Annotated in this window: 52 protein-coding genes and 1 pseudogene; 11 read left to right on the top strand and 42 right to left on the bottom strand. The window is 50.5% G+C overall.

The window, feature by feature from the left end; genetic code table 11:
- Positions 1–23: 23 nt before the first annotated feature.
- A complete protein-coding gene (locus BCT27_RS16275) occupies positions 24–770 on the bottom strand; it encodes a DUF481 domain-containing protein (protein ID WP_102396265.1) in 747 nt (248 codons plus the stop codon).
- Between the two features lie 208 nt (positions 771–978).
- Between BCT27_RS16275 and BCT27_RS16270 the strand changes: the two genes are divergently transcribed.
- From BCT27_RS16270 to BCT27_RS16260, 3 genes are read left to right on the top strand one after another with little or no spacing between them, the layout of a single operon-like run.
- A complete protein-coding gene (locus tag BCT27_RS16270; RefSeq protein ID WP_026024765.1) occupies positions 979–2,388 on the top strand; it encodes a replicative DNA helicase in 1,410 nt (469 codons plus the stop codon).
- A 12-nt stretch (positions 2,389–2,400) separates the two neighbouring features.
- The gene (alr, locus tag BCT27_RS16265; protein ID WP_102396264.1) at positions 2,401–3,477 is read left to right on the top strand and encodes an alanine racemase; all 1,077 of its coding nucleotides are present in this window, start codon (positions 2,401–2,403) and stop codon (positions 3,475–3,477) included.
- 18 nt (positions 3,478–3,495) lie between these two features.
- Positions 3,496–4,779: a BamA/TamA family outer membrane protein gene (locus BCT27_RS16260; protein WP_102396263.1), complete on the top strand. Its 1,284-nt coding sequence runs from the start codon at positions 3,496–3,498 to the stop codon at positions 4,777–4,779.
- Between the two features lie 53 nt (positions 4,780–4,832).
- On the opposite strand, the gene BCT27_RS16255 is transcribed toward BCT27_RS16260, so the two are convergent.
- Both BCT27_RS16255 and BCT27_RS16250 read right to left on the bottom strand, forming a co-directional pair.
- Positions 4,833–6,563 carry a YncE family protein gene (locus BCT27_RS16255; RefSeq protein ID WP_102396275.1) on the bottom strand — a complete coding sequence of 577 codons (1,731 nt, stop codon included), beginning with the start codon at positions 6,561–6,563 and terminating at the stop codon, positions 4,833–4,835.
- Between the two features lie 473 nt (positions 6,564–7,036).
- Positions 7,037–7,456, bottom strand: coding sequence for a secondary thiamine-phosphate synthase enzyme YjbQ (locus BCT27_RS16250; protein WP_102316339.1), 420 nt, complete (start codon positions 7,454–7,456; stop codon positions 7,037–7,039).
- Between the two features lie 308 nt (positions 7,457–7,764).
- Between BCT27_RS16250 and pgi the strand changes: the two genes are divergently transcribed.
- Positions 7,765–9,417 (top strand): glucose-6-phosphate isomerase, encoded by a 1,653-nt coding sequence (gene pgi, locus BCT27_RS16245; protein WP_102316338.1) that lies wholly within the window; start codon positions 7,765–7,767, stop codon positions 9,415–9,417.
- A gap of 67 nt (positions 9,418–9,484) precedes the next feature.
- Here the strand turns inward: pgi and BCT27_RS16240 are convergent, their stop codons facing one another.
- The 3 genes from BCT27_RS16240 to BCT27_RS16230 all read right to left on the bottom strand — a co-directional run bounded on the left by BCT27_RS16240 (position 9,485) and on the right by BCT27_RS16230 (position 10,856).
- Positions 9,485–9,949, bottom strand: coding sequence for a chemotaxis protein CheX (locus BCT27_RS16240; RefSeq protein WP_017011250.1), 465 nt, complete (start codon positions 9,947–9,949; stop codon positions 9,485–9,487).
- A 26-nt stretch (positions 9,950–9,975) separates the two neighbouring features.
- A complete protein-coding gene (gene zur / locus BCT27_RS16235; RefSeq protein WP_102316337.1) occupies positions 9,976–10,425 on the bottom strand; it encodes a zinc uptake transcriptional repressor Zur in 450 nt (149 codons plus the stop codon).
- A 218-nt stretch (positions 10,426–10,643) separates the two neighbouring features.
- Positions 10,644–10,856, bottom strand: coding sequence for a hypothetical protein (locus BCT27_RS16230; RefSeq protein ID WP_241908588.1), 213 nt, complete (start codon positions 10,854–10,856; stop codon positions 10,644–10,646).
- Positions 10,857–10,904: 48 nt separating this feature from the next.
- Here BCT27_RS16230 and BCT27_RS25995 point away from each other — a divergent pair.
- Positions 10,905–11,303, top strand: a pseudogene (locus BCT27_RS25995) (DUF2024 family protein); the annotation flags it as partial.
- A gap of 378 nt (positions 11,304–11,681) precedes the next feature.
- Here BCT27_RS25995 and BCT27_RS25415 read toward each other — a convergent pair.
- The 24 genes from BCT27_RS25415 to BCT27_RS16100 form a co-directional block, all read right to left on the bottom strand.
- Positions 11,682–11,948 carry a hypothetical protein gene (locus BCT27_RS25415; protein ID WP_133153380.1) on the bottom strand — a complete coding sequence of 89 codons (267 nt, stop codon included), beginning with the start codon at positions 11,946–11,948 and terminating at the stop codon, positions 11,682–11,684.
- A 563-nt stretch (positions 11,949–12,511) separates the two neighbouring features.
- Entirely contained in the window at positions 12,512–12,709 is a 198-nt protein-coding gene (locus BCT27_RS16205; protein ID WP_102396261.1) for a hypothetical protein, read from the bottom strand.
- Complete coding sequence (locus BCT27_RS16200; protein WP_102396260.1) at positions 12,709–13,404, bottom strand: hypothetical protein; 696 nt, start codon at positions 13,402–13,404, stop codon at positions 12,709–12,711. Before BCT27_RS16200 ends, BCT27_RS16205 begins: the two co-directional genes overlap by 1 nt.
- Entirely contained in the window at positions 13,395–14,072 is a 678-nt protein-coding gene (locus tag BCT27_RS16195) for a hypothetical protein (RefSeq protein WP_102396259.1), read from the bottom strand. Before BCT27_RS16195 ends, BCT27_RS16200 begins: the two co-directional genes overlap by 10 nt.
- Complete coding sequence (locus tag BCT27_RS16190; protein WP_102396258.1) at positions 14,069–14,608, bottom strand: baseplate complex protein; 540 nt, start codon at positions 14,606–14,608, stop codon at positions 14,069–14,071. Before BCT27_RS16190 ends, BCT27_RS16195 begins: the two co-directional genes overlap by 4 nt.
- A gap of 1 nt (position 14,609) precedes the next feature.
- Positions 14,610–17,759 (bottom strand): SGNH/GDSL hydrolase family protein, encoded by a 3,150-nt coding sequence (locus BCT27_RS16185; RefSeq protein WP_102396257.1) that lies wholly within the window; start codon positions 17,757–17,759, stop codon positions 14,610–14,612.
- An 11-nt stretch (positions 17,760–17,770) separates the two neighbouring features.
- Entirely contained in the window at positions 17,771–18,373 is a 603-nt protein-coding gene (locus BCT27_RS16180) for a hemolysin (RefSeq protein ID WP_102396256.1), read from the bottom strand.
- 3 nt (positions 18,374–18,376) lie between these two features.
- The gene (locus tag BCT27_RS16175) at positions 18,377–19,561 is read right to left on the bottom strand and encodes a baseplate J/gp47 family protein (protein ID WP_102396255.1); all 1,185 of its coding nucleotides are present in this window, start codon (positions 19,559–19,561) and stop codon (positions 18,377–18,379) included.
- Positions 19,561–19,887, bottom strand: a complete 327-nt coding sequence (locus BCT27_RS16170; RefSeq protein WP_102396254.1) for a DUF2590 family protein — start codon at positions 19,885–19,887, stop codon at positions 19,561–19,563. Before BCT27_RS16170 ends, BCT27_RS16175 begins: the two co-directional genes overlap by 1 nt.
- Entirely contained in the window at positions 19,884–21,773 is a 1,890-nt protein-coding gene (locus BCT27_RS16165; RefSeq protein ID WP_102396253.1) for a phage tail tape measure protein, read from the bottom strand. Before BCT27_RS16165 ends, BCT27_RS16170 begins: the two co-directional genes overlap by 4 nt.
- Positions 21,774–21,776: 3 nt before the next feature.
- Entirely contained in the window at positions 21,777–21,920 is a 144-nt protein-coding gene (locus tag BCT27_RS25490; protein ID WP_422386139.1) for a DUF6890 family protein, read from the bottom strand.
- Positions 21,921–21,961: 41 nt separating this feature from the next.
- The gene (locus BCT27_RS16160) at positions 21,962–22,228 is read right to left on the bottom strand and encodes a putative phage tail assembly chaperone (protein WP_102396252.1); all 267 of its coding nucleotides are present in this window, start codon (positions 22,226–22,228) and stop codon (positions 21,962–21,964) included.
- Positions 22,225–22,497, bottom strand: a complete 273-nt coding sequence (locus BCT27_RS16155) for a hypothetical protein (protein WP_102396251.1) — start codon at positions 22,495–22,497, stop codon at positions 22,225–22,227. Before BCT27_RS16155 ends, BCT27_RS16160 begins: the two co-directional genes overlap by 4 nt.
- Positions 22,498–22,505: 8 nt before the next feature.
- The gene (locus BCT27_RS16150) at positions 22,506–23,021 is read right to left on the bottom strand and encodes a hypothetical protein (protein ID WP_102396250.1); all 516 of its coding nucleotides are present in this window, start codon (positions 23,019–23,021) and stop codon (positions 22,506–22,508) included.
- A gap of 3 nt (positions 23,022–23,024) precedes the next feature.
- Positions 23,025–23,447: a DUF5675 family protein gene (locus tag BCT27_RS16145; RefSeq protein WP_102396249.1), complete on the bottom strand. Its 423-nt coding sequence runs from the start codon at positions 23,445–23,447 to the stop codon at positions 23,025–23,027.
- The gene (locus tag BCT27_RS16140) at positions 23,444–23,671 is read right to left on the bottom strand and encodes a TraR/DksA C4-type zinc finger protein (protein ID WP_102396248.1); all 228 of its coding nucleotides are present in this window, start codon (positions 23,669–23,671) and stop codon (positions 23,444–23,446) included. The genes BCT27_RS16145 and BCT27_RS16140 overlap by 4 nt, the downstream gene beginning before the upstream one ends.
- A 6-nt stretch (positions 23,672–23,677) precedes the next feature.
- Positions 23,678–24,133: a phage protein gene (locus BCT27_RS16135; protein ID WP_102396247.1), complete on the bottom strand. Its 456-nt coding sequence runs from the start codon at positions 24,131–24,133 to the stop codon at positions 23,678–23,680.
- A 2-nt stretch (positions 24,134–24,135) separates the two neighbouring features.
- Positions 24,136–25,266, bottom strand: a complete 1,131-nt coding sequence (locus tag BCT27_RS16130; RefSeq protein WP_102396246.1) for a DUF2586 domain-containing protein — start codon at positions 25,264–25,266, stop codon at positions 24,136–24,138.
- Between the two features lie 2 nt (positions 25,267–25,268).
- Positions 25,269–25,925 carry a virion morphogenesis protein gene (locus tag BCT27_RS16125; protein WP_102396245.1) on the bottom strand — a complete coding sequence of 219 codons (657 nt, stop codon included), beginning with the start codon at positions 25,923–25,925 and terminating at the stop codon, positions 25,269–25,271.
- Positions 25,909–26,397 (bottom strand): phage tail protein, encoded by a 489-nt coding sequence (locus tag BCT27_RS16120; RefSeq protein WP_102396244.1) that lies wholly within the window; start codon positions 26,395–26,397, stop codon positions 25,909–25,911. The genes BCT27_RS16125 and BCT27_RS16120 overlap by 17 nt, the downstream gene beginning before the upstream one ends.
- A complete protein-coding gene (locus BCT27_RS16115) occupies positions 26,397–26,804 on the bottom strand; it encodes a head completion/stabilization protein (protein ID WP_102396243.1) in 408 nt (135 codons plus the stop codon). The genes BCT27_RS16120 and BCT27_RS16115 overlap by 1 nt, the downstream gene beginning before the upstream one ends.
- Positions 26,805–26,911: 107 nt before the next feature.
- Positions 26,912–27,634, bottom strand: coding sequence for a phage terminase small subunit (gpM, locus tag BCT27_RS16110; protein ID WP_102396242.1), 723 nt, complete (start codon positions 27,632–27,634; stop codon positions 26,912–26,914).
- A gap of 9 nt (positions 27,635–27,643) precedes the next feature.
- Positions 27,644–28,651, bottom strand: a complete 1,008-nt coding sequence (locus BCT27_RS16105) for a phage major capsid protein, P2 family (protein WP_102396241.1) — start codon at positions 28,649–28,651, stop codon at positions 27,644–27,646.
- A complete protein-coding gene (locus BCT27_RS16100; protein ID WP_102396240.1) occupies positions 28,652–29,536 on the bottom strand; it encodes a GPO family capsid scaffolding protein in 885 nt (294 codons plus the stop codon). It lies immediately after the preceding gene.
- 180 nt (positions 29,537–29,716) lie between these two features.
- On the opposite strand from BCT27_RS16100, the gene BCT27_RS16095 reads away from it, so the two are divergent.
- The 3 genes from BCT27_RS16095 (at position 29,717) to BCT27_RS26025 (ending at position 33,042) form a co-directional block, all read left to right on the top strand.
- On the top strand, positions 29,717–31,510 hold the full coding sequence (locus tag BCT27_RS16095) for a terminase large subunit domain-containing protein (RefSeq protein ID WP_102396239.1): 1,794 nt from the start codon (positions 29,717–29,719) through the stop codon (positions 31,508–31,510).
- An 11-nt stretch (positions 31,511–31,521) separates the two neighbouring features.
- The gene (locus BCT27_RS16090; RefSeq protein WP_241908586.1) at positions 31,522–32,541 is read left to right on the top strand and encodes a phage portal protein; all 1,020 of its coding nucleotides are present in this window, start codon (positions 31,522–31,524) and stop codon (positions 32,539–32,541) included.
- Positions 32,542–32,610: 69 nt separating this feature from the next.
- A complete protein-coding gene (locus tag BCT27_RS26025; RefSeq protein WP_102396237.1) occupies positions 32,611–33,042 on the top strand; it encodes an ogr/Delta-like zinc finger family protein in 432 nt (143 codons plus the stop codon).
- Here the strand turns inward: BCT27_RS26025 and BCT27_RS25680 are convergent.
- Positions 32,981–33,160: a hypothetical protein gene (locus BCT27_RS25680; protein ID WP_198597579.1), complete on the bottom strand. Its 180-nt coding sequence runs from the start codon at positions 33,158–33,160 to the stop codon at positions 32,981–32,983. The two genes, BCT27_RS26025 and BCT27_RS25680, sit on opposite strands and share 62 nt — an antisense overlap.
- 275 nt (positions 33,161–33,435) lie before the next feature.
- Here BCT27_RS25680 and BCT27_RS16080 point away from each other — a divergent pair, with 275 nt between their 5' ends.
- Positions 33,436–33,756, top strand: a complete 321-nt coding sequence (locus BCT27_RS16080) for a helix-turn-helix transcriptional regulator (RefSeq protein ID WP_102396236.1) — start codon at positions 33,436–33,438, stop codon at positions 33,754–33,756.
- 2 nt (positions 33,757–33,758) lie between these two features.
- Here BCT27_RS16080 and BCT27_RS16075 read toward each other — a convergent pair whose 3' ends face one another.
- From BCT27_RS16075 to BCT27_RS16030, 11 genes are all read right to left on the bottom strand, one after another.
- Positions 33,759–33,938: a DUF1382 family protein gene (locus BCT27_RS16075; RefSeq protein WP_102396235.1), complete on the bottom strand. Its 180-nt coding sequence runs from the start codon at positions 33,936–33,938 to the stop codon at positions 33,759–33,761.
- Positions 33,939–33,952: 14 nt separating this feature from the next.
- The gene (locus BCT27_RS25985) at positions 33,953–34,087 is read right to left on the bottom strand and encodes a hypothetical protein (protein WP_277872017.1); all 135 of its coding nucleotides are present in this window, start codon (positions 34,085–34,087) and stop codon (positions 33,953–33,955) included.
- The gene (locus BCT27_RS16070) at positions 34,084–34,719 is read right to left on the bottom strand and encodes a 3'-5' exonuclease (protein ID WP_102396234.1); all 636 of its coding nucleotides are present in this window, start codon (positions 34,717–34,719) and stop codon (positions 34,084–34,086) included. Before BCT27_RS16070 ends, BCT27_RS25985 begins: the two co-directional genes overlap by 4 nt.
- A complete protein-coding gene (locus BCT27_RS16065; RefSeq protein ID WP_102396233.1) occupies positions 34,706–37,165 on the bottom strand; it encodes a replication endonuclease in 2,460 nt (819 codons plus the stop codon). The genes BCT27_RS16070 and BCT27_RS16065 overlap by 14 nt, the downstream gene beginning before the upstream one ends.
- Positions 37,162–37,728, bottom strand: coding sequence for a class I SAM-dependent methyltransferase (locus BCT27_RS16060; protein ID WP_102396232.1), 567 nt, complete (start codon positions 37,726–37,728; stop codon positions 37,162–37,164). Before BCT27_RS16060 ends, BCT27_RS16065 begins: the two co-directional genes overlap by 4 nt.
- Complete coding sequence (locus tag BCT27_RS16055; RefSeq protein ID WP_102396231.1) at positions 37,725–39,134, bottom strand: DNA cytosine methyltransferase; 1,410 nt, start codon at positions 39,132–39,134, stop codon at positions 37,725–37,727. The genes BCT27_RS16060 and BCT27_RS16055 overlap by 4 nt, the downstream gene beginning before the upstream one ends.
- Positions 39,131–39,415 carry a hypothetical protein gene (locus tag BCT27_RS16050; RefSeq protein ID WP_102396230.1) on the bottom strand — a complete coding sequence of 95 codons (285 nt, stop codon included), beginning with the start codon at positions 39,413–39,415 and terminating at the stop codon, positions 39,131–39,133. The genes BCT27_RS16055 and BCT27_RS16050 overlap by 4 nt, the downstream gene beginning before the upstream one ends.
- 62 nt (positions 39,416–39,477) lie before the next feature.
- The gene (locus BCT27_RS16045; RefSeq protein WP_102396229.1) at positions 39,478–39,915 is read right to left on the bottom strand and encodes a hypothetical protein; all 438 of its coding nucleotides are present in this window, start codon (positions 39,913–39,915) and stop codon (positions 39,478–39,480) included.
- 12 nt (positions 39,916–39,927) lie between these two features.
- Complete coding sequence (locus BCT27_RS16040; protein WP_102396228.1) at positions 39,928–40,191, bottom strand: pyocin activator PrtN family protein; 264 nt, start codon at positions 40,189–40,191, stop codon at positions 39,928–39,930.
- Between the two features lie 9 nt (positions 40,192–40,200).
- Positions 40,201–40,740, bottom strand: coding sequence for a phage regulatory CII family protein (locus BCT27_RS16035; RefSeq protein WP_102396227.1), 540 nt, complete (start codon positions 40,738–40,740; stop codon positions 40,201–40,203).
- A gap of 113 nt (positions 40,741–40,853) precedes the next feature.
- The gene (locus BCT27_RS16030; protein ID WP_102396226.1) at positions 40,854–41,054 is read right to left on the bottom strand and encodes a Rha family transcriptional regulator; all 201 of its coding nucleotides are present in this window, start codon (positions 41,052–41,054) and stop codon (positions 40,854–40,856) included.
- A gap of 207 nt (positions 41,055–41,261) precedes the next feature.
- On the opposite strand from BCT27_RS16030, the gene BCT27_RS16025 reads away from it, so the two are divergent.
- Positions 41,262–41,864 carry a helix-turn-helix domain-containing protein gene (locus tag BCT27_RS16025; protein WP_102396225.1) on the top strand — a complete coding sequence of 201 codons (603 nt, stop codon included), beginning with the start codon at positions 41,262–41,264 and terminating at the stop codon, positions 41,862–41,864.
- 3 nt (positions 41,865–41,867) lie between these two features.
- Positions 41,868–42,206: hypothetical protein (locus tag BCT27_RS16020; protein ID WP_198597578.1), on the top strand; the 339-nt coding region annotated here is incomplete at its 3' end.

Raw genomic sequence — 42,206 nt, 5'->3', positions numbered from 1 at the left:
AAATCTCAAATCTCAAATCTTGCCTAAAACTTATAAACCATATTCACGGTAAAAATCGAATCCAGATTACTGAGCCCTGGTGGGACGTCGTTGATGTATTTTTGCGTGGTCGAGATCTTAATCGCCAAGTCATCAATCAAACTGGTTTGCACCGAAAGGCGCGCCTCGAAGCTGGTGTTACTTGGTCCACTGATGGTGGTTAAGCGACCTTGGAGTTCGGCAGTTTTTGTCATTTGCCACATCAACTCTGCTTGTCCCCTGACGATGAACTCTTGCACGTTGTGCGGCAGGATCAGATCGTCATCATCAATCTCATCAAGGTTGGGTTTTTGGTAACGATAACCCGGGCCGATCTCTAGCAATAAGGTCATGTCTTCACGCCAAATCGCTTGGTAACCTAAACCTGTCGCGAAGGTAAAATCGTCGAAATAAGGGCCATATTTATCATTGGTGTAGGTGATGTTGGCGAGCACATACCGAGAGGGGTCGAATTTGTAGTTGGCCTGACTTTCCATTTCCCCTTTGCGCTTGTCTTCTTCGCCATCTTTCTCGACCAGCAAGAACTTAGCTTCTGAGGTGTGGCGGTATGGGCCGCTGGTGTAGCTCATCCCTAAACGGGTGTTCAGTGTGATCGAGTCAGAGTTGCCGGAGAGGGCTTGTAAACCGAGTTCGACTTCAGATTGCCAAGGTGGGGGCACGTCATCGGCCCATGCACTAAAGGGAAGTGCTACCAGACAAAACAAAGACGGTTTCAACAGCGCTAAGGCCATATGGTTTACCATTACTAAGATCGGAAAAACATTTTAACGGAAACTGCCAAATATGCGTCAGCAAGATGTTAAATTGGCAGGAATTTATTTCATCATTGCGTCAGCTTCTGTTCAGAGGGGGATTCCTTTTCTGATTGGGGTTATACCCGAGCATCTTCGTGTTGTTTGGGTATATAATGACGGGCGCAATGATAAGGTAACGAGTGATATGGCAGAGCAACGCAGCAAGCAATTTAACTCCAACAAACCCAAAGACCGTCAGGTTGATGCACTGAAAGTGCCACCGCATTCCTTGGAAGCGGAGCAGTCGGTATTGGGCGGCTTAATGCTGGATAACGAACGCTGGGACAGCGTGGCAGAAAGAGTGGTGGCATCGGACTTTTATAGCCGACCGCACCGCATGATTTTTGAAAGCACCAAGCAATTGCTTGATAGCGGGAACCCGCTTGACCTTATTACCCTATCGCAACACCTCGAAAAGAACAGTCACCTTGATGACGTCGGTGGCTTCGCTTATTTAGCAGAGCTTGCTAAAAACACCCCAAGTGCGGCGAACATTACGGCCTATGCCGACATTGTGCGTGAACGTGCGGTTGTGCGTAACCTGATCAGCGTGGCGAATGAAATTGCCGATGCGGGCTATGAGCCTGAGGGGCGTACTTCTGAAGACCTTTTGGACATGGCAGAGAGCAAAGTGTTTGCCATTGCCGAAGCGCGTACGAGTGAAAGTGAAGGTCCTCAGAACGTTGAAAATGTTCTGGAGAAAACCTTAGAGCGTATCGAGCTCCTCCTAAAAACACCGCAAGACGGCGTAACAGGGGTGTCTACGGGCTTCACGGATCTCAATAAGAAAACTGCGGGTCTACAAGGTTCTGACTTGATTATTGTTGCGGCTCGTCCGTCCATGGGTAAAACCACGTTTGCGATGAACTTGTGTGAAAACGCCGCGATGGATCAGGAAAAGCCGGTACTTATCTTTTCCCTAGAGATGCCCGCGGAACAGCTGATGATGCGTATGTTGGCGTCCTTTTCGCGCGTGGACCAAACCAAAATTCGTACCGGCCAGTTGGATGATGAAGACTGGGCGCGTATCTCTTCTACCATGGGGTTGTTAACCCAGAAGAAGAACATGTACATCGATGATAGCTCAGGCCTAACTCCGACAGATGTTCGCTCTCGTGCGCGCCGTATTGCGCGTGACCACGGCGGCCTGTCTATGATCATGGTCGATTACCTTCAGTTGATGCGTGTACCGGGTCTGCAAGATAACCGTACCTTGGAAATCTCCGAAATCAGCCGCTCGTTAAAGGCGCTGGCGAAAGAATTGAATGTGCCCGTTGTCGCCCTGTCGCAGCTTAACCGCTCGTTGGAGCAACGTGCTGATAAACGTCCTATCAACTCCGACTTGCGTGAATCTGGGGCAATCGAGCAGGATGCCGACCTTATCATGTTCATCTATCGTGATGAGGTTTATAACCCTGAAAGCCCGCTCAAAGGCATTGCTGAAATCATTATCGGTAAGCAACGTAACGGTCCTATCGGCTCGGTACGTCTGACCTTCCAAGGTCACTTCTCACGCTTTGATAATTACGCAGGCCCTGCGTTCGACGAAGAGTAACCGCGAGGTTTCATGAAAGCAGCAACTGCCTATATTCAACTGGATAACTTGGTGCATAACCTTAATGTTGTGCGTACCAAAGCACCCAACAGCCGTGCGTGGGCGGCGATTAAAGCCAATGGTTATGGTCATGGTCTGCTGCCTGTTGCAAATACGCTTGCCGCTCATGCAGATGGGTTTGGTGTTGCGCGACTTGAAGAAGCACTCGCACTTCGTGCCGACGGTATTGAAACGCCTATTTTGCTGCTTGAAGGCTTTTACTCGGCTGAAGATCTGCCGCTGCTGGCTGAACATCAGCTCCACACTGCGGTGCACTGCATTGAACAGCTTGAAGCGCTTGAGCGCGCCACGCTTACGACGCCATTGACGGTGTGGTTAAAGGTGGATTCCGGCATGCACCGTCTAGGTGTTCGCTCGGAAGAATGCAGCGAATTCATAGCGCGATTGAATGCGTGTCCGAATGTCGCTAAGCCACTGCATTTCATGAGTCACTTTGGCTGTGCCGATGAACTTGAAAATCCCGTCACGAATGCGCAGATCGCAATGTTTGCTGCTGTCACCGAAGGACAAGATGGCGATCGTTCGCTTGCGGCGTCATCAGGCTGTTTCTTCTGGCCCGACAGCCATCTTGATTGGGTGAGACCTGGCATTAGCCTTTATGGCGTGTCTTCCGTTTCATCTCTCACAGGTAACGCGCTGGGGTTGAAACCCGTGATGACCATGACATCGAGCCTTATCGCAGTAAGAACCGCGAAAAAAGGCGAACCCGTCGGCTACGGCGCGCGTTGGGTAACCGATCGCGACACCAACATTGGCGTGGTCGCGATAGGTTACGGAGATGGCTATCCACGTGTTGCACCGGATGGCACCCCCGTGATGGTGAACGGACGCAAAGTCTGCTTGGTGGGACGTGTTTCAATGGACATGTTGACCATTGATTTAGGCCCAGACGCGAAGGATTGCGTAGGCGATGAAGTGATCTTGTGGGGCGAAAGTCTCCCCGTTGAAGAGATCGCAAACCATGTTGGGACGATTGGCTATGAGCTTGTGACTAACATTACGTCGAGAGTTGATCTCGTTTATACCTAATCCTTTTCGTGAGTCATTTTGAACAGTCATCAATGTCTACTAGCCGCATCTTTGATTGCGGCTTTCTTATGCTTGCCAGCCAGTGCGAGCAATGACGAAACGGTTTCGTCATCCAATGAAGCGATCACCGCAGACGCTAAATCGCCTGATATAGAAATCGTCCCATTCGCATTTTCGACCGAAGCCATGGGGCTTTCTGCAGGCATGGCGGGGCTCTGGAAAGGAGCAGGCCAGCCACAAGCCTCAGTGTTTGCTGCAGGGCTCGGCACGGCTAGAAGTACGTGGATGAGTTTTATCGCTGCCAATAACTACGTGTTGTCATCAGACAGTCGTTGGTTATTCAGTGGGCAATTCTATGAAGCCGACTACACGCAATTTGATTACTTTCTTGGTGATGCGGCGAACAATGATTCCATCAAGTCAGGCAGCATAAAAGCCGATAGCCGAGACGCGCGTCATCATCTTTCTATGCGCTACATCTTGCCGATGGGCGCGGCCATTTCCCAGCCGATTCGTGCAGCTCTCTTTCCTCAGCGTCAGGTAGATGGTCATACTCCATGGGAGAGTGGCGTATCGTCTATTGAGCTTCGACCGTTTTATGAGTCCCGTGAACTGGCAGGCGGGGCAGCGAATATTCCTAGCGATTTTTCGAAGGCAGAAGAAGTGTGGGGGCTTGAAACCCGTTTCCGTTGGGATAACCGAGACAATGCAAATAACCCCACCAAAGGCAGTGTGAGCGAGTTGATCGTGACGGCTGATCCGGGTGCTAGTGATCGAGCAAGTTGGTGGAAGTGGGAAGCGAGCCAAAGTTGGTTCTTTGCCCTTGGTGATTGGGACGAAATGGCCAAGCAACAAGTGGTCGCTTTCAATGTGTATACCGCGGATACGCCCAGTTGGGACGAGAAAACCACGGTCAATGGTGAGCATGTTTATGAGCGTCCACCTGAATTTGCGGGTGCACGTCTTGGTGGCTTGTACCGTCTTCGAAGTTTTCAGTCAGGGCGTTTTGTTGATCGTTCAGCGCTAAGCTACACCTTGGAATATCGGGTGATACCTGAGTGGCAACCGCTTGGTGATGTGCCTGTTTTTAGTTGGTATGACGTGCCGTGGTGGCAATGGGTCGCGTTTGTTGATGCGGGGCGGGTTGCTGATTCTTATGATTTAGCTGAACTGCACAGTGACATGAAATGGAGTGCGGGCGGCGCTATTCGATTCCAAGTGGAAGGTGTTGTTGTGCGTTCTGAAATGGCGTGGGGCAGTGAGGAAGGCTTGTTCAGGGTCATGATTAATCAGCCGTTTTAAGCGCAAAAAAAAAGCCAAAGCAATGCTTTGGCTATTCATGATTGTCGGTTTTATTACCAGGTTACATTTTCTAAGCCGATTGAAATGTCATCACCGCCATCTGGACGATCAGATGTGATGTTCCATGTGAGTCGATACTTAGCCTGTGTCGATGCTGGAGTAAAGTCATAGGTATAGGAAACCGTCGTTGGTCGTGAATAAACCCTTGAGCGGTAGTTACCTACAGTCACCCACCCGTTACCGTAATCCATCTCCACAGTAAATCGAGAGAGGCCACCGATATCTTGTGTGGACAGGATTTTATAGTTCAGTGTGCTCGCTGAACCGATAGACAAGCCATCAATGGTTCCTTCAAAACGCGAGGAGTGCGTTGAGTTGTGGTAATCACCAACCCAAGTGACGGTGTCGTTCTCAGAACACCAAGTCAGTGAATTCGTTGCTGATGTCCAGCCACCGTTGCTACACCCTCGAATGCCAACTTCAGCGGGGTCATTATCAACAACAGTCACACTGGCTGACGTCAGATCGCTCTTGTCGGTGGAAACCCAAGCATCCAACGTGAAGTTCTCATTGCTCTCATGCGTAGCGTCATTCACGGTTGGCACGCCAATGCGCACTGACGTAACGCCTTGTGGCAGGCTGATTTCGGTCAATGTTGATGAGATCGTTGCAGAACCCGTTGAGTTATCAGAGAACAGCAATTCAACGGTATTTTGGTAATCGCTGTTCAAGTTTGCCGTGCCATCTTTTAATGCAACACGCAGTGCGGTGTTCGCATCGCTGGTGGACTTGTCGAAATTGATGGTGAAATAAGCCGTCGAACCTTCCGTCACAGAATCAGAGCCGAGCGTAATGCCTGTCACTTCTGGTGCTAAGTCACTCTTGAATTCTGTTTTCTCATAACAAGTGTGATCTTCTGATGTCACCGTTGCCATGGCACTGATGCGGCTCGGGAATAAGCCCACCCGCACTTTTTCGCCTGTCGAAGGCTTTAAGCGGTAAAGGTGATTACTGTTCACGTTACCCGATACATTCTGGTTCTTGGCTGCAACAAGCATTTGGCCATTTTGATCTAATGTGGCTGCCGCCACGAAATCGATATAGTGGAAGGCTTCAAAAGTTTGTGCGCCAGTGCTGGTATTAATAGAAAATGTACGGCTGTTGGTGACAAATAAAAGTTGCCCGTCTTGAAATACAAAATCCCCCCAGTTTGTGAACCCACCATTTTTCAATCCACTGTCAAAATCCCCGAGGTGAGTCGTTTCGCCAGTTTCTGGGTCTACCTTGAAAATCGTACGCGCATCTGAAGCAAACAACTCACCGCTATCCGGATCAAACGCCATTCGCAGGATTTGCTTGTTTACGGTAGGGCCAGCAACGTGCTCGCCAGTTGCGGGATCCATGTAAGCCAACTGATAAGACTCGATGGCTTTGGCGTGAAGATCTAAGCTTTTCAGCTCTTCTGCGGTGACTTCGGTTTCTGGTACTTGAACATGATAAGTGGTCGGCTGAGGTGAATTTGTGTAGTAGAGGCGATCAGTAATGCGGTCATACGCCATGCTTGGTGTACTGAAAAGCGCGCGAGAATGGAACTCCACGCGTTCGCCCGCATCTGAGAAGTATTGTGTCGACATTTGCTTCGCTTCTTGTACATCGAGCAGCAAGCCGACGTGTCCACGTCCAGCATTCATCGAATAAACGTTACCAGCACAGTTTGCTACTGCCTGCATAGAGGTGAGAGCACCAGCAAGAATCGCGGTTGAAAGCAGAGTCTTCTTCATCATCATTGGAAACCTAGAGTCTGTTAAAAGTTGTTCGCCCACCTTCTATGCTCCAAGACAGCGCTAAATTTTCGCTGTTTCACTGAGAATACAAGGCTGAGCCGTGTCGCATCGATTACGACAAATTTACGATGAAGAGAGGGTATGCAATTACGTGACACTATTTTGTTTTATAAATGAGACGTGAGATTTTTTAATGATTTTTAAGCAGGAACCCATAGAAAGCCTCGAGGTTTTTAATGATAAAAGTCGTAATTGATGACTTCGGTATTTGGTGATTATTGGTTCTTAAGTACGAGTAAAGGCTGGCGTGCTTAAAATTGGAATTAACTGCATATATTTATTCTTTTCAATAAGATGAGGTGGTTGGACAGCGTTTTTACACAGTGACAAGTCGCTTGTATGAGGCAAGGGTTTGCAATCTGCTTTACATGTGTCAGTCGGCTTAGGGTTGTTATCTTTTTATTGCCTTACTTCTACTCCCCTTGAATCGTAATCATGACGGTTCGAGGGCCCCCGTGATCTCTATGTTCACCAAGATAAATACCTTGCCATGTACCTAACGCCATTCTGCCTTTTGATATAGGTATCGACACGCTTGAGCCAAGTAAGGAGCTTTTGATGTGCGCCGGCATGTCGTCATCCCCTTCATAGGTATGTTGGTAGTAAGAAGCACACTCTGGAACGAAGTGGTTGAAATGCGCTTCCATGTCACTGCGTACCGTTGGATCAGCGTTCTCATTCAGTGTCAAACTGGCAGAAGTGTGTTGAATAAACAGATGAATTAGACCGATATGTAATTCGCGCAACTCAGGAATATGTTGTTCGATTTCATCAGTGATTAAATGAAAACCACGGCGCTTAGCGGTTAAATTAATAGTTTTTTGAATCCACATTTAGCACACCTGCTATTCAATCATTTATTTAAAATACGTGCTCAAGAGACCTTGGCACCGCGTTCGAGCATGCACAATCACTGACTTAACGCAAAACGGTTGCAATGTAATCATGCCAACATAGCAACTCTTAGCCTATCGCAATAAAAAGATATCGGCTTAAAACTACGTATTGGCCTAGCATGGGTACAAAGTAGATCGTAACATTACACCACTTTGGCGATTACATGACGAAGTGTGGTCTGCCTCGAACAATGTGGGATGACAGCGCCCACTCGAACCGACTCTGTCTATAAGGAACAATAACTATGTTGAAGTCTATCAATCCGACGCAAACGGCAGCGTGGAAATCGCTTACCGCTCATTTTGAAGATGCGCAGGATTTGACCCTTAGCTCGCTTTTTGCCAACGATCCAAACCGTTTCGATAAGTTTTCTGTCAATTTCGGTGACGATATCCTTCTGGATTACTCGAAAAACCTGATCAGTGAACAAACACTCGATAAGTTGTTCGCGCTTGCAGACGAAACAGAGTTGAAAACCGCGATTGGTGCAATGTTTGGTGGCGATAAAATCAACCAAACAGAAGACCGTGCAGTGCTGCACATTGCTCTGCGCAACCGCAGCAACACACCGATCATGGTTGATGGCGAAGATGTTATGCCACACGTGAACGCTGTGCTTGAGAAGATGAAAGCCTTCTCAGAGCGTGTCATTGGTGGTGAGTGGAAAGGGTACACCGGCAAAGAAATTACCGACATCGTGAACATCGGTATCGGCGGTTCAGACCTTGGCCCTTACATGGTGTCAGAGGCATTGGCTGCGTACAAAACGCGCCTGAACCTGCATTTTGTATCTAACGTTGATGGCACACACATTGCTGAAACGTTGAAAGGTTTGAACCCAGAAACAACACTGTTCTTGGTGGCATCTAAAACCTTCACCACACAAGAAACCATGACCAACGCATTGTCTGCGCGTGATTGGTTCCTGGCGACAGCAGAAGACCAAGCACACGTGGCGAAGCACTTCGCTGCGTTGTCGACGAACGCTAAATCTGTTGCGGAATTCGGCATCGACACCGACAACATGTTTGAGTTCTGGGATTGGGTTGGCGGTCGTTACTCTCTGTGGTCTGCAATTGGCTTGTCTATCTGTTTAGCGGTTGGCTACGACAACTTTATTGAGTTGTTGGCTGGCGCACACGACATGGATAACCACTTCCAGCAAACCCCGTTCTCTGAGAACTTGCCCGTGCTGTTGGCATTGATTGGTGTTTGGTACAACAACTTCTATGGCGCAGAGTCAGAAGCGATTTTGCCGTACGACCAATACCTGCACCGTTTTGCTGCGTACTTCCAGCAAGGCAACATGGAATCAAACGGTAAGTATGTTGATCGTGACGGCCTACCTGTTGATTACCAAACGGGTCCAATCATTTGGGGCGAGCCTGGCACTAACGGTCAGCACGCGTTCTACCAGCTGATTCACCAAGGCACGAAAATCATCCCGTGTGATTTCATTGCACCAGCAATCAGCCACAACCCACTGAGCGATCACCATCCAAAATTGATGGCGAACTTCTTTGCGCAAACAGAAGCCTTGGCATTCGGTAAAAACCGCGAGCAAGTGGAAGCGGAATTTGTCGCGGCAGGTAAAACGGCGGAAGAAGTGGCAGAGCTTGTGCCGTTTAAAGTGTTCGAAGGTAACCGCCCAACCAACTCTATTTTGGTGAAGCAGATTACCCCTCGTACGCTAGGTAACTTGATTGCGATGTATGAGCACAAGATCTTTGCGCAAGGCGTTATCTGGAATATCTTCAGCTTCGATCAGTGGGGCGTAGAGCTAGGTAAACAACTGGCAAACCAAATCTTGCCAGAGCTTGCAGATCAAGAAGCCGTTGCGAGCCACGATAGCTCAACCAACGGTTTGATTAACGCGTTCAAACAATGGCGCGCCTAATCGCTCAGGTTCAGTAAGAAACAAAAAACGCCGCATTAGCGGCGTTTTTTTATGAGCAAGAATGACGTTAATCGTCAAAACAGATTTCGATATAAGCTCGCCCGAAATCAGAATCAAATGGCATGATGATGATTTGGCCTTCGCTTTTATGTGTGATGGTGTGGTCGCGACCTGACACAACGATCGGCGTTGCCATATCAAAGTCGAAGCCTTTCTCCGCAAGAAGACGCTTCGCACCGCCTGTCACCATATTGGTGATTTCACCGACCATGTCCGTCACATCTGCATCGATTGACGTTGGCTTCTCGCCCAACATACGGTTCATTATTTCTAGCGCCAGCTCTTCCTCAAACGTGACAGAAAGAGAGCCTCTTGTTTTAGGGCCAACCATGCCAATCAAACCTGACACGTCGCCTTTCGCAACTTCCGATGTCTTCAACTGCGGTTTCTTTGGCGTAATCTCAAGCTGTGCCATGGTCGTCAATACATTGACCAAAGAAGACAAAAATGGGTTTACAAATTCCGCGCGCATAATGTTCGTTTACCGTCCTAATGCAACTAATGTTTCGCTACCTGACAAGATCCACAGGTTCCATGTGTTTCTACAACGTGATGACTCACTGCAAAACCAGCCTGACTTGCTTTCTCTTGCAGCGCTGTAGACAAAGAATCAGCATGACACTCTTCCACCGCACCGCACGAATCGCAAATCAGTAATTGTGAACAGTGTTGCGCATGGCCGGGTAAGCAGCAAGCGATAAAGCTATTCGTAGACTCTACTTTGTGCACAAACCCCTGAGAAAGCAAAAAATCGAGCGCTCTGTAAACCGTAGGTGGTTTTGCTTGAGGCTCTGTTTCTCGTAATACATCCAGCAAATCGTAAGCACTAATGGCTCGTTTACTCTGAACGATAATTTCATATACCCGTTCACGCTGACTAGTCAGGCGCACGCCTCGCTCTTCGCATAAAACCTGAGCGCGGGTAATTAGCTGTGCAATATTGGTCATAAGACCTCAAGAATCAGGCTGAAGGCTTCATTCTATCACAGCAAACAAAACGCGCACCCGCAAGGCCGTGATGAGGGTTTATATTTCATCATTGTAGATGATAGAAATCGGTAGAAATGCGTTCTAGCACGTGAAGTTGGTGGTTTTTTCTATTTAATGACAATCAATAGAGGTGAAAGGTAAATCAAAATCACGCTAATGCATTGTTTATAAGCATTTTAGTGAGTGTCGATGTGCTCGCGGCAAATTAACGTGCCGAAATCTTTCACTAATGTTTCTTTCGTCAACGCGCAATAAAAATGCTCATCAGACATCGGCGTGTGGAATTTGCATGTTTTGCACAAACCAAAGTTGGCCGATTGTGTGCTGCGTTGTATGTCTCTCAATAAGGTTTCCAACTGCGTTTTTAATTGTGCATTTCCGTCGCCCATTTTCTCCAAACCTTGTTTAAACGAAACAGGAGGAACGGCTTTTTTGGCAAGGCAGGAAAAGAAAAGCCTACTTCCGTTGGTCAATTGGCTGGCTCAGAAGTGTATAGCTACGTATGGCCAACGGCGCTTAACTCTGCGGACATTGGGTTTGATAAAGACAAAGGCATCGTCGCGTTAGCGGTCACTGCCCACCCTGATTTTGATGATACGCCGCGTTACGACGAAAACCGCGACGGCGATAACGCCAATGTGTTGATGCGCATAAAAGACGATGAGCTTGCGGTGAAATATGCCAAAGCATGGCTGACAGACATTGGTGAGGCTGACGCCATGGTCAAATTTGGCAACTGTGCGTTTTGCCACACCACAGCAGACCTCCCACAATATGATGAAGCGCTTAACCAGAAGGGGCATACCATCTATAAATTGGAAGGGTGTCCTGAGTAAGTTGAAAGTGAACTTATTGATTAATAAAAGGCACTGCATCATACCGTGCCTTTTTTGCATCCTATTGATGATGAATACCTTGAGGTGAACGCGTTCGCGACTTGGGCATTGGCATGACTTGAGGTAGAATCCGCTCTCTTTTATTAGGTGCTGCTTTTCGCAGCACTTTGCCGTTACAGAGTGCAACGAGGTCGATCCATGCTTAACGAAACCACTGACATCCAAAACCCACTATCAGGCGGCGTGTCTGAGGGTTTGTCTTACCCGTCAGCCCGTTTCTCCATTGCGCCGATGCTGGATTGGATTCACACTTTATAAAAATCAGTGGTTTAATTATTTGAGGGGGTCTATAGGAGATCCCCTTTTTTATGGTACCCCTCAGTTCCCCTCGTTTGGTTCCCCTCGCAAATACACATTCCCTTCAAACCGCACGTGCTTTGCTAACACGAATTCTTCACCCCGGTGTTTGATGATCGGGAATGGGAACGCCAGCATCACTTCTTTTTGGCAGTGGGTGCAGATGTGCTGCCATTGTTTTGGGTTGGTGTGAATGATTTTGGCGTTCTGGTCTACACGGTAAACGCCTTGCCCACAATCGCAGGTAAATTCCACCAAGGTGGCGGTGATGGTCTTCTCTTTTTGCATGGCGTGAACCTGTTTTACGTGAGTCGCTGCTTTTTACTTTCGCTCATCTTGGCGGCTTTTTCAGCCTTTCATTTTTTGCAATTTTGTTTTTGTGTAGTTTTTGCTGTTGGCACCAGTGCTGGCACGGGTTCGTCGCTTGGCTTGCTGATCGTTTATCTGATCATGTGATCGTGGGATTTCATGACGTGAAATGCGCTGATTTATTTAATATCAATCACTTAGGTTTTTGGCGGTTAGCTTTTGGTGATCGTTAAAACTGAAAAACAGTGAAAAAAAGCGCATTTATTGAAATTCCTGATCATTGCCAAAGCCCCAGCAGCCGTGCGGGTTGGCGGTATTTTTTTGCGTAACCGAAAACTGAAAAAAAAATGAGATCGCGAACGCCGCGGGAGGGGAGGAGGAGTACGGTTTACGTGGCGTAGACGTTCACGTGTGCGCATTACGTGGCGCTTTTCTGGCGCGTGGTGGTTCGTTCGTGTTTGTTGTGGATGCGTGGCGTAGGCAAAAGAAAACGCCCCGTGGTGGGGCGCTTAGGTGGCTTGTTTTACGTGGGTGTTTTGCGGTTAGGTGATCGGCCAGTTGCCTGCGCTGCTTCCGCTTGATACTGCGGCTTTTGCGTTGTTGGTGATTTCATCAACCACGGCGTTGGCGATGGCTTCTGCCATCTTGGCAACGAATGCGTGTTCGCCTTCCGTGGTGAAGCCTTGGCCTTTTAGTTCAGTGATTATCTTTCCTTTCAAGCTGCTTTTGCTGAGTGCCATTACTTGCCCGCCGTTACTGTTGATGAACCGTCGCCGTGTGGTAATCCGGTGAAGTGACAAATGCACTCTTTGGTGATCACACCTGTGCCGCCGTTCATCATGATGATGCTTGCGTCTTCGGTGATTTTCTTGGCGGTGGTTGCTTTGGTCTTGCCCACGGTTTCGGTGTGGTTGCCTGCGATTTCTGCCACTCGGTTCTCGAGCACTTTGATTTTTTGCTGTAGGCATTCGAGTGTGTCGGCTTGGTCTGTCTTGCGCTCGAAGTTCCCTTTGTCGTCAACCAGTTGGTAAACGCCTTCGCGGTGTTGGTATCGGCTTTCGCCTGCGTTGATGGCGGGCAGCTTGAAGCCGAGGCCAAGCACGGTGCGAATGAATGGCTTGTCTGGTTGGCCGCGCACAAAGGCGACTTCGACGATTGCGCCAATGGCGGGCGGTTCGAGCCTTCCCGCGTGTTCGCCAATACCAGGCACTGGCAGTGGTACTGCTTGAAAGACCGGCACGTCTTTTCTTTCGACCATGTTGCCGTCTAGCAGGTGAATGTCTGCAGCGTAATGCGGGTAAAAGCGTTCGCTCAGTTCTCCGCCTGCTGGCAGTTCTGGCAGGGCGACGACTTTGGCGAGGTGCGGCAAATGCCAATCGCCTGTGAGCTCTGGGAACAGGCGCAGCACGATGCGTTTGATTGTTTTTACGTCCATGAGATCACGCTCTCTGTTCCTTTGTGTTCGACGGTTGCCAGCCTGCGGCCATTGACTAAAACACCCGGCTTGAAATGCGGGGAGCATGGCACGGTAACGGTGCGTTGTGATTGGTGCGGGTTGGTTATGTTGGCAGGCACGGAAACGGGTTTGTCTGCCCAGTAGCTATCGGCCCAGCTTCCCACGTATATTTTGCCGTCGCCTTGTTGTTGCCACATGTAATCGTGAATCCCGAACGCGGGGCCGAGTTCGTCTAACAGGCGGTACCCGTTGCCTACGGAGTAGAAACAGGGGATCGCGCTTTTGGTGTATGCCTTATCTGGTACCACGAATTGCAGGCCCGTTTGTTGGGTGATGTTGCTGAGTATCTGCATCAATGTTGGGTGGCGCATTACTACGCTGATTGGGTGATACAAGACGGCTGCAGTTTCACGGCAAAACACGGTAACAAATCCGTTTGCGGCGGGTGATACGCGTTCGATGTAGCCTGTGAATACGCGGCGCAGTGCATCGCCCCAGCCCAACTCGACGGCCACTAATTGATTGGGTTCAGCATCGCCTTTGATGGTGAGTTGTGCTCGCCCCGGTGCGTTCTCGGAAAACGCCAGCGTGTGAGCGCTGACGTGTTGTAGTTGGTTGCCGATATAAAACTGAATATTGAACTTCATGCGAGTGCGTCATCTAATTGTTTCAAGTACGCCATTACGCCTGTCAGTTCCACTTCGGTTTCGGGCGGAACGTCGTCAGAGGCGGTTGGCGGTGCGGTGGGTGTTTCCACGCCGCTGGCTTTTTGCTGGGCGGCAGGTTTGGCGGGTTCTCGCTTCTCTGCTCGCTCGGCCACGCTCAGGTGTTCAACCAATTCGAAGGTGATCAGCCATTGGCGCAACTGCGCGTCTTCTTGTGCGTTGATGCTGCCTTGGAATTTCACTTGGCTGATTTTGAGCGCTTCGGCGGTGTGGTTGTTGATGCGATACACCTTGCGTGCGCCTTTTTCTTTTTCGCCTGCCATGGTGTAGATGCGGTTTAGCTCTGGCGCTTGGTCAAAGGGTAAGGTGCCTGTGATGGCAAGCACCTTGGCTTTGTCGCCCGTTTCGGCTTGGTCGGTGGCGGCAGAACTGCCGGACATGTCTTGTCCGGCGAGTTGCTGACGTGCTGTGACCTTTAAGCCTTTCAGCGGAATTCTAGTGGCGGATAGGGTTAGCATTCTATTCCGAAAACTCCCGTAACTGTAAGAATTCCAGTTCGAAAGTATCTTCGGCATCACTGCCGACGCTAAATGAACCGCCGCAATATGCCGTAGCAATTTCACCCACAATCGCCTTGTTCGTGATGACGCCTTCATAAAGCTGACTGAAATCTGCGCGAAGTAATGCCACTTTCAGGGTATGATCTCGCTGTAACGTCATTCGCACAATAACCGTTTTCCCCTGAATCTCGGAGAACGCAACGCCCGTTTCAAGTAGCGGCGGTGTACCTTCATTTAACGGGTTTAAAAAAGCGAAGCGCACTAATGGTGTAGTACTCGTGTTCAGGTAAAAGAAAAACACACCTGCTGACGAAAACAGGCTGTCTTTGTCATACTCAGGCGGATAACCTATGTAATCATCACCTTTATTCCATGCCAACACTACACCTGTACCTTTTGGAAAGTTAGCCTGAAAACGAAACTCGACCGTGTCACCTGTACGCTTGAGGCAGTATGTGTTAAATCCCTTCAAAGACGGCGAGATAATATTCCGCACATAGCCAGACGGTGCACCTACATCAATGGGTGGATGAATAACACGGCCACGACCTGCCACGACATCACGCCAATGCGCTTTATCCAGCACATTAAAACCCAGATTGTAGTGCATGACAGGAAAACGGTTTTCCTGCCTATCTGCCACAAAATCCAGCCATCCCACCGCCAGGTAATTGGCCACAATGTCTGGCACAAACAGGTTTTCGACAGTACTTGGCAGCGTAATACGTATACGGTTAAGTCCGTAGCGCAGCTTACCCACAAAACACGGAAAGTCAGCACGCCCACCCAAAGCGCCACCCACACAATCCGGCGAGACGTCATCAAAAATGGTCTCTTTATGATAGTCCGATGCGGTACAAAGCTGCGCTTCCAGCAACAAACGTGGCAGATCTTCGCGGTTAGCGTTGTGGTATTTCTGAGATGAACTCTTGTATGCTCGGTAAATAAGTGAGTGATCTCGGCGCTCGTTCCACACCCACAAGTCAATCACGTTTTTGCCAGCGACCTTTTGCGCATCATCAGCATAAATCACGCCATTCTGATAAAGCTTGTTGGCGCCACGAATAGGATCACTGGAGCTGATGTCATTTCTGCTCAGTGCATAACGCACAGCTGAATGCACAACGTCGAAACAATGCCGATCTTCTCGCAGTGTAGGCACGTTCTCCTGTTGTGCAGTCTTGAATAGAAATTCAGCTTTTTTCAAGTGACCAAGGTCATTGAGGTGCAGGCCATCGCTTGAGGCGGTCGCAAAACAGACCTTATCACCGTTGTTATAAATCCAGTGTTTGATGGCCTGATTGATGTCAATGAATTCGATACCGTATTCATTAGCAAGACGGCGCTTAACCTGATCAATCAGCTCACTGACTTCACGGTTTTGTCCGTAATCACCGCTTTCAGCGGTGTTATTGCTCGGTGGACATGACATCAATGCTGGCTGCACGCCACGCGCAAACGCATCAAGAATTAGTGCCTGGTTTTCGATGTAGGTTCTTCGCTCCAACTGCCCAGCACTTTGATTGTGTGAGTCATTCAGTCCGAACATGATTCCGATCCACTCCAAATCAGAGTAGGAAGAATTGCCATACACGGCATTATATACATTTTTCACCGCCCAACCGTCCTGCGCCTGCTTGCCTCGATATCCCGCGTTGTAAACGCGGATCAAGTCATTTCCGTGGAATTCTCGCAATATGCGCTGCATGACATTAGGATACGCATTTGGCACCTCAGTATCGTCATGATCATAAACCAACCCATCCGGCACTTCATTTCCAATCAGGCGGTCAATGTTCCATTTAGAAGCTAAAGCCACACCGTCAATTGTAGTGATACGACCATCTGTAGTTGAGTCACCAAAGAAGCAAATCGGAGCCTTTTCCCCTGCAGCCCAACGTGCTGCTTGACCTTGCAATGAGGTCAGATGCTTCGGCTTGGCAAAAGAAACTCCGGCAATCAACAATTCTCGAATACGTGCCGCACCATTCTTATTTGGTTGCCAACCCGCTTGCTCTGGCGTAACAGTCAGTTTTCGGCGAACCCAAAAACCACCGTCTGCTGCGAAAACCGTGGCATCATTGGCCGAATGCGGCGCGGTCGTCATCCAAATCAATGCACCACCACCACCATCTGCCTCAACGTAATAGCCTGACAGCTCCACCTGTTGCCCCAGCTTTAACCCTTTAGTTTTTTTTAGCTGTTGAACATTGCTTACAATTGATGAACATGTTTGAACAGTCCAACCCTTGATATCATCCGGCCTCAAATCAACCACCGTCCCATCTGCCAACACCTCTGCAATCTTACAAACAAAGTGCGGCACTTCTCGGTTGCCTTGGGTTTGGGTGTAGTCGTCGAGTTCGTCGGGGGAAACGACGATTTGAAACTCGGTGTATTGTGCGCCGCTTGGGGTGCCTTCGCGCCAGCCGTCGAGGTAAACGAATGTTGGCTTGGCGGTGATGTTTAGCGAACGCTCGAATTCCATTTCAACGGGGCGGCCTGAAATGTAGCCACTGCCAGCCGCTACTTTGTAGCTGTTCGCGGTTGCGCCTTTCGTTACCAGAAAACCGTCTTCAACAAACCAATCTTTGCCATTCAAATCGCGGTTCATCTTCGCGCTGTCGTCGTCCATCTTCACCATGCGCGGTTCGGCGTTGTACTGCCATGATTCCGCGTTCACCGTGATGTTGGTGATTTCGGCAATGTCCTTGTACTCAAGCACAAGGTTTCGCACCATGGTGTTGCCAACAACGCCCGGTTGGTCGGCGGTTTTTGGTGTGAGTGCGTGGTGGTCAATCGTCACCAATACATCGAACTCAGAGCAATACGCGCCCGTCCAGTTGAAATGGAATGGGCCAACATGACTTGCCAGTGTGCTGGTATAAATCACCGAGTCTTCAGACAAGCGGCCACGGCTATCAATCGCGCTTTCATGCACGATAAATTCAATGGGAACGCCGTCATCTGGTTGCGGTAAATCGGGGCGATTTGGCACATTGGCGAAAATCAGTTTGTCGATCACCAACGGTTGTTCGTTCGCGTTCAGCGTTGCCAGCAGTGCTTTACCTTTGGCGGTGATGATTTTTGAATCGGTAAGGTTTGCCATGTTCTTTTCCCTCAAGCCTTTGCGTGTGCTTGGTAGTATTCACATTCGAAATTAGTCGGACGCGGTAACGCGGCCACGTTTAAGCGAGTAGTTACGCGGGACACGTCCAGCGAACCTTCAAAACTCTGCACTCTTGCTGCCACTGGCAGTTCTAAATAACTGGTGTACTGATAGCGCCGACAGGTGCGCCCGTATTGCCTGATCACCGTGTCGAGCAGTTCTGGCACTTCGGACAAATCGCCGTCACGAATCTGCAAGCTGATCACGTCCCAATCGACGCCCGTTAGCCGCTCGTCTTGCGTGATGTGCGGATAACCCAGCGTTGCAAACATCTCTTCCCAGCCTGCCACGCTGCCGCCATCGCGTGCGAAGCCATACGCATGAGCAACACGGATTCTGAAAAGCGCCTCTGGCTCTTGACCAAGGCGGTTAACGTCCCGTTCCCATGCCATCAAATTGACTACACCAATGGGGGCTTTTAGCGGGTCGTGCTTTTCAAGTGGCAGCATCAGCGCTGCTTCAACATGCGCCCAGTAGTTGCGCAGAGCGCGGGCGAACTTCGCCAGTTCGCCGCGTCCCATCCAATACTTGAAATTGATTTCTGGCATTTTCATGGTTTAGCCCTGCATTGCCACGGTCAGTGAAGACAAGCGCGGAATGGTCAGATTGCTTTCTATGTCCGGTTGTCCGAACTCCAACGATTCAATGCCAGCAAACTGCGCGTGCAACTCTTTACCCAGCAGAGAAAAACTGAACCGGCCAGCAGGGGTGGTGCGTGTGGCGGTGTAATCGCTGTTCTCACGGAACGCCGCACGAATGAAGTTTTCCACGTTGGCGGCAAGGGCGGTGCGTTCTTCCGGCACCAGTGAATTTTTCGGCCACACCTTCACGCTGACAGCGTGCTCAGTTTCCGGCATTGGCATCACTAACAAATCATCACCGTGGCCGTGTTGCCCGTTGTCTTGAATGTGTTGGTTCAGGTCTGCGATCATTTCCGGCGCAGGGTTGCCGGTGTCGAGTAGGATTAATGCGTTGGCGGTACCTGGTCCACGTGGTGCGTTATGTTCGAAATAAATGTTGTCGTCTTGAATGCCTGCCTTTTCCATCAACAAAGAACGGTAAGCCGCATCAATGTGCCATTTCGCAACAGCAGACCATTGGTTGCGCACACGCAGGCGCAAATCATCGTCGCTTTCTTCGTCTGCGCCGTTTTCGATTAGCCAATCGTCTTCGTTCGTCGCGGCGGCAATGCCTGAAATCACCACAGGCAACACATGAAAGTAACCGCCGCCGAGGTTGTACCCTGCGCCCGCGTGTTCGGCTTCCACTTGTGCAACCACCGTGGTTTCGTTTTCTTCCATGGTGGTGTCGGCCAACACCTGAACGCGGTAAATCTTGCCGTTGATGGCTTCCGTTTGAATCCACGTGTCTTTTGGAATAATCAACGCAGGGCCTTTCACTGCCGCACGTTGAAACAGAATTTTGCCCTTGGCTTTGCTGGCTTCTTTGCGCAGAACACGACACGCCCACGCCAACAAATCTAAATACTTGCCCTTGGCCGTTGCCAAAAACATGTTCGGCATGATGTAGCCCACCAACAGGGTGTTAATCAGCCACGTGGTGCACGTGATCACCGCTTGCTCAACCATGCGCCAGAAGGGAGAAAAGCGGCTGTCGTTGTTGATCACACTGCCTTCTTTTTCCATTTCTTCTTTTAGCACTTTGCGCCAGCCTGCCGAGTCTGTCGGAATACCGGCATCTTTCACGATTTGCGCATAATCAGGCTTTGGAATATTGCCCATCAGTTCGTTACCTCAAATTGCAGATCACCAAATTCACGTGTCGTGGCGAATATCCAAATTTGCCCCAGCGTGGGTTCTTCCAGCGTGACCGTGCCCGGCACCATTCGTGTTTCTTCTTCCACCAGGAGTTCGATTTGCTTCTTTAGGTCGGCGCGGCCATCACGGCTTTTTTCACCGATCAAGGCCACGGCCAAACCGCTTTCAATAATCGCGTGTTTAATGTCTTGGGCTATCACGGCGCGGTCTTGAATCAGCACAGGATTGCGGCCTGCGTCTAGCTTCACGTCGCCGTTCTCGATCAGAATGTCTTGATAGATGTAACTCACGGCGCGGCCATCTCCAGTTCGTGTGCCAAGTCTTGCGGGCTGTTCATGTAGGTTGGGTAAATGTTCACGCCGCCGTAGCTGGTTGAACGGCCACTGTTGTACGTGTGCATTTGACGCGCCACACCGCCCGCCTGCACGCGGGCACGTGGGGTGGCTTGCTGAACAGATTCAATTTTTTGACCTGGTGCATCGTCGCTGCCGAAACCGGGAATCCAATCAACTAACCCTTTCACCGATTCCATTGCAGCGTTAAATCCGCTGTTCAGCCATTCAAACACACTGCCAAACACGGCTTTCACTTCATCGGCAACCGCAAACAGGCCATCAAAGGCGGTGAAGTCAGTGAATCCGCTTGTTACCCATTTCCAGCCACCATAAATGGCTTGGAATGCGGCGCGGAACGGGGCGGAAAGCAGAGTGACGGCATCAAACCACGCGGTATCACCAAAGCTGGCTTTCAGATCATCCCAGTAGTACGTCAACGCACCGATAGCAGCGACGGCAGCCACACACGCACCCACAATCAGAATGATAGGGTTCGCGGCAATCACGATGTTCAGCGCCAAGAACGCACCCTTGGCGAAGGCCAGCGTTTTAGAAAGTGCACCAAATGCGAATGTCACTACCTTGAGCAAAGGCGCACCGAGTGCCACGGTTGCCCACAGCATTTTGCAAGCGCCCGTCAGAATAGTGAGCACACCGCCCGCAGCAACAAGGCCAAAGAAGCCGACCGCCGCAAAGCCAATGTATTTTGTGATGTTCGGGAACAGCTTTGTCCATTCCACTAACTGCATGGCGCCATCCGACAAGGTGCCAACCAGCGGCAGAAGCGACGGCAACAGCGCAGTGCCGATGGCAGCACGAATGGCAAACAAACCTTGTTCCATGCGTTCCCATTGGTCAGTCATCGCGCCTGCCATTTGTTCAGCCACTTCTAGCCCTTGCACCTTGCCGAGTTGGTCAATCGAACCTGCTAGGCCGTCAGTGTTTTGCATGAGTAGCTGAATCATTGCAACGGCTTCTTGTGAGCCAAACGCCTTGGAAAGCTCCGCCGATTCCGCCACCGAAATGGTGTCACCGAATTGGTTCTTCAATTTGCCGAGAATATCGACGATAGGGAGTAACTGACCTTGCGAGTCAGTGAACGACATGTTCAACGAATCTTGCGCTTTCGCCGCACCTGCCAAGAACGCACGGTATTTTGTACCTGCTTCGCTGCCGCTCATGGTGGCCTGAAGCGTACCGAGGATCGCCATTTGTTCGGTCATGCCCACACCAACAGCGGTTGCCGACGCACCCACAGAGGTAAACGCCGAGCTCATTTCTGCACCCGTTGTTTTGAACATCTTCACCGCTTGAGCGGTTTGGCCGCCCAACTGGTTCACCCAATCGGCTTTCCCCATCTCATTGGCTGAGTTTTGGAAAATGCCGTACATGGTACCGACGTAGCTAGTAATGGTGGCGGTGTCGGCTTTCGTCGCTGCCGCCAACACACCCGAGGCGCGGGTAAACTCGGAAAGCTCATTGCCAGCCAAGCCCGCGATCGCTGATTGAATGTCGTAGGACGCGGCCACAAACTCGGTGGCTGATTTGCCATACTCCACCGAGAATTGCAGCGCGGTTTCCGTTAACGTCTTCAGCTGCGCATCTGCAACGCCGAGCGATTTCACTTCACCCAAACGCCTGTCCATTTCAATGGCCGGCATCAACGCTTGTTGCAGTGCAATACCCGCACCCGCCACGCCAGCAGCGCCCGCCACCATGGTGTGCGTGCCGTCGCGGTAGCTTTTCGCCATATCACCGAATTGGCGCTGAATGTTGCCCAGCGGCTTGCTGATTTGGTCAATCAGTCCAACGGTGAAACGTAGCGGTTCAGGTAGTGACATTCGTTATCCCGTAAATGCTTTAGCAGTGCCGTTCGTCATAGCGGCGCTCATGTTTTGCCAATATTGCTTTTCTAACCAAACGGCTTGCGCCAAGCTCTTTTCCGTGTCCGGTTCGTGGGGTAGCCACTTTCGGCGCAAGGCGTACATTTGGCCTAAGTCGCTGTTTTCCAGCGACTTCACCAAACCTTCTATTTTTTTACAGTAATCGCGACCTTCGGCGCGTATTCACCCACAATAGAACCCGCAACTTGCAGCATTGCGCCTGCGTTTTCTTCATCCAGCTTTCGCAAGACTTCTTTGCCTTCGTCGCCTTCGGCGGATTGCATCACAAAGTTATGCGCGGATTCAGTCAGTTCACCGCGTGCCATTGCACCAATGTATTCGCCGTAAAGTTCAGGCGTTGGCGAAAAGGTGATGTCTGCGCCTGCAATGGTCAGAACGATTTGCTTGCTCATTTGCGTACTCTCTCTAGTTTTTCATCCAGTCGGTTAAAGCCATCATTCAGTCGTTGTTCGATGCGGCTAAAACCAGCGTTTAATTCTTCACGTGTTGCGTAACTTTCCGCGACGTGGGCGCGTTGCTCACTGATTGCTAGTTCATTGGCAGCGGTCTTGATAAACAGATAACCGATGCACGCTGACAAGATAGTGATTGCGACACACAGCACCGGCACTACTAAACTCGCGGTGTTCGGCTGGCTGTGCTGTTTGATTGCTTCGGTCATCTGCACCCCTAAACTTTCAGCTTCTTGTCTTTGTCGGCACTGCCCTTGCTGGAACCGAGCCAGTAGGCCACCGCTGTAGAAAATGCGGTGAGCACTGAACCGACGATAATCATGATCACCTGGTCGAAGCGTTCGGGAATGCCATCAACAAACATCAGGCTGCCAAACATCGCGGCCACCATCAGGCATAGCCCCACGGCCAAGGCCGAGGGCATCCAATGGTCTTTGTGTTTGTCGCGTGCGTTCTGTGTGTCGGCCATCTCGGATTGATAGCGTTTCAAATCCAGCCCAGCTTCTTCCAGTGTCAGGCGTCGCAGTTCCACCGCGTGGTCCAATTCAAGTTGCTTGAGTTTCAGCAGTGCGTCTGGGTTGGTGCGCAGTTCTGCTTCAATGGCGGTTGGCGTGTTTTCCACGCCCAGCGCACTGGCAACCAAGCCACCAATGGCACCGCCAGCAGGCCCACCAATCACCGAGCCAATCAGCGGCGCGGCGGTTCCGATTAATCCTTTAACCTTGTCCCACATGGCTTAGTCCTTTTTGATAGTGAGCATGGCGGGTTCGCCGCCGAGTTCTGTCATCAGCGCATCAAACGCAGCCGTTGAATTCAGCACTGCCCATTCGCCGTGCAATTCACCGAAGTGAACACCCGGAGCCAAACAGCCTTGCAATTGGCTTGGTGTGTTGGCCTTGTGAATCAGAATGTGCGTGCGCAGGCTAGGGCCGTAACGTGTCACGCCCAGTTCTGGTGCTTCCAGTGCGTAGCATTTGCCAAACTTTGGCGACGAATGCGGCAACAGGCTGTAGCGGCCTTCGGGAATACACGAACGCGACGGTGCGTTGTTCAGGTCGGCGCGTTCCGCCATCACACACACTTGTGAACCGTCTTCACGGTGCAGGGTGCTGAATGTGCCGTCTTTGAAGTAGCGGCGCTTTAGAATGAAATGTTTCAACGTTTCACCTTCAATTCGATCAATTGCTGACACTCAACGCAGGTGCAGCAATGGGGTAAATGCTTTCGACGTGCGGCGGGGATTTCCTCGCCGCATTCAACGCAATGCGTTTCGCCGTGTGGGTGCTGGCTTTTTTGTAAGGCCGAGGCTGCCAACTGGTTAGCCAATGCCACTTCGGTCTGTTTGGCTTCGTTATCCGATGCACTGTCAAATAAGTCCGGCATCCGCGATTACCCTAAAATGTCCACGGTTTCATCAGGGCGCAGGTATGGCACACCGTTAATATTGATGAAATCAGGGCTAGTAATATCGAACGTGATTTTGTGAATCAGTGCGCTGCCGCCTGCGCTGTCTGCGTCAATCAGGTCTGACAGCTTCAGCTTCACGCCGAACATGTCGATGTTCAGCACATCGCGACCGACTGCGCCAAAGCCTTTGGCGTCGAACGTGCCCAGTCCACGAAACGAACCTTTGATTTTTGCGGCGGCCAAAATCAGGTTCAGGTTTGCGGTGTTGACTTCAAGATCACCCGCCGCTGACACTTCGCCGTCCACGTAACCATCTGGAATGCCATTGGTGTACGTCACCGCATCGCCATCTGTGATGGAAAGCGTCCATTTCTGCGCGTTGATTTTCAGGCCGCCAAGCATGAACTTGAGGTTTTTACCGGAAATACGTTGGCTCATTGTTATGCCCCTGTATCAGCTGGGTTAGAGAGATCAAGCGCCACATTCACCACGATGTGTTTTGGGCAGTTGTGCGGGCGAACCATTAGGCCGATGTTCACCTTCTCTTTGGTCATCCATTGAATGTTCACGTCTTCATCACGTGGCGGCATGATTTCACCAGGGAAAGTGACACCACCAATCGCCGTGGTTTTGCTCATCACGCGCATGTCAGACATGAAATAGGTTTTATTGAACGCCATTGACTCTGGCGTGGAGTTCAGAATCTTGTCACCAATGCGGCGAATCGCTTTGATGCGAATACGGCGGTTCAGCTTGTGCACTGGGCGAACGTATTCAATGAACTGGTAATCGCCGCCTTTGGCTTCGAGCGTCATGGCGTTTGTCCAGTAAACGCCCTCGTAATCGGCATACCATTGCGGCAGGGATAAACGCGCATCCGCCAAGGTGGTAATTGTGGACATTTCAAGCGGCTTGCCTGCGCTATCCACTGGCATATCGCCCAATCCCAACACGTTGCCCGTTGCCACGCGCATTGGCGTATCGGCTACCGTTACGCTGCGGTCACACAAGCGGCCAGCCAGCACACCCACGTTATTGCCGTTAAGTTGGGGAACCGGCACAACCATATTCGCTGCCACGTCTTTCACTAGCGTCAGCGTTGCGGCGGTGTAGTCTGCCCATGTTTGGGTTTCCGCATCGATGCCCGGTGTTGCAGCAAGGAAAAACACCCAGCGGCCCAGCTTGCTGACAAGCTCCGTGGCTTTGGCTTGCATGTCATCAAAGGCGGCTTTGTCGGTGGTTTCATCCACGATCACAATGCCTTCGAATGATTGGGTTTTATTCGCCACGTCTACGGCATCAGCCCATGTTTCTGCGCCTTCACCTGCCGCCAGCCCATAAATGGCCGCCGTCCAGTTCTGCTTGCCATTTAGCTGGGCGGCAATCACGGCTTTGCCGAGTGCATCGTCAGCCACCACATCATCCAAATCAGACATGGCAGACACATTAATGAGTTTGCCGATCAGTTCCGGTTTTGCGGTCGTGCCGACGAACAACAAGTGGCGTTCAATTTCAGGAATGCCGCCCTGCCCTAAGTTCAAGTTATTGATTTCAACCTTTCCGGTAGACATCGCTATTTCCTTTTCTGTGCCTGCTCGAATAGCTTCACAAGCTGGCGGTTAACGTCGGTTTTCGAACTGCCCAATATCTGCCGTTCGTCCAGTGGAATGTCCCACTGTGTTTGCTTTGGTTTGCCGCTCAGTTCGCGGATAATCGCGCCCGCTTTGCCTTGCGTCAGATTCGTTTGAATCCATGCCAGTGTTGGCTTTTTGCGGCCTTTGCCGTTTTTCGTCGAGACGGTGTAACCCAGTTCCCGAAGTTTTCGCGCCATGCCCTTGGTAGCAGGTGCGCTGTAATCTGGTTTTCCAAAGCGGCGCTGCAACTGCTTGGCGCTCATGCGCTGCTTTTGGCCTACGTGGTGCCTTGCCGCTGTTCGGGCGGTCATCTTGTTGCGCCACGTTAAATCAAGCGCTTTGCCACCATTTCGCACATAGGGTTCCAAACCCTTTGCCATGCGGCGAAACATCTTTTTGCGGCCCTTCTTGCGCGGGGCAAGTGCTCTACCGTGAATGTCTTTTTGTTGGCTGATTCGCTTTCGCGTGTTGGCCTTTTCCCAGCGCCCCAGTGTTTTCAATAACCAAATTCGCTTGCGGGGCGGCATGGCTAACAGTGCAAGTTTCTGTTCAAACTTCAGTGCGTCATTTTTGTTGAGGCTAACCGTTGGCTTCATTGATAATTTCCGCCTCTTCTGCCGTGTAAATCGGCGCGGTTTGCACTCGGTATTGTTGGCCTTGATACGTGATTAGCCCGTCAGGGTCGGGGATCATTTCAATCACTTCTGAAAGCTCTACTTCGATGGACACATCCGCCGTGCCATCGTCCAGCACATCCACGCTTATGCTTGGGTCTTCCAACTCTGTGCTGGCGCGGTCGTGGTCGTATTCGCTCAACCAACAGGCCACAGAAGCCAACAAATAACGCGGGTCAAACAACTGGTGCGGAAACCCTTCAACACTGATCACCGCGTTGTATTGCCACTCGGCAATCACCATTCCGCCGTTGCCTCTGTCTTCACCTGAAATCACCAACTTGGCGTTTTCTTGCCAAGCGTCGATTTTGTTATCCAACACGCCTGTTTTCAGGTGCGACACCATGTATTCAGTGAGGTGTTCCAGCTTAGTTTTGGTGTATGCGTCAGCCATCAGATCAACTCGATACCGTTAGGACTTTCGCCCAGCATTTGTGCAATATCGCGTGTGCTTTGGGCGCGGAATCTGTCGCCCATCTCGCCTGCATCTTCGGCGGTGTTTTGGGCTTCATCGCGTCGATTCTGTGTCGCGAACTCTGGCAACAAATCAGCGTGAGCACGTGTGTAAACCGCGCGTTTGTACAAATGCACTTTTGCGCCTGAAAGCTCAGAACCTGCCAAGGCTGACAAATGGCCTTGCACTGCATCAGCGGCAATTTCTACCGCCGCCGCCATGCTGGATTCATCAAACACATGAGGAATGCGGCGAAGCTGGCGAAACTCGGCGGTGGACAGTTCCGGCCATCCGTTACCCGCTATCACTGTGCTGTCGGTGCGTTGCACCTTGCCGCCTAAACTCATGTTTCACTCTCTCAATTAGGGCGCTTCTGCCACTTGGTCATAGACATTGGGTGTAACCTTGCGGTTATCCCGTCTCGCAAGCCGAAGCGCGTGGGGGTCAGGAGTCGTTATAAATTCGTGCCGTCGGTCAACGCTTTAATGCGTGCCGGAATGCGGTTTTTAGTCAGGTCAGAAACCTGCGCTTTGCTGTCGAGTTGGTCGGCTTTTTCCAGCAGTTCCAGTGCGGCTGTCAGTGTTTCCACATCGCCCACGTGGGTGGCTTTCACTGTGCCGTCTTCACCGCGCAACAGGTTTTGCCCCGCCAGCTTGTAGAACTTGGCACTCACCTTTTCATGCAGACGCCATTCATCAGACTGAATGCGCTCAAACACTTGGCTGAAATACGGTTCAACACTTTGCCCGTTCTTCACCTGCTCGGTTGCCCACTGGTGAATACTGTCAGCACAGAAGGTTTGCCAATCACGCTTGATGCGTTCAGGGGTTGGCACGTTGAGTTCGATGGCCTTCAAACACCATTCAATGAAGGTGTCGAGTTCGCCAATGTCGAACAGCCACAGCACAACTTCAGAGAAAATCGGGTTTTCATACGTGGTGCTACCTACCAAATAGGCTTCGGCAACAGGGCGGTATTTCGGCATTAACACCGTGCGCTTATGCTCGATTTTGTCTGCTATCGCGTTGAAGGATTTAAGCGTTTGGCGATCGGCTTCTAGCTCGATTAAACGCAGTTCGAGGGTGTCAGGGCTTGCCGCGATAACAGGCAGGGTTTCCCCTGCACTGTTGCGGTCGGCCTTCATCTTTTCGCGCATTGCGCGGATAGGGCTAACCATGCTCGTCCCTTACTGCGCTGGCGTTGGAGACGTTACAGCTTCAATCGCTGCGAACTTCTTGTGGTTGTCCACACCATAAGCCGCCATGCGAAGCCATGAACTTTCGATGCCCGCTTCGTCTTCTTCCCACTGCGCCACCTTGCGGTATTGGGTACCGCTTTGCGCCATTGCGTGAAGGTTCTTGAGCGACGTCACCCAGATTTGACCGCTCTTGAAATAAGGCGGGATAAAAGACGGCAAACCACCAATCGACTTATCAAGCTTCTGTGCTGCCGCATGTTCGGTTGGTGTCGTTGCTGCATCAGACAAACGAGATTGCTCTGCAGAAACTAGGTCACGCGCTACCAGTACAACCAGATCACCGTCTTCTTGGTGAGGGTCTTCGATGATGTCGTGAATCATGGATTTCACGATGGAATCAAGGTTTTTGTAAGCACCTTCGGTTTGGCCTGTTGCGTCTAGCACCACTGACGGAAGAACTTGATCAGGGAATTGCTCCTTCATCACGGTCAACCAACCTTTGTTGACGTCTTCGCCGTTCGGGCACTTAACAGGATCAGTATCTGCCGCAATGGTTACACCGTGGAAACCGATGCGCAGAACATCCAATGCGAATTGTTTTGAAACGCTTGCATTCAGCAACTTCATGAACTCGCCATTTTTGCCAGCGTTCGCCCACTCAGTAAGCAGTTCGTATGGCACAAATGCATTTGAATCTTGCTTTGCCATTTCATAAACGGTGCCTGTCACGCCAACTTCGCGGCGGAAACGTCCGTTTGACTTACGACCTGTCAACAAATTGCCCGTGCCCACATCAATGGTTTGGCCTTTGATTTGTTGTTTCAGGTCAAAAGAGATCAGCTTTAGGAAAGCGTCAGACTCTTTGATTGCTTCACGCAGTTTTGTTTCTTGCGGTGAAGCGATATTGAACAGCTTACCTTTGCGAATGCCGTTGCTTTTTAACTCGCCGAAGTAGCCATCAATGACTTTGTTTGTTTCTGGATTAACCGTCAGCATTTACCAGATCTCCACGTTATTTGATGCGCCTTCGCCTAGCGGGCGCTGCCCCGGCTCTTCTTGCAACAGTGAATTGAATTGGGTTTCTAAGCCGTTCAGCTTTTCAACCATTGGGGTCAATGCTTCATTCAACGCGGCGCTGAATTGTTCGGCATTGAAGGTTTCGCCGTTATCGGCTGGCGGTGTTTCTTCGCCGCCTTCTTGCGGGGTTGCTGGCGCTGGGGCTGCCGTGAACTTTTGTTCAATGGCATCCAAACGCGCAGTGAACGGTTGCAGGGTTTCTGCAAGCGCTGCTTTTAGTTGTTCTTCGGTCACTTCTGTGTCCTCGGGTTGGGGTTGCGTGTCGGTCGGGGTCAGTTCTTCTGTTCCAAACAGATCACGCATAACGCTGTAGAAGCGGCGGAAACGTGATTCGTCAGAAAACTCGGACAGGTTGAGCGGCTCCAACTGGGCTTCTCGCTCAATGTTTTCATTGCCAATAGAGAACTTCAGCATTTGCGCTCCGGTACTGGCTGGGGAGTCGGTCACGGCCAGACCGCGCAGGTAGCACTTGCCTGTGCCTGCATAGTTCTCTTTGATTTCGATGCTACTAAATAGCTTTTGCCCATCAGCATTGGCAGAAAGCAGGTATTGATTTGGGGTAATTTTGGCGATAAGACGCATTTTACCTGCGCGCTTTTCGGCTTTAACTTCGGAGACAAAGCCCCAGTTTTTGCCCTCAAATGGCCCCCACGTTGAACGAAAGTGTTCCGGCCAGATCATGGCGGTGTATTCGTCCAAGCTGTAGGTTTCGGCCATGTCCTGAATCCATTCCTTCAGGATGATGCGGTCGTCAATTGTGTTGCCTTCAGTCGCCACAATTTTCCATTCGGAAGTTTTTGCCATATCGGTTACATGCCTCTGCCTTTAATGCGTTATGGAATATCGAAATTACGGGCAAGGTTAGGGCTTTGAGGGGGTGGTTTCATCTGGTTCCATTCCTGAAAATTCGGATATTGGCTGTATCCGAATTCGTCGGAATCTGACTTGAATTTTTAGCGGCTTTAACTGCGTAAACTGCCGCTCATGGCATATCCAATTGAACTGCGGGAAGCGGCCAAACGGCTGTACTTGCGACGGTATACACCGGACGAAATACGCGAAGAACTCAACGGGGCGCTACCGAATAACCGCATCATTTATCACTGGGCGGAAAAATACGGTTGGCGTGATTTGTTGCGCGAAGAAGAAGTGGACGAGGCGATCGCCCGCCGTGTTGTTGTGCTTACCAATCAGGCCGAGAAATCACCGGCACAGCTAAAAGAGCTCGACATGCTGATTGAAAAGCATGTGAAGTTGAAAAAGCAGCGCCAGCAAGCCGCCAAACAGCCACAGCACGACGACAGCGACAACGGCAAGCCAACGCGACAGCAAAGCGGGAATAATCGCACAGCGACGCGCAGCGGCGACGACAAGCCCAAGAAAGGGAAGAAACAGAAGAATGATGTTAGTGAAATCACAGAGGATGATTTTGCCGACCTTCACGCCAGCTTCTTCAAATACCAGCTTACGATGCGTGAGAACCTGCATCAGCGCACGCGTAACATTCTTAAATCACGTCAGATTGGTGCCACCTTCTATTTTGCGTGTGAAGCATTGGAAGACGCGATACTCACGGGCGATAACCAAGTTTTCCTTTCCGCCTCCCGTGCGCAGGCTGAGATTTTCCGCACCTACATTGTGAACATTGCCCGCGAATTTTTGGGCTTAGAACTCACTGGCAAAAACCCAATTTTGAGCAACGGCGCAGAACTGCGGTTTTGTTCAACCAACAGCAACACCGCACAGGGCTTTCACGGCCACGTTTACGTTGATGAATATTTCTGGATTCCCAAGTTTGATGTACTCAACAAACTGGCATCCGCCATGGCGACACACAAGAAGTGGCGCAAAACCTACTTTTCGACGCCATCAACCAAAACCCACCAAGCCTATACGTTTTGGTCTGGCGACAAATGGCGCGGCGAATCTGAAACCCGCAAAAGCATTGCATTCCCAACGTTCACGGAGTACCGCGAAGGCGGCGCACTCTGCCCCGATAAACAATGGCGTTATGTCGTCACCATTGAAGATGCAGCGGCGGGCGGTTGTGATCTGTTTGATATTGATGAACTGCGCGAGGAATACAGCAAAAGCGATTTCGCCAACCTGTTCATGTGCGTGTTTGTTGATGGTAACGCCAGCGTGTTTGCGTTCAGCAAGCTGGAAAAAGCCATGGTGGACGCCGCCAAATGGAAAGATTTCAAACCCGGTACCGCGCGGCCTTATGGCAATCAAGAAGTGTGGCTGGGGTATGACCCAAGCCGCTCACGTGATAACGCCTGCTTGGTGGTGATTGCCCCGCCGATCACCAACGCTGAATTATTCCGCGTTCTGGAAAAACACTATTGGAAAGGGCTGAACTTTCAATACCAATCTAACCAGATTGATGAAGCCTTCAACCGTTACAACGTGACCTACATCGGCATTGATACCACAGGCATTGGCGCGGGCGTGTGGGATTTAGTGAGCGCGAACCACCCGCGTGAAGCGGTTGCCATTCACTACAGCAACGAAAACAAAAATCGCCTGGTACTCAAGATGATTGATGTGATCGACGCAGGCCGCTTGGTGTGGGATGCCGAACACAAAGACATCGCCATGGCGTTCATGGCAATCAAACGCGTTTCCAGCGGCAGCGGCAACATGATGACGTTCAAAGCCGAGCGCAGCGAAACCACAGGCCATGCCGATGCGTTCTGGGCCATTGCTCACGCGCTGATAAACGAGCCACTGAACCATACCAACCAACGCAAATCCACTTGGGCACTATCACGATGACAGAAACCACAATGACAAAAGCCGCAAACGACGACAGCCAAACCAGCAGTGAAACTGGCGAATCTCTCGCTTTTTCCTTTGGCGGTGTCGAACGTGCTGGCAGCTTTGGCGGCGAATACAGCGATCTGCATTACAACGACATGGACGACTATTGGGAACCGCCACTAGATACGCTCTTTCTCGCGCAACTTGCAAACCAGCAAGCGCACCACGGCAGCTTGATAAATGCGCGTGCGGGTTACATTGCTGCTCGCTTTCAAGGTGGCGGCGGCGGTATTACATCAGAAGAAATAAGAGCACTGGCGCGTGACTACATTCAGTTCGGCCACCTTGGTGCGCAAATCATCTTCAACCGGATGCGCCAACCCATGATGCTGGGCCACCTTCCCGCCATGTACCTGCGCCGCAAAAAGAACCGTGATTTTGTTCTGCTTGAACGCGACGACAAGAAAATATCCATTTCGCAAAGTGCCATCGCCTTTGTGAAGCAATACGACCCACAACAGCAAATTTACGGCCTGCCTGACTACCTTGGCGGCGTGCAAAGTGCCCTATTAAACGTTGATGCAACCTTGTTCCGTCGCAAGTATTACCTAAACGGTGCGCACATGGGTTACATCTTCTATGCAACCGACCCAAGCCTAAGCAAAGAAGATGAAGACGAACTGAAATCCAAGATTCAATCATCAAAAGGGATCGGCAACTTCCGTTCATTGTTTATCAACATTCCGAACGGCAAAGAGAAAGGCATTCAACTGATTCCGGTGGGCGACATTGCCACCAAAGATGATTTCGAGCGCATCAAAAACATTACCGCGCAAGACGTGTTAGTGGCTCACCGTTTTCCCGGCGGAAAAGCAGGCATTATCCCGCAGGGTAACGCGACGTTTGGCGACCCAACAAAAGTGGGGCTTGAATATGCGCGTGATGAAATTATTCCTGCGTGCAAACTGATCATGGAAGGCATTAACAAACAAGTGCCACCGCGTTTGCATGTGAAGTTTGATTTAACGCTCCCAACCGCTGCGTAACACTGTACAAACAACCAGCAGTTACCTTACTATTGCCAAGTCGGTCAATTGGTTAAAGGATGGTTGTCAATGCGTGTTGATTGCCAATGCGGTTCACAAGCGGTGGTGAGCCGCAGTGAAGGGAAAAACCCCACAACAGCAGAATTATACTGCTCATGCAAAAAACCCGAGTGTGGACACTCTTTTATATCCACCCTCGGGTTTAAACATTCCGTGTTTTCGCCATCTGGCGTGATGCACGCTGCCTTTGTTCAAGGTACCCGCATTTATTGCGGTTGCGGTGAACGGGCGACCATTCAAAAAACCAATCGCCTTTCCAGCAATGTGTCTGACCTTTATTGCGTCTGTTCGGGCTGCGGTCATCGCTTCGTGATGTGTCGCGCCTTCTCTCACACCCTTAGCCCGTCAGCCTTCACAACAGAAGCACTGACCATGGCAATTATCCAATCCGTAACACCTTCGGTTCGTCGTAGCCTTCAACAACAGCTTGCGCTGTTTTAACGTCCCCTCTGACTAACCCAATCAAATAATCTGTGACCGCGTTTTCTTCAGGATGCGCGGTATTTTCAGCCGCGCGGGTTTCAATCCAACGGATTGCACGAATCTGGTTTGTGCTCATGTTACCTCTGGCAATATTCACTGTGTAAACGGTTCATTTTTATTGGTTTTTAGCGCACTTCATGCGGCGAATACGTTTCATATTGCATCGCAATTCGTGATTTTTCCGTAAATGACAGCGCCGTATTAGCCTTGCCTTTTCATTTCCAAGAGAAGGGATCGCGGCTAACACGCTGAATTTAGCGCCGATTTTTTGCGCGTCAATAGCAGTGCCCAAAATGGTCCAATTCTTGCCATAAACTCCCCGTAATAGTCCTTTTTTGGGAACGGAGTTCCATGGAACCTATTGTTGAGATTATAAAAAGGCGTAGACAAGAAGCTGGACTGACGCAACAACAACTGGCGGAAAAGTCAGGCATAGGCATAAAAACCTATCGGCGGATTGAGCAAGGTGCAGACATGCGCTTGAGCCAATATCGCGCCGTGATTCGTGCGCTTGGCATTGCGGATTTAGATGTGTCGTTAGATATGCTTGATGTGGAACACACCAAAGGGGAAGACGTAGCAGCCGCAGCACGGCTGCTCACTGAGGAAAGCCGCCGCGCCTTGGTGCAAATCATTGTGGCTGAATGGGAACGCAGCAAGGACGGCGAGTAGGTTTAGGCTAAAGTCCTTTTCAGTAATTCGTTCAGTGAGGCGTCGAATTCTTCCAACAACTTCACGCGGTGATCAGCATCAAGAACGGGAACAGGCACAAACTCAATGCCACTTCTCACCAGTTCTTCAACCAACACCAATGACTTTCGCATTTCAACTGGGCTTTGCTTTTGGGGTGCCATGTGCTTATTGCTCCTTAGCCCACATTTTGGATTTGGATGTAAAGCTCCGCGAAACCACGCAAGTGGCTTTCGCTTGGCTGGTAGCCGTGGTGCTTCATAAAAGCCACTGACATGTTTTGGATAAAGCGCATTTTGTCGGCTGGGTTCATGCTGTTTGCTCCTGTGCTTCTGCGGCCATTGTTGCTGCCTCGCCCATTACGGCAGAACGCGCTTGAATCATTAGCAAGGCATCGCGGTAGCAATCGTGCAGGCTGTTATGCGCCACCATCCAATCGGGCTTTTCGAAACCGTCGATGTATCCGCTTGTTCCGCCCGTGAAGGCATCAACGTAGGTGCGAACGTCGCGCACCTGGTTAAATTTCCAAGGGGCTTTTTTGCCGTTGGCTTTGTACATGTGACCAAGGATTTTGAAATCAAAGTCAGTGCCACGGCTGAACGGTTGGCAATCGCCAATGAATTCCGCCAACACGTTAAGCGCCACGCCAACCCTTACCGAACACGTTTCCCAAAGCTCGTGAATTGCGGCGTCACTTTGCTTGTTCCACCATTCAATCGTGCTGGCTGAGTGGGTGCGGCCTTGCAAAAGCTGTTGTGTCACATCAATGGCCGTGTGAATTTCCTGCATCTTTTGTTCTTTGTCGCCGAAGCGATCGAACTTCACGGCGGAAAGCGTCAGCACAATGGCTGTTTCGGTCACGTCTAGCGTTTCGGTGTCGATCACGACGGTGTTGGTTACTGCATCTTGATTGAATGTCAGTGTGAGTTTGTCAGTTAACGCCATGGTTATTTCTCCCTTCCCAATATTGTTTCGACGGGTCGATGTCTGCCAGCGGCTCCGCCAGTGGTGGCAACGGTGTGCCGATGTCTTTCAAGTTGAAGTGCTGGGGCAAACTGAATACCCCGCTTTTATGTTCGGGCTTCCAAACATGCAGGCTGATGCCTTTTTCTGTTTGGCGTACCCGCATTTTTTCGCCTTCGGCGTTTGTCACTGGTCGCCCAGTGGCTAATTCGCGAATTTCGCGCTCGCTGGCGTGTCTGCCAACACTGGCGAGGTGATCAATAATCTGGTCTCGGAAGGTGTTTAGATCGTTTTTAGATCCTTCCGTACAGTTATTGATAGAACTCCAAGCTGCGTCGCTGCCGCTTTGCTCAAGAGCAGGAGCAGGAGCACAAGAGCGTGAAGCGTCAGATTTCTTGTTAATAATCCAGCCGTCTTTGCGCGTCTCGATAATGTTGATGAGGTGTTGAAGGCCACGAATCTTTTTCACGTCTTCGCCCACGGCGTTTTCTTTGAAGGTGTAGTGAATCTGAACCGGGCGTTCTGCACGTTTGGCGAATGGACCACCCATCGCCTCTACATACATGTCCCAACGGCTAGCACATGACGCAAGGCGTGCTTGTTCCATCGCATCACACGCGGCTTTCACTTCTGACCATGGAGCCATCTCAAGCACATAAGGGCGCTCGTCTTGTTTGGCGGCGGTGCGGTTGGCTTTCTCTGATTCGGTTTCAAGGCGGCGAAGTTCGCGCCATACGGTGACAGAAGGGCCACCAATTTGTTGAAACTGGCGAATGCCCCATTCACTTGCCCATCCCATGACATCGTTCGCGGTGAACTCGGCGCTTTCGCCTGACTCTTCATCAATATCCACTTTGTGACCGTCGATATTTTTAGAAATGTATTTGGCGATGTAGCCCGTTGCGCTGCCGCGGTCTGGGTCGATTGGCACGTATTTCATGCGCGGCTCAATGCGCTCGGTAACCATGTCGGCCACTTCACCGCAGTGGGCGTGGAAGTTTGACCAGAAGGCAATCAGGGCGCTTTCGTCCATGCCTTTGGTTTGCTTGGTGAATTGAGACATCCACTTTTTGGTCGGTGAGAATTGCAGGTCACTGCTTTGGCCTACGTGAACGGCGGCTTTCTTGAAGTCATCCCCTGTCACGTGCAATTCTTCGCGATCGGCTTCGGTGAAGTAGTTACCAAATACCCAAGTGATCAGCGCTTCATGTTCTGGCTTGAAGAACAACAACAAGTGCCAGTGCGGTGTTGCATCGTGGTGCGGTTCACACACGCGAAAACCCATGACAGGGATTTCGTTACGGCCAAGGAATGCACGCACACGCGCCCATGCTTTTGACAGGTGCTTTTGCGCATCACGTGGCGTGGTGCCTTCGTATTTGCTGTTTGGGTAAACCTTGCCGCTTTTCTTGTTGGTTTTGAATGCGTGAAAACGCGAAGGACAAGTGACGGTGAAGAACCCCGCCGACATGCCTTGTTCTTCTGCGATGGTTTCAAACCCGCGCATTCTGACCATCAATTCAACACGGCGGTTTTCTGGGTTAGAAACCGACGCATCAACGGCTTGCACAAGTGCAATTTCTTCGTCGGTGATTTCGTTGCGGGCAATCATTTGCTCAAGCGCTTTACGGCCAGCGATTTGGCGCTCGCGGTATTGCTGCTTTGCGGTGTCGCTTAGGTACGCGGAAACCCCTTTGCGAACTTTGCCAAGCATGATGCGGCAATGTTCGCAAAAACGTCTGTAGCGAATCTCTAATTTGTTTTCCCACCAATCTGCAGAAACCATGCGGGCAATGGCGGCGAGTTGAAAGTGTTCTTCTACGCGGGCGTCGTATTCTTCGTTGGTTTCATCTTGTAGGCGGCTAATGCGTTGCGCTGGCAATGACACGTGGAAATCCCAGCGGCCTGCAATCTTGGTGATTTCTTCGCATAGGGTTTCAGCGTTCGCGCCTTCGGCTGCACCTGTCACCATAAGGTCATAACACTGTTTTGCCATGTCGCTTGCCACTTGGGCGCGGCGCACTTCGTTGGCGAGGGCTTCAACGTGTACAGGCAATTTGCCCACAGCTTCGGTGACCATTTCCACTTTTTTGCGCAACCAGATGTTTGCACTTCGGCTTTGCCCACGCATACCAATGTATTTCACCCAGCGGGTAACGTATTGGTTCCAAATGGTTGAGGCGATGTCGCGCGGCAAATCACTGATCAGCTTTTCAGCAAACTTGGCGTCAGCTTTCCACACCATGTAGTACTGCGCATCCCAGTTAATCAGCTCTTTTGGCGGCAGTGTGGTTCTGCCGCCTGTTTCAGCAATGTGGATCAGCTTCTTCGACTTTTCTTGCAGGCGCTTGATTTGCCCGAAGACCTTTTTAGGGGTCTTCGGTGCAATGGCGAAATCTGCGTAGTAGTCGTGAATGGTTGGGTTCACGCGGCCACCTTCGCGAAAAGGTGTGCGGTTTTCTTGGTGTGCGAAATGATGTGGCTAGGGCCAACGGGAATATTTGAGAACCGGTTACCTTTGTCCCAAATGAACCACGCGTATTCACACGAATCTGAACCGCCGCCAACAAAGCGCGGGCGGGGAATGATGATTGGTGTTTTTTCAGGAAAGCCCACTTCTGCCCAAAACGGCACACGCTTGGTTGAACCTAAGAAGTTCACGCGCTGCAAATATGCCATGGTGCCGTCTGGGGCTAACTCACTCAGACTTTTACGAATGAATTCTTCCGTCAGTGAAAACGGCGGGTTCGTGATGATCACATCTTGTTGGCCGAATGGCGTGGTTAGGTAGTCGATACCTTGCTCAATTTCAGCGAATGACTTTTGGCCTTCTGGCAGGTTCACGCGGTTGAAGATGGCGCCCGTACCAAAACAAGGCTCAAGAAAACGATCACCTTCACGCAGTTGAAGTTGCGCCAATAGCGCTTCAACGCATTCAGACGGCGTTGGGTAAAGTTCACGTGGAATGGTGTTGCCGTGGGTGCTGCTCATGCTGCAATCTCCGAAAGTAAAGGCTGTTCAACGTTGGCATTCACCAACACTCGCGCCATGGTTGGCGGCACTGAATTACCCACGCGGGCCACTTGGGCTCGTTTGGTTAGCTTTTTGCCGTTCATGTCGTGGCTGATTTTGTAAGTGGCTGGAAAGTCGTGAGCGGCGTAAAGCTCGTGCGGTTCGAGCATTCGCATACCAATGTCGATGATTTGGTACTCTTCACCGTGAACAGTGACCAAGCCAAAGCGGTCTTTTGTGGTAACGGTATCAAGTGGCGAATTGCAGCTTCCTGCGTGGCTTGTGCCGTAGTACTTCACAAGAAATGCACGCACTTCACCAAGGTGTAAACCACCCGCTGAAATGGTGTGAAGTGGTTCGGCTGCGCCGTGTCCTAAGTTGGTACCGCGCATTTTGATGACATGGCTTGTCACCAAAGCGAAGTGACCGCCTTTCACTTGAGCGCAAAGGGTGCGCAATGGCTCATCAAGTGCCATGTTGCGCTGACCGCTTGCGTTAGCGTGCTCAGTGATGAATGGGATAGCCGCTTGCTCTGGCACGATGAATGGCTCATCGGCATTAAACACAAACTTTTCCAACCCTTTGGCGATGCGCTTCATGGTGTTTTCAGCCAATGGGCGCTTACGGCCAAAGATGGATTTAACAGGGATTGACCAATCAATGATTTCTGCCGCTGTACGGTAAGGCTTTAGGCCATCACCGTGCGTTTGTTCAGGCCACTGGATTTGTGCGCCATCGTTACGGGCAACCAGAAAGAAGCGTTTGCGGGTTGTTGGTACACCAAAGTCACACGCAGATAAAACACGGTGCTCGATGTTGTAGCCCAAACCTTTTTCCAACATGTGATAAGGGAAACCGTCACCCAGCGCGGTGCGGATTTCTTCCCAAGCTGGGTGCGCCGAATCAAGGCCAGTTGAAAGGCATTGAATGAACGCTTTGAAGGTTTCGCCCTTGCGTTGTGGATCAGGTTTGAATTGACCAGGAGCCACTTCCAACAATGGCCCCCACGTCATAAATTCTTCTACGTTTTCCAGCATAAACACGCGAACCGGCACAAGCGCTGCCCAACGAACAGCCACCCATGCCAAGCCGCGAATATTCTTATCTACAGGGCGGCTGCCTTTGGCTTTTGAGAAGTGTTTGCAATCAGGACTAAACCACGCCAAACCAACCGGACGGCCTTCACATGCTTCAACGGGGTCAACGTCCCAAACGCTTTCGCAGTAATGGCGCGTTTCAGGATGATTGGCTTTATGCATCGCGATGGCTTCTGGGTCGTGATTGATCGCAATATCAACATGACGGTTCAAACCCAACTCCATGCCAGTGCTTGCACCGCCACCACCTGCGAAATTATCAACAACCAATTCGTTCGCGTGAATCATGCTGCAATCTCCTTCTCTTCGTTCAAATCGGCCCACTTTTCGATCAGTCGGTCTTCCATGCCGTTAATGGTTTCACGCGTAAAACCTGCGCCTTTGCTTGAATCCAGATAAACCGTTGCTTCACTTCTCAAATCGATAATCTCAACCAACACGACGCGCTTACTTGCCCAAACAGAAACATCAACAAAGAAGCGGCGTGGCGTTGCCAAAGCAGATTCCGCACTTAGGCTAATCAGCCCTTTGATTGCGGTGGTTATGTCTTTCGCTTGCTGGTTTTCCATGGTGTTCACCTTTATTCACTGACGAAAAAAGCCCCTCGAAAGGGGCAAGACCTTGCTTGTTATTAGTGGACTAGCGTGGAACTTAGGTTTTTCAGGTTGCCAACGGCATTTGAAAAGCGGTTGCTGATTTTGTTTAGCAGCTTGATTCCATCAACAATGGCGGTGCGTTCTTGCTGGTTAAAATCGCGAATTTGTTGGGTGCAGCGGTTGTGGTCGATGCGGGCTGCAATCAACACTAACGCGCGTTCTTCATGAGAAAGTGAACCGAATGCCATGCGAAATTCAGAGGCTTTGTGATCACGGGTGAAATAGTTTTTTGCCTGCGCCAAACTTTCTTCGGCGCGGGGTGCTGGGCTGCCTGCTTGTGCGTCTAACTGCGCGTGAAACTCCGCCACACTGCGCGGCGTTGTTGGTACTGGGCGCAATGAAGGCGCGGTGTTGTCGTTCGCGCTGCTTTTGAGTTGCTTGCGGGCGTTAAGTAACTGGGCTGCGTTGCTCATTGGGTGATCTCCTTATGCGGCTCTGCCGTTCACTGAGGCCCATTCCTTCCTAGCCTTGGTGAGTTGTGCATCAATGTGTTTTGCTAAATCTTCGATATGGACCAGCGTCGGGCTGCGCTCGCTTTGGCGCATCTTGAACGTTGGAATAGGGAACTCGCCGCACTTGGCTTGCGCTTCTGCGGTCTTTGGCTGAATGCCGAAAAACTCGATGCAGATTTCTTTCAGTGCAACGGTTGGGCTTTCGAATCTCGCTAGTAGTGCGAATTGGGTATTCATGTTTATTCCTTAGCTCAAGCCGGGCATTGGTAGGCCGTTGCCGATCGCTTCCATGGACATGGAAAGGAAAGGCGCAGCGCTAGCCGTGCGGTTTTCTAATTCGTTGATAAGCAGCACAAGGTTGCGAACACCGCGCTGTGCTGTTTCGCGAAGGGTTTCGCGTTCGGTGCGGGGCAGGTGGTTTGCGTTGCCGTGTTTCAGTGCGGCAGTTGAAAGCTCACCTGCATTCTGTGAAGCCAACAAGGCGTGAACCGCCAGTGTGTTGCCTTCGCGATGGTCAGAGACTTTCGCGCCAACCATGTCGCACGCAGACAAAAGACCACTGACCAACAATTCGTTACCTGTTTCGTTGGTAATGTTGATCAGTTCGCGCACGGTAAGTTGGTGCGGTTGCGCTGGGTTCATCTTGTTGCGGAACATTTGCGGCGTCATGCCAACGGTGTTTGCCACCGCTGTCATGTCTTTTGCGTTGGCAAATGCGCAACAAGCGTCATCCCAAATCTTTTGTTTGCGTTCGCGTAATTCGCACATTGAGCTATTTTTAGTCATATCAGACACTCATTTGACGAAATATGGACAAAGAAGAACCGCAATTGCGAACAAGTGATACCAAAATGGCAACTTTTCGAACTGCGGGAATTCATTTGAAGGCTTTTTGATGTTCATGCGGATTGCTCGACGGCTTTTTTTGTCATTGCAATCATGTTCACTAGAACTGCATTTTTAACGCCTCGCTTTGGCATGATGATGATATCGCCATCAGCTTTTAGGCGTTCAAAGGTGTCAGAGGTTAGGCCTGTGCGCTTCAAGAACTCTTTTTTCGTGATGAATGGTGCATCGACAGCTATTTGAATTGAGGACATCGTGATACTCTCCAAGGTTATTTTTGACCTTATTGCGTGATATTGCGGCTTATTGCTATATCAGAAATGTATTTGAGTGAATGATAATGGCTAAATAGCATTTGGTCAAACTTGAAATTAATTTAAATGCGAATCCGATCACTCCACTGGGTGATACTGGCGTTGTGATTGGTGTTTTTTCACTTTATTAGATGAGGAGTTGGGTTTATGGGTAGGTTGATACCGCAAATTCCGCCTTTTGAGTACCTGAAAGGTAAGGAGTTAACGGCCAAGCTCAAAGAAGTGGCGGGAGTGGACACTAACTTGCAACTTGCAGATGTTGTTGGCGTGCCTGCACCCACAATATCCACATGGAACCAAAGAGAACTCACGCCTTATGAATTGATTATTCGCCTGTGCCTAGCGAAAGGCGTAAACCTTGAAGCGCTTGCACTCGGCAAAGGTGATTTGTATAGCCAAGGTTCTGAGCAATCATCGTCTGACTACATAAATGCAAAGCGTTTGGAAAACGGTGAATTGCGTGACCTTTCACCAGTCACCTTGGATAAGGCATATCTCGGAGAGGCGCTGAAACGTGATAACTGTTTGGCTCTTTTTTCTGACAATACTCACTACCTGATCAACACAGATGACACCTCACCATCATCAGGTGATTACTTGATAGATGTAGATGGTTCTTTCTCAGTAAATAGATTGCGCCGCCTTCCTGGCAAAAAGTTATCAGTTGATTTTGATGGCGCTTTAATTGATGTTGCCGAAAGAGAGATCAAGGTAATTGGCCGCGTGGCTATGAGTTTGGTGAAGGGCTAAGAGATGGAAACTAAAGAGCTGTATTTCGTATATCTTTCTCAGCGATTAAACCTCACCGCCGTTCGCCTTTTTAACTGGTCTGAATCAAAAGAACATTATCAAGGAATGGCTGAGGTTAATGGGGACGTGCATTTTCGCACTTATCGCAAAGACTGCATTATCGATCTGTATGAAGATATTGAAGACCTAGCGTTAGCAGAACAAGCATTGCAAGAATATCTAAACTCTCCAGAGAACACATACTTCAATAGACCACCACCTAAACCAGTTGATACTTTCGATGTCCATTTCACTGGGTTCAAAAAATCAGATAAAGAAAAACGGGTATTCGGATTTAAGTGT

The organism is Enterovibrio norvegicus (assembly GCF_002876705.1).
Classification (GTDB): domain Bacteria; phylum Pseudomonadota; class Gammaproteobacteria; order Enterobacterales; family Vibrionaceae; genus Enterovibrio; species Enterovibrio norvegicus_B.
This window is presented reverse-complemented; position numbering and strand designations above follow the sequence as displayed.

What these genes read in the sequence shown, in the direction of transcription:
- BCT27_RS16100 (WP_102396240.1), bottom strand. Translation starts at nt 29,536, where the DNA reads ATGGCAAAAACTTCCGAATGGAAAATTGTGGCGACTGAAGGCAACACA.
- BCT27_RS16240 (WP_017011250.1), bottom strand. Translation starts at nt 9,949, where the DNA reads ATGCGCGCGGAATTTGTAAACCCATTTTTGTCTTCTTTGGTCAATGTA.
- BCT27_RS16150 (WP_102396250.1), bottom strand. Translation starts at nt 23,021, where the DNA reads ATGTGGGACAAGGTTAAAGGATTAATCGGAACCGCCGCGCCGCTGATT.
- BCT27_RS16060 (WP_102396232.1), bottom strand. Translation starts at nt 37,728, where the DNA reads ATGAGCAGCACCCACGGCAACACCATTCCACGTGAACTTTACCCAACG.
- BCT27_RS16125 (WP_102396245.1), bottom strand. Translation starts at nt 25,925, where the DNA reads ATGAAGCCAACGGTTAGCCTCAACAAAAATGACGCACTGAAGTTTGAA.
- BCT27_RS16055 (WP_102396231.1), bottom strand. Translation starts at nt 39,134, where the DNA reads ATGATTCACGCGAACGAATTGGTTGTTGATAATTTCGCAGGTGGTGGC.
- BCT27_RS16130 (WP_102396246.1), bottom strand. Translation starts at nt 25,266, where the DNA reads ATGTCTACCGGAAAGGTTGAAATCAATAACTTGAACTTAGGGCAGGGC.
- BCT27_RS16075 (WP_102396235.1), bottom strand. Translation starts at nt 33,938, where the DNA reads ATGGCACCCCAAAAGCAAAGCCCAGTTGAAATGCGAAAGTCATTGGTG.
- BCT27_RS16070 (WP_102396234.1), bottom strand. Translation starts at nt 34,719, where the DNA reads ATGGCGTTAACTGACAAACTCACACTGACATTCAATCAAGATGCAGTA.
- BCT27_RS16160 (WP_102396252.1), bottom strand. Translation starts at nt 22,228, where the DNA reads ATGAGCAAGCAAATCGTTCTGACCATTGCAGGCGCAGACATCACCTTT.
- BCT27_RS25490 (WP_422386139.1), bottom strand. Translation starts at nt 21,920, where the DNA reads ATGTACGCCTTGCGCCGAAAGTGGCTACCCCACGAACCGGACACGGAA.
- BCT27_RS16185 (WP_102396257.1), bottom strand. Translation starts at nt 17,759, where the DNA reads ATGGCAAACCTTACCGATTCAAAAATCATCACCGCCAAAGGTAAAGCA.
- BCT27_RS16275 (WP_102396265.1), bottom strand. Translation starts at nt 770, where the DNA reads ATGGCCTTAGCGCTGTTGAAACCGTCTTTGTTTTGTCTGGTAGCACTT.
- BCT27_RS16165 (WP_102396253.1), bottom strand. Translation starts at nt 21,773, where the DNA reads ATGTCACTACCTGAACCGCTACGTTTCACCGTTGGACTGATTGACCAA.
- BCT27_RS16180 (WP_102396256.1), bottom strand. Translation starts at nt 18,373, where the DNA reads ATGAAAATGCCAGAAATCAATTTCAAGTATTGGATGGGACGCGGCGAA.
- BCT27_RS16135 (WP_102396247.1), bottom strand. Translation starts at nt 24,133, where the DNA reads ATGAGCCAACGTATTTCCGGTAAAAACCTCAAGTTCATGCTTGGCGGC.
- BCT27_RS26025 (WP_102396237.1), top strand. Translation starts at nt 32,611, where the DNA reads ATGCGTGTTGATTGCCAATGCGGTTCACAAGCGGTGGTGAGCCGCAGT.
- BCT27_RS16040 (WP_102396228.1), bottom strand. Translation starts at nt 40,191, where the DNA reads ATGAATACCCAATTCGCACTACTAGCGAGATTCGAAAGCCCAACCGTT.
- BCT27_RS16250 (WP_102316339.1), bottom strand. Translation starts at nt 7,456, where the DNA reads ATGTGGATTCAAAAAACTATTAATTTAACCGCTAAGCGCCGTGGTTTT.
- BCT27_RS16090 (WP_241908586.1), top strand. Translation starts at nt 31,522, where the DNA reads ATGACAAAAGCCGCAAACGACGACAGCCAAACCAGCAGTGAAACTGGC.
- BCT27_RS16120 (WP_102396244.1), bottom strand. Translation starts at nt 26,397, where the DNA reads ATGGCTGACGCATACACCAAAACTAAGCTGGAACACCTCACTGAATAC.
- BCT27_RS16230 (WP_241908588.1), bottom strand. Translation starts at nt 10,856, where the DNA reads ATGGGCGACGGAAATGCACAATTAAAAACGCAGTTGGAAACCTTATTG.
- BCT27_RS25415 (WP_133153380.1), bottom strand. Translation starts at nt 11,948, where the DNA reads ATGCAAAAAGAGAAGACCATCACCGCCACCTTGGTGGAATTTACCTGC.
- BCT27_RS16105 (WP_102396241.1), bottom strand. Translation starts at nt 28,651, where the DNA reads ATGCTGACGGTTAATCCAGAAACAAACAAAGTCATTGATGGCTACTTC.
- BCT27_RS16025 (WP_102396225.1), top strand. Translation starts at nt 41,262, where the DNA reads ATGGGTAGGTTGATACCGCAAATTCCGCCTTTTGAGTACCTGAAAGGT.
- BCT27_RS16255 (WP_102396275.1), bottom strand. Translation starts at nt 6,563, where the DNA reads ATGATGAAGAAGACTCTGCTTTCAACCGCGATTCTTGCTGGTGCTCTC.
- alr (WP_102396264.1), top strand. Translation starts at nt 2,401, where the DNA reads ATGAAAGCAGCAACTGCCTATATTCAACTGGATAACTTGGTGCATAAC.
- BCT27_RS16045 (WP_102396229.1), bottom strand. Translation starts at nt 39,915, where the DNA reads ATGAGCAACGCAGCCCAGTTACTTAACGCCCGCAAGCAACTCAAAAGC.
- BCT27_RS16035 (WP_102396227.1), bottom strand. Translation starts at nt 40,740, where the DNA reads ATGACTAAAAATAGCTCAATGTGCGAATTACGCGAACGCAAACAAAAG.
- BCT27_RS16095 (WP_102396239.1), top strand. Translation starts at nt 29,717, where the DNA reads ATGGCATATCCAATTGAACTGCGGGAAGCGGCCAAACGGCTGTACTTG.
- zur (WP_102316337.1), bottom strand. Translation starts at nt 10,425, where the DNA reads ATGACCAATATTGCACAGCTAATTACCCGCGCTCAGGTTTTATGCGAA.
- BCT27_RS16080 (WP_102396236.1), top strand. Translation starts at nt 33,436, where the DNA reads ATGGAACCTATTGTTGAGATTATAAAAAGGCGTAGACAAGAAGCTGGA.
- pgi (WP_102316338.1), top strand. Translation starts at nt 7,765, where the DNA reads ATGTTGAAGTCTATCAATCCGACGCAAACGGCAGCGTGGAAATCGCTT.
- BCT27_RS16200 (WP_102396260.1), bottom strand. Translation starts at nt 13,404, where the DNA reads ATGGACGTAAAAACAATCAAACGCATCGTGCTGCGCCTGTTCCCAGAG.
- BCT27_RS16030 (WP_102396226.1), bottom strand. Translation starts at nt 41,054, where the DNA reads ATGTCCTCAATTCAAATAGCTGTCGATGCACCATTCATCACGAAAAAA.
- BCT27_RS16140 (WP_102396248.1), bottom strand. Translation starts at nt 23,671, where the DNA reads ATGCCGGACTTATTTGACAGTGCATCGGATAACGAAGCCAAACAGACC.
- BCT27_RS16175 (WP_102396255.1), bottom strand. Translation starts at nt 19,561, where the DNA reads ATGGGCAATATTCCAAAGCCTGATTATGCGCAAATCGTGAAAGATGCC.
- BCT27_RS25680 (WP_198597579.1), bottom strand. Translation starts at nt 33,160, where the DNA reads ATGAGCACAAACCAGATTCGTGCAATCCGTTGGATTGAAACCCGCGCG.
- BCT27_RS16190 (WP_102396258.1), bottom strand. Translation starts at nt 14,608, where the DNA reads ATGCTAACCCTATCCGCCACTAGAATTCCGCTGAAAGGCTTAAAGGTC.
- BCT27_RS16205 (WP_102396261.1), bottom strand. Translation starts at nt 12,709, where the DNA reads ATGGCACTCAGCAAAAGCAGCTTGAAAGGAAAGATAATCACTGAACTA.
- BCT27_RS16195 (WP_102396259.1), bottom strand. Translation starts at nt 14,072, where the DNA reads ATGAAGTTCAATATTCAGTTTTATATCGGCAACCAACTACAACACGTC.
- BCT27_RS16115 (WP_102396243.1), bottom strand. Translation starts at nt 26,804, where the DNA reads ATGAGTTTAGGCGGCAAGGTGCAACGCACCGACAGCACAGTGATAGCG.
- BCT27_RS25985 (WP_277872017.1), bottom strand. Translation starts at nt 34,087, where the DNA reads ATGAACCCAGCCGACAAAATGCGCTTTATCCAAAACATGTCAGTGGCT.
- gpM (WP_102396242.1), bottom strand. Translation starts at nt 27,634, where the DNA reads ATGGTTAGCCCTATCCGCGCAATGCGCGAAAAGATGAAGGCCGACCGC.
- BCT27_RS16050 (WP_102396230.1), bottom strand. Translation starts at nt 39,415, where the DNA reads ATGGAAAACCAGCAAGCGAAAGACATAACCACCGCAATCAAAGGGCTG.
- BCT27_RS16155 (WP_102396251.1), bottom strand. Translation starts at nt 22,497, where the DNA reads ATGACCGAAGCAATCAAACAGCACAGCCAGCCGAACACCGCGAGTTTA.
- BCT27_RS16270 (WP_026024765.1), top strand. Translation starts at nt 979, where the DNA reads ATGGCAGAGCAACGCAGCAAGCAATTTAACTCCAACAAACCCAAAGAC.